We start from the raw sequence: 54,981 nt of genomic DNA, 5'->3' as shown, positions 1-54,981 counted from the left end.
CCCCGCCGCCAAGGGCAAGGGCGACCGCCGAGGCCTGATCTTCCCTGGCGAAAGCGAGGCCGACTACTGGGACTTCCTGCACTTCTCCCTGATCATCGGCGTGGCCAGTCAGACCGCCGACATCCAGATCAGCAGCCGAACCCTGCGCCGCATCGCCACCGTGCACAGCCTGATCGCCTTCGTCTTCAACACAGTGATCCTGGCCCTGGCGGTCAATATGGCGGTCAACCTGCTCTAGGCTTATGCGCGCTTCGCCTTGACTTGGCCGCTATTGAGGCCCATCTGCGCTGCACCGCACAATCGCGGTATCCGGTTTCCTGCAACGCGTGTGGGTCTTCCTCCCCGAAGACCTGATTGCAGACGCAGCCGGCCAGACCTCAGAGTCATTACGTCGTCCGGACACGCGGGGCGGCGCCCGATCCACCCCGACGGCTTCATTCCGAAGCTCTATCGGGACTGGCGGTGCGTCTTCCTTGTTGCGTGCGGTCAGAAGGCTTCGCCTTCTCGACCCGACGCTCGCGGGATGCGCGCCTCCGCAAGCGAAAGACGCTCCGTGAGCAACATCACTTTTGAATCCATGGGCCTGAACAAGGCCCTCCTCCAGGCCCTGGCCTCGACCGGCTACGAAAAGCCGACCCCGATCCAGGCCAAGGCCATCCCCGACGTCATGGCGGGCAAGGACCTGCTGGGCATCGCCCAGACCGGCACCGGCAAGACCGCGGCCTTCGCCCTGCCGATCCTGCATCGTCTGGCCGAGAACCGCGTCGCGCCCCAGCCGCGCACCACGCGCGCCCTGATCCTGTCGCCGACCCGCGAACTGGCCACCCAGATCGCCGACAGCTTCAAGCAGTACGGCGCCCACCTGGGCTTCCGCGTCGCCGTCATCTTCGGCGGCGTGAAGTACGGCCCGCAGGAACGCGCCCTGCAACAGGGCCTGGACGTCCTGGTCGCCGCCCCCGGTCGCCTGCTGGACCACCTGCAACAGAAGACCCTGGACCTGTCGTCGACGGAAATCTTCGTCCTCGACGAAGCCGACCAGATGCTGGACCTGGGCTTCATCAAGCCGATCCGCCAGATCGTCAGCCGCATCCCGGCCAAGCGTCAGAACCTCTTCTTCTCGGCCACCATGCCGTCGGAGATCGGCAAGCTGGCCGGCGAGCTGCTGAAGGACCCGGTCAAGGTCCAGGTCACGCCGCAGTCCACCACGGTCGAGCGCATCAAGCAGTCGGTCATCCACATCGAACAGGGCCGCAAGCGCGCCCTGCTGACCGAGCTGTTCAGCGACCCCGCCTATACGCGCTGCCTGGTCTTCACCAAGACCAAGCACGGCGCCGACAAGGTCGCGGCCTATCTGGAAGCCGGCGGCGTCGAAGCCGGCGCCATCCACGGCAACAAGAGCCAGCCGCAACGCGAACGCGCCCTGGAAGCCTTCAAGAACGGCAAGCTGCGCGTCCTGGTCGCCACCGACATCGCCGCCCGCGGCATCGACGTGGACAAGGTCACTCACGTGGTCAACTTCGAGCTGCCCTATGTGCCGGAAGCCTATGTCCACCGCATCGGCCGTACGGCCCGCGCGGGCAAGGACGGCACCGCCATCAGCTTCGTCGCCGGCGACGAGATGAAGCTGCTGAAGGACATCGAGAAGGTCACGCGCCAGAAGATCCCGGCCATCGACCGCCGCAACGACAAGGCCCTGGCCCAGTTGGACGCCTCGATCATGGCCGCCGGCGTCAAGCAGAAGGCCACCCTGCCCGAGCGTGAGGGTCGTGAAGGCCGGGGCGGTCGCGGCGGCGGCGAAGGCCGCGCCCGCAACCCGCGTCGCGACGGCGTCAAGCCGGAGGGCGGCGGTCAGCCGCACCGTCAGCGCAAGGGCGGCCGCGACCGCACCCATCACGCCGACCGTCCGGCCGCCGTCTATGATCCGATGGCGGCCGAGCGTCCCAAGTCGTCGCCGCGCGCCAACCCCTCGGCCGAGCCCAAGCCGGTCGGCGAAATGCAGCGCCGCCCGCGCAACCGCCGCCCGTCCAACGGCGGCAAGGGCTATGGCTCGCAAAACTGATGATCCGGGCTTCGGCCCCGATCTGACGGCAAAGAAAAACGGCGGCTCCCGCAAGGGAGCCGCCGTTTCCATGTCCGCCGCTTGCCTGGATCAGAAGGCCCAGCGCGCGCCCAGCGAGGCCACCAGAGCCGAGCCCTCAGCCGTGCCGCGCAGGTGCGAGGTCACAGCCGCCGGGGTGCCGGCGTAGAAGGTGCGGTCGTCGTAGATGTCCGAGTCGCTGAAGGCGATGTAGGTCAGACCGGCGTCGAAGGTCACGCCCTCGGTCACCTCGGTCGAGCCGCCGACCGAGAACAGCAGGCGATCGGCGTCCGGGATACGGGCCGTGCGCAGGCTGTCGCGGGTCGGGGTCGGGTCATAGCCGATGCCGGCGCGAAGCGTGGTCTTTTCACTGAGGGCGTAGTCCAGGCCGATCGCGCCCGTGGTCACGTCCTTGTAGTTCTGGTGGATCGAGTCGCCGCCGTTCGGATAGTCGACGTTGATGGCGTCGAACTCGGACCAGCCGATGCGGTTGACCTGGGCGTTCAGCGTCAGCTTGTCGTTGACGGCGTAGCGCACCGAGGCCGAGGCGAACCACGGGGTGTTGAAGCTGGCCACGCCGCCGGTCGAGACGCTGTTGGGCGCCAGGGGGCCGGTCAGGACGATGTTCACATCGCCGTCCAACTCATGCTCGATGGCCGAACGGTAGGACAGACCGAAGTCCCACGGGCCCTTGTGCACCTGGGCGCCGACGTTCCAGCCGAAGTCCCAGCCGTCGCCTTCCAGCGAGGACGAGCCGTCCGGCAGCAGGGGCGAGACCGACGGCATGGCCGAGGTCAGCTTGGCCTTGACGTACTGGGCGTTCAGGCCGGCGCCGACGTCCAGCCAGTCGTTGACCTGATAGGCCACGGTCAGGCTGGCGTCGCCCGAGCGCAGTTCCGAGGTCAGAGCGTCGTAGCGGGCGAAGGAGCCCTGCTCGTACTTGGTGGTGAAGTTGTAGGGAGCGGCTACCGAGACGCCGACGGCGAAGCGATCGCCAATCGGGGTGGCGAAGGCGAAGTTGGGGACCAGACCGCTTTCGATCGGGTCGACCTCGGTGTTGCGCGGGTCGCGCACCGGCACATTGGTTCCGCCCGGATAGGTGACGTAGGAGCCGTTGTTCTTCACTTCGGAGTCGATGCGGATGGCGTGCATGCCGAACGACAGCTCACGGCCGCTGCGGGCGATGGCGGCGGGGTTCCACCACATCGAGCCCGTGCCGCGGTCAGCAGCTTCGCCCGAGAAGGCGCGACCGGCGCCGCGCACCGATTGTTCCTGCAGGTAGAAGGAGCCGGCGAAGGCGGGAGCGGCCACGGAGGCCATGAGGATCGCGAGGCCGCTGATGCGGGCCATGTTCCTGGGGGTCATACTGTTTCACCTATATGGGACCGCCCGACCTTACTGATGGTCGGGTCGTTGTTCGGGGAGAGAGGCGACGCTAACAGCCACAGCGCCTGTGTCATGAAAGCGTTGCGCCTAAGGCCCCTGTCGGACCGCAAATCGGCCAAACCGTGGCGATGAAGTCGCACAATTTCACACCTTGGTGAGGTTACGTTACGGCAATATCAATGCCCATAGAACGTAGTTCTTGAGAAAGATCATGTTCCGCAAGGTCAACTTCGACCTCATCGCGACCACGAATCACCAGCTGGGTTCCGACCTCTCCGTCGTCGCCGAACCCGAAGGGATAGCTGCCGAACGACAGATCGCGACGGGCGTCGGCGGCCGCTCTCAGGACCTCGGCGATCGCCCCTTCGCCGACACCCATGACCTTGATCGTGCGGGCGTGAACCACCGCCCCCGTGCGCAGGCGCGGCGCCACGTCCTGCAGCATGGCCTCCATGATCTTGGGCACCCCGGCCATGACGAAGACATTGCCGATCTGGAACCCCGGCGCATCGGTCACCGGATTGGCGATCAGGCTGCCGCCTTCGGGGATGCGCGCCATGCGCCGCCGTGCGGCGTTGAACTCGCCCGGTCCGTAGCGTCGTTCCAAGATGGCGAGGGCGTCGGGATGCTCGACGACCGCCACGCCGAAGGCGGCCCCTACAGCATCAGCGGTGATGTCATCATGGGTCGGCCCGATGCCGCCGGTGGTGAAGACATAGTCATGAGCCCCGCGCAGGGCGTTCAGCCCCGTGACGATCTGATCCTGCCGGTCGCCGACCGTTCGCGCCTCCATCAGGTCGATCCCCAAGGCCGCCAGAAAACGGGCGATGGTGTTCAGGTTCACGTCCCGGGTCCGACCGGACAGGATTTCGTCGCCGATGATCAGGACGGCGGCGGTGGGGGCGGTTTGATCGGTCATGCCTTCCAGATAGGCGCCGCCTTCCGCCGCGTCATCGTCACCGCCTGACGGGGTTGAGCTTTTGTGCTAGGTTCGCCATCTGACCTCCAAGACACAGCCCAGCCGCTCCCCCCCTTTGTCGCGGCGCGCCCGAAAGCAGATCATGTACGAGACCCCCGACCTGGACACCGACGCCTTCGTCCGCAGCCACGAAATCCGCATCCACGACGCGGAGGCCTTCGAGGGCATGCGCAAGGCCGGCCGCCTGGTGGCCGAGGCGCTGGACATGATCGGCGAGCACGTGAAGCCCGGCGTGACCACCGGCGAACTGGACGATCTGGTGCGCGAATTCACCCTGGCGCGCGGCGGCGTTCCTGCCTGCCTCGGCTACAAGGGCTACACCAAGACGGTCTGCACCTCGATCAACCACGTCGTCTGCCACGGCATTCCCGGCGACAAGGTTCTGAAGGAAGGCGACATCGTCAACATCGACCATACCGTCATCGTCGACGGGTGGCATGGCGACTCCAGCCGCATGTATCCGGTCGGCGAGATCAACGCTCGCGCCAAGAAGCTGATCGACGTCACCTATGACTCGCTGGACCTGGGCCTGGCCCAGATCAAGCCGGGGAACACCTTCGGCGATATCGGCTTCGCCATCCAGAAATTCGTCGAGGCCCAGCGCATGAGCGTGGTGCGCGACTTCTGCGGTCACGGCATCGGCCGCGTCTTCCACGACAGCCCCAACGTCCTGCACTATGGCCGTCGCGGCGAGGGCGCCGTGCTGAAGCCGGGCATGTTCTTCACCGTCGAGCCGATGGTGAACCTGGGCAAGCCGGCGGTGAAGGTGCTGTCGGACGGCTGGACCGCCGTGACCCGCGACAAGTCCCTGTCGTCTCAGTGCGAACACACCATCGGCGTGACCGAAGACGGGCTGGAAATCTTCTCCGCCTCGCCGAAGGGCCTGTTCCGTCCGAAATTCTGAGCTAGTCTCCCCTTCGGGGGAGGCTGATGCTCGATCAACCGCCGGAAAAACCGAAGGCCAAGCCGCACCACGCCGGCCACCGCGAACGGCTGCGCGAACGTGCGCGCGGCGCCGGCATCCATCACCTGCCCGACTATGAGCTGCTGGAGCTGTTTCTGTTCCGCAGCCAGCCGCAGGGCGACGTCAAGCCGATCGCCAAGGCCCTGCTGACCCGCTTCGGCTCCCTGGCCGCCGTTCTGGCCGCCTCGGTCGAGGATCTGATGACGGTCCGGGCCGAGGACTCGCGCGGCCGCTCCAAGGGCGTCGGCGCCGAGACCGCCCTGGACCTGGCCGCCCTGCACGAGGTCTCGCGCCGGGTGGCCAAGGAAGAAGCCAACAAGCGCACCGTCATCTCGTCATGGACCGCCCTGCTGGCCTACGTCCGCCTGTCTTTGCAGCACGAGCCGCGCGAGCAGTTCCGCGTGCTCTACCTCGACAAGAAGAACCAGTTGATCCTCGACGAGATCCAGAACCGGGGCACAGTCGACCACGCCCCCGTCTACCCGCGCGAAGTGGTGCGCCGGGCGTTGGAGCTGTCGGCCAGCGCCATGATCATCGTCCACAACCACCCCTCGGGCGACCCGACTCCCAGTCGCGCCGACATCGACATGACCAAGCAGGTGATCGAGGCCGCGCGCTCGCTCAGCCTTCAGGTCCACGACCATCTCATCGTCGGCCGCGAAGGCGTGGCCAGCTTCAAGCAACTGGGTTTGATGTGACCATCCTCACCACCGACCGCCTGACCCTGACCCCCGTCGCCGTCAGCGACATGGACGACCTGATCGGCCTGTGGGCCGACGCCGACTTCACCCGCCACATCATGGGGCGCGGCCTGTCGGAAGAAGAGGTCTGGTTCCGGCTGCTGCGCGACCTCGGCCACTGGCAGGCCAAGAGCTATGGCAACTGGTCGATCCGCGAGACGAACACGGGTGCCTACGTCGGCAGCGTCGGGGTGCTGGACTATCGCCGCGAAATGACGCCGCCGTTCGACGCGCCGGAGCTGGGCTGGGGCGTCGCCCCCGCCTTCCAGGGCCAGGGCCTGGCGTTTGAGGCGCTGCAGGCCGCCCTGGCCTGGACCGACGCCTATCGGCTGGAGCCGCGCACCGTCTGCATGATCTCGCCCGACAACGCCCCGTCGGTGAAGCTGGCCGAGCGGGTCGGCTATCGCCCCTACGCCGAGGCGGACTACAAGGGGTCGAGCGTCACCCTGTTTGAACGCCCATGCACGGTTGCGGGCTGACAGGGCCGACGCCCCCCGGTAAGTTTACAGTTCAGACTGTCCGCCTGTTTCGAGAGTTCCCCATGCCCATGTCCGTCGATGTCCTGCGCGCCCACCTGGTCGAGGCCTTCCCCGATGCGGACATCGCCATCGAGGACCTGGCCGGCGACGGCGACCATTATCGCGCCAAGATCGTCTCGAGCGCCTTCAAGGGCCTGCCGCGCGTGCGTCAGCACCAGTTGGTCTATGGCGCGCTGAAGGGCCAGATGGGGGGGGAATTGCACGCCCTGGCCCTGGAGACCTCAGCTCCCGTCGAGGCGGGCTGAGCATGCGGTATCGCCCGTTCGGCGGCACCGGCGCGGCGGTCTCCAACCTGACGCTCAGCCTGGGAAGCGAAGCCCTCGGTCGCGGTCGCGCGGCCCTGAGCGAACTGATCTTCACCGCGCTGGAAGCCGGGGTGAACTCCTATCATCTCGAAAACGCCGACCCGGCGCTGGCCGAGATCGTCGGCGAGGCCCTGGGCCATGTCGAGCGCCGCCTGGTCTGCGTCGGCGTCACCCTGGGCGTCGGCGACGGCCGCAGGAAGGGATTCCGCGACTTCTCCGCCGAGGGCCTGACCGGATCAATCGACCGGGCCCTGCACGCCTCGGGCCTCGGCTGGTTCGATGTGGCCGTGCTGGATGAGCCCGCCGATGACGAGTTGCCTCAGGCCTCGCTGACCGCATTGAAGGCCCTGCGCAAGGCCGGCCATGTGAAGCTGCTGGGCGTGTCCGGCGACTCACCGGTCATGGACGTCTATGTCTCGACCGGCGCCTTCGACGTTCTCTACACGCCCTTCCACGTCAATGTGGAATGGCGCATCCGCTCACGGATGCGGGCCGCACGCGAACGCGACATGGCCATCTTCACCTACGACTACTACCCCGAAAGCCTGTCGACCGAGCGCAAGGCGGCGGGGGCCGGGACGCCAAGGAAGAAGGGCCTGTTCGGCTTCGGCGCCAAGCCCGTCGAGCAAGGCCTGGCCAATGCCGGCTCCTTCGCCTTCCTGCACCAGACGCCGAACTGGAACGCGGAATCCATCTGCCTGGCCTTCATCCTGACCGACCCGGCCATCGCCAGCGTTATGGTCGACGCCATCAACCCGGAGCGCATGGAGGCCCTGGCCCTCGTGCCGGAGCGCGACCTGCCGCCAGGGCTGTCGGCCCAGATCGAAATGGCTCGCGTGGGCTCTGCAGTCGCCTAGAAACTAGCCGCCCATGGCGGTGAACGGGCCGTTGAGGAAGCCCGGCTTGCGATAGGTCAGGCGTTGACCGTCCGCGCCCAGGACGCGCCCGCCGGCCGCTTCCAGAACCGCCTGCCCCGCCGCCGTGTCCCATTCGCTGGTCGGGCCGGTGCGCGGATAGGCGTCGAAGCGCCCTTCGGCGATCAGGCAGAATTTCAACGACGAGTCCGTGCCCTGCCATTGGGTGCAGCCGTGGCGCGCGGCCAGGCGCGTCGCCTCTTCATCGGTCATGCTGTGGCTCAGCAGGGCGACGCCCTCCGCCGGACGGTCCCGCACCTTGATCGGCCGCCAGGTCTCGCCGAAGACGCGGCGCACGGCGCCCTGGCCCGGAGCCCTCGAAGCCCAGGTCACGCTCGTCGCCGGGGCCGTCACCACGCCGGCGACAGGGGCGTCGCCGCGCATCAGGGCGATATTGACGGTGAAGCTTTCACGCCCCTGAACAAAGCCCTTGGTGCCGTCCAGCGGGTCGATCAGCCAGAACCATTCGCCGACCGAGGCGGGCACGCCGTCGGCGGCGGAGGCTTCTTCGGCCACGGCCTCGACCTCGGGCCAGTGCTCGGCCAACCGCTTCAGGATCAGGGCCTCAGCCGCACGGTCGGCCTCGGTCACCGGGCTGGCGTCGGACTTGGTCTCGACCGTTGTTCCGCTGCGCCAATAGGGCAGGATCAGGCGCGCCGCCTCTTCCGCGATGTCGGCGATGGTCTCGGCGAGGGCGCCGGAGGCGAGGTCGGTCTCAAGAGCGTGCGTCATGTCATCGCCTCGATAGCCCATGCGCGCGGTTTCAAGAACCGGCAAATCAGGTCAGCCTTGACCATTCCCGCCAGCAGACCGCCCGAACGATGACCTTCCCTGATCTTTCCACCGCCTCGCCCTCGATCGAGCTCGACGCCGCCGACCTGCCCATGGGCGGGGCCGAACTGGCTGCCTTCATCGCCGGCAAGTTGTGCCACGACTTCATCAGCCCGGCCGGCGCCATCATGTCGGGCCTGGACCTGTTGGAAGACCCCACCGCCCAGGACATGCGCGACGACGCCATGAACCTGATCCGCCAGAGCGCCCGCAAGATGGTGGCCCACGTCCACTTCGCCCGCGTCGCCTTCGGCGCCGCCACCACCAGCGAACAGTTCGTCTCGGCCGAGTTGCGCGGTCTGGTGGCCGGCCTGTCGGAAGGCGGCCGCGCAAGCCTGGACTGGCGCATTGCCGACGGCGAGACCTTCACCAAGGCCCAGTCACGCATCCTGATCAACCTGGCCTGGATGACCCTGGGCGCCCTGCCCACCGGCGGAATCGCAACCATCACCGCCCGGCGCGAGGACGACCGCCTGCTGCTGATCGGCTCGGCCGAGGGCAATCGCGCCCGGCTCAAGCCTGAAGCCCTGACCGGGCTCAAGGGCGAGCGTCTGACCGAAGGCCTGGCGGGCCAATGGATTCAACCCTACTGGCTGTGGCTGGCCGTGAATGAGAGCGGCGGACGCCTCGACGTCGCCAGCGAGGAAGGCCGCGTCGGCCTGATCGCCCGGACGCCGGCCTGAGCCGACTTCAGCGACCTCCAATCGTCCATTAACCCCCAGGAACGATCATGGCGCGACGCGCGCTTTCGTTTCGCGCTACGGGATGAAGCCCTTGGACCCCAAGACCTGCCTGATCGTTGACGACAGCCGGATCATCCGCAAGGTCGCGCGCCGTATCCTCGAGGACCTGGGCTTCGAGGTCGATGAAGCCGCCGACGGCGCCGAGGCCCTGACCTATTGCATGGGAGCCATGCCCCATGTGGTGCTGCTGGACTGGCAGATGCCGGTGATGGACGGCCTGTCCTTCCTGCGCCGCCTGCGCGACCTGCCCGGCGGCCGCGCGCCCAAGGTCCTATTCTGCACCATCGAGACCCGCGCGGAGCGGATTGCAGAAGCCCTGTCCGCAGGGGCCGACGATTATGTTATGAAGCCCTTTGACGGCGAGATCCTTCATTCCAAACTCGCCGAAGTGGGAGCTGTTCAGTCGCCGTCATGACGCCGGAGGATTTCGATCGTCTTCAGAGCCTGGTGGCGTCACGCGCCGGCTTTCGGCTGACTCGTGATCGGATGCATCTGGCCGAGCATCGGCTAGGGCCGGTGGCGCGCCGCGAAGGCTATCATAACGTCGAGGCCATGCTGGCGACCTTGTGGAGCCAGCCGGTCGCCTCGCTGGGCTGGGCGGTGATCGAGGCCCTGTTGAACGGCGAAACCTGGTTCCGCCGCGACCGCGCCGTTTTCGACGTCTTTTCGCGCGAACTGATGCCCGCCCTGACCGCCGCCCGCCCCGGCGGCAAGGTGCGGCTGTGGTCCGCCGGAGCCTCGACCGGACAAGAGGCCTACGCCCTGGCGATCGCCGCGCTGGAGAACAGCGCCGACGTCGAGATCGTGGCCACAGACCTGTCGCGTCAGGCGATCGAGAAGGGGGCGTCGGGCCTCTACACCTCCTTCGAGATCCAGCGCGGCCTGTCGGCCCGCACCATGCTGCGCTGGTTCGAACAGACCGACGACTGCTGGCGCGCCCGCCCTGAACTGCGCAGCACGGTGAAATTCGAGCGCGCCAACCTGCTGGATGAGCCGGCCGACGAGGGCCGGTTCGACGTCATCTTCTGCCGTCACGTGCTGGGCGATCTGGAGCCGGCCCGGCGCGCCCAGGTGCTGGACATGCTGGAGCGGCGGCTGGTCGATGACGGCTGCCTCTTCCTCGGCCTCGACGAACGGCCCGAGAGTGACAGCGTCGCCTTCCGCCCCGTCGCCGGTCGCAAGGGTCTCTATGTGAAGGCCCCCTCGGCCCTACGTCGCGCCGCCTAGACCGCCAGCAGCCCCTCGGCCGTCACGGCCTTGACCCGCAAGTCCGGCGCTTCGCTGAAGACCAGGTCCGTCGTCCCGAAATACTCGGCCTGGTTCATGGCGCACCAGTCGGTGGTGACCAGGCGCGCCGTCGCCTTGCCGTCCAGCCCGCCCGCCGATCCATAGAGGAAGTCGCCGCTGCGCTCGGCCAAGGGCATGGGCCGATCCTGGTTGGCCCGCGCCATGAAATCCGCCAGTCGTTCGGGCGTGACCTCCGCCGTCATAAGCTTGCCGTCGAACCGCACCACGGCGTCAAACGCGTAGCGCGTCACATCCCCCGCCGGCAGGCCGGTCCCCAGGGTGGTGTGACCGATGAAGCCGGCGTCCGCGCCAGTCGCCCTGGCCATGGCGGCGGCTGCCGCCCGGCCCGTCTCGCCCAGACTCAGGGCGCGCGGGCTCACACCCAGAACCGTCTTTTCCGCGTCCGTCAGGTGCGTCGCCAGGGTCATGGCGATCAGATCGGCGAGGCGCGGCGACGGCGCGGCGGTCAGGTCCACCGGGGTCGATTCCACGGCGATCCGCCCGTCCTCAAACAGGGTCGCCGTCGTATAGGCGTTGCTCCACGACCCGGTGTGGGCATAGGCGCTGCGCCCCTGTTGGTGCTGGAACAAAAGATGGTTGTGCCCGCCGATCATCAGGGCGCCGTCGGGCAGCAGGGGCAGGATGTCGCGATCCCCGGCCACCCCGGCATGGCTCATCACCAGCATCAGGTCGGCGCCGTCCAGCAGGCGGGCCAGATGGGTCTTTGCCCAATCGCCCGGCTCGGGGATCGACAGCCAGTCGCGACTGGCCTTGGGATAGGTGTTCAGCGCGTTCGTGCCCGCCCCGACGATGCGCAGCGACCGCCCGCCCCAGGGCAGGGTGACGACGGCGTCGGCATAGGATCGGCCATCGCGCGCATCGACGATATTGCTGACGACGACGATCCCCAGCGCCCGCATCCGCGCCACCACCTCATGCAGGTCCGGCGTCAGGTCGTTGTCGTGGTTGCCCAGATTGACCACCGTGGGCGCCAGCTTCGGCAGTTCGCCCAGGAAGGCCCAGTCGATTGCCCCGCCCGACCGCACCGAGATGACATTGCCGTGCTCGAAGATGTCGCCGTCGATGGCGATCAAGTGCGGAATGTCCGATCCGGCGATCTCGGCCTCCAGCGCGGCCAGAAGTTGGCCCGTCCGCTCATAGGCCGAATGCAGGTCCGACATGGCCAGAACCCGACCCAGAACACGCGCATCCGACACGCCGGTCAGGGCGCCCAGACCCGGCGCAGCGGCGGCCACCGCCATCAGCTGGAAGAAACGGCGGCGATGAAGGGGGGTGATCGTCATGGGGCGTCCCTGTCAGTCGCGCCTGGCGCATTCAGGGAAATTTCACCGAAAACAGGCGGCGCAGCCCCGCCGTTTCGCATGAGACATTGCGCCGCACAATAGCGCCGCCGCCGACGGCCGCTGCCGAACCGACGAGTTTTCCGCCACCGTGTCCGTGTCGTGAAAGCTTCATCGAAGCGGCCTTCTCGAGACTGGCAAAAGCGTCGCCGCAGACCTAGGCCCTCGGCCAGTTTCAACGAGGACCCTCCCCCCATGTCCCCTCGCTTCACCGCGCTCGTCGTCTCGGCCAGCAGCCTCGCCCTGCTCATCGCCGCCCCCGCCATGGCCCAAACCTCTGACGCCGCCGAGCAGGCCGTCAGCGTCGATGAAATCATCGTCACCGCCCAGCGCCGCAGCGAGAACATCCGCGACGTGCCCTTCGCCGTCACGGCGATGAACACCGAGACCCTGACCGCCATCTCGGCCGGCGGCGCCGACATCCTCAGCCTGTCGGGCCGCGTGCCCAGCCTGCAGGTCGAAAGCTCGAACGGCCGCTACGCCCCGCGCTTCTACATCCGCGGCCTCGGCAATGTGGACTTCGACTTCACCGCCTCGCAGCCGGTGTCGATGGTGATGGACGACCTGGTGCTGGAGAGCGTCTATCTGAAGGGCTTCCCCCTGTTCGACGTCAAGCAGCTGGAAGTGCTGCGTGGACCGCAAGGCACCCTGTTCGGCCGCAACACCCCGGCCGGCGTCATCAAGATCGACACGACCAAGCCCGGCGACGACTTCACCGGCTACGGCTCGCTGACCTATGGCAACTACGGCTCGACGCGCGCCGAAGCCGCCGTGACCCTCCCCGCCTCCGACACCCTGTCGGTCCGCGTGGCGGCTCTGTGGAACCACCGCGACGACTATATCAACAACGCCTATGACGCCCCCTTCGCCAAGAAGGACGGCAAGGACCTCGGCTCCTTCGACGACTTCGCCGGCCGCATCCACGTCGCCTGGACCCCGACCGACCGTCTGTCGACCCTGCTGACCCTGCAGGCCCGCGACTATGAGGGCACGGGCACGATGAACCGCGCCAATGTTCTGACCAAGGGCTCGAACAAGCTGAACGACAACTTCGACCGCGACACCGTCTATTACGACGGCGGCCGCAACAATTTCCAGAAACAGCAGACCACCTCGCAGTCGCTGCAGGTCGCCTATGACTTCGGTCCGGCGACCCTGACCGGCGTCGTCGGCTCCTTCCAGGGCTGGAGCCAGGGCGACGGCGACATCGACGGCGGCGTGGCCTCGGCCCCCGCAGGCTCGGGCTACAAGACCCCGTTCAACGTCGAGTCCGGCACCCTGTCCAGCGACCTGCTGCAGAACACCTATGAACTGCGCCTGGCCTCCAACGGCGAGGGGCGTCTGGGCTGGCAGGTCGGCGCCTTCTACTGGGATGAGCGCATCAACCTGGTGTCGGGCACCTTCAACGGCACGGGCGGCCTGATGCCGATCAAGGTCACCGACATCGTGCAGAAGTCGGACTCCTGGTCGATCTTCGGTCAGGCCAACTATCAGGTCACCGAGGCGCTGAAGCTGACCGGCGGCCTGCGCTACACCGACGACAGCCGCGACTATCACGGCCGCATCACGGTCGGCACGCCCGCCAACGCCAAAGGCCAGGTCTCGGTTGGCGACGAAAAGGTCAGCTGGGACGTCAGCGCGCTCTATGAGGTCAACGACAGCCTGAACCTGTTCGCCCGCGTGGCCAGCGGCTATCGCGGTCCGTCGATCCAGGGCCGTAACCTGCCGGTCCTGACCACGGCGGATTCTGAAACCGTCATGTCCTACGAGGCAGGCCTCAAGTCGCGTCTGTGGAACGGCCGCGCGCGCCTGAACGCCACCGCCTACCTCTATAACGTCGAGGACATGCAGTTCACCGCCATCGGCGGCATCGACAACTCCAACCGCCTGATCAACGCCGACAAGGGCCAAGGCTATGGCCTGGAAATCGACGGCGACGTCTATCTGGGCGCGGGCTTCACCCTGGCCGGCGGCCTGGCCTGGAACCACACCGAGATCAAGGACAAGGACCTGCTGGTCGCCATCTGCGGCAACCACCTGTGCACCATCACTGATCCGATCGTGAAGGTCGGCGCCACCGATCGCGCCGCCATCGACGGCAACCCCTTCCCCCAGGCGCCGGAGTATTCGGCCAACCTGACCCTGTCCTACGTCCGTCCCATCGGCGACGACCAGGAACTGTTCGCCTCGACCGACTGGGTGATGCAGAAGGACTTCAACCTCTTCCTGTATGAGGCGGTCGAGTTCCGTCAGGCTGCCAACTTCGAAGGCGGCCTGCGCGCAGGCTGGCGCGACCTGAACCAGGGTCTCGAGGCGGCCGTCTATGTCCGCAACATCACGGACGAGGCCAATGTCATCGGTGCCATCGACTTCAACAACCTGACGGCCTTCGTCAACGAGCCGCGCATGTACGGCGTGGAGCTGTCGAAGCGCTTCTAAGCCGATCCGGCGAAGGCGATCAGAGGGCGGCGGCGGGGAGACCTGTCGCCGCCCTCTTGCCATCCGGCGCGACCTTGGCCCTACTGCCTCCCGGATCGGGGAGGATCTTTCACATGCGGCTGGCCCTGCTGTTCGGATCGCTGACGCTCGCCTTCTTGCTGGCCGTCTGGACCACCCAGGCGCCTAGGCCCCGCCCCCTTGATGCGCCCGCCGCCGCCTTCTCGGCCACGCGGGCCATGACCGACATCGAACAAATCGCTCGCGCCCCGCACCCCGTCGGCTCGCGCGAGCACGCCCGCGTCCGCGCCTATCTGACCGCCCGAATGACCCAACTGGGCCTGTCGCCCCAGGAACAGACCGGGCCGCTGTCGCCCGGTTCGATCCAGCGCCTGAAAAAGGCCGGCGGCGATCCCGATGCGGCGGACAATCAGGCGATCAATCTGATCGGCGTCCTGCCCGGAAAAGACCGAAGCCAGCCCGCCGTCATGCTGATGGCCCACTATGACACCGTGGTCGGGTCGCCCGGCGCGGCCGACGATTCCACCGGCGTCGGCGCTGTGCTGGAGGCCGTGCGCGCCATCAAGGCCCGCGGCCCTATTGAGCGCGATCTGGTCGTCCTGCTGACCGACGCCGAGGAACTGAACCTGGACGGCGCCCGCATCTTCTTTGGCGGCCATCCGCTGCGCGACCGCATCGGTTCGGTGGTCAATCTGGAGGCGCGCGGCGGCGGCGGTCGCGCCGCCATGTTCGAGACCGGACGCGAGGCCGGCCCCACCGTCGACCTGTTCCGCCGCGCCGCCGCCCGCGCCGACGGCGGGACCACCGCCACCTCGCTCGCCGTCTTCATGTACGAGCAGATGCCCAACGGCACCGACTTCACCATCCCCAAGGATCGCGGGATCGGCGGGCTGAACTTCGCCTTCATCGGCCGCCCGGCCCAGTATCACTCCGCCGACGCCACCCCCGAGAACCTCGACCAGGGCGCCCTGCAGCATCTCGGTTCGCAGGCGCTGGAGGCCGCCGACGCCCTGGTCCGCGCCCCCGCCCTGCCCGCCAAGGGACCGAACACCGTCTATGCGGACGTCTTCGGTCGCCTGATGCTCAGCCATTCGGCGGTCATGGGATGGCTTCTGCTGGGCCTGACCGCCCTGTTCGGCGGTTTCGCCGCCTGGCGCGCCCGTCGTGCGGCCGGCCTGAACGCCGCACAGGTCGGACGCGGCCTGCTGGACGGTCTGTGGTTTCTCTCCGCAGGACTGGTGCTGGCCCAGGCGGTGCGCCTGCTGGCCGGACCGATGTCGAGCCGCGCCGCCTCGTCTGAGACCTACTACGTCCTTTTGCGCCGCCTGCCGTGGATGGAGGCGGGCGCCGTCCTGACCATTCTGGCCCTGACCCTGCTGTTCCTGACCGGCGCGCGCCGGTCGCGTCCGCGCGTGTTCGCCGGGGCGGGCGCCGTCCTGACCCTGCTGGTCCTGCTGATCGGCGGCTTCAGCCCGATCCTGCTCGGAGCGGGCGTCATCGCCGCCGGCCTGTCGCTCTGGCCGGTCAAGAAGCCGACCTCGACCTGGGGCGGCTGGCTGGGCCTGATCGCCCTCGTCTTCCTGCTGGGTTGCGTGGTTCAGGGCGCCGCACCCGAGGCCGCCCTGCTGTTCGTCTGGCCCGCCCTGCTGGCCGCCGCCGCCGCCGCCCTCGCCGCCCTGATCAGCCCCGGCCTGATCCGTCCGGCCAGTTTGATCCCGCCGGCCGTCGCGGGCCTGCTGGGCGGCGCCTGGCTGATGGGCATAGGCCACTTCGTCTTCCTCGGTGTCGGCATGGACCTGCCCGGCGCCCTGGCCCTGATCGGTCTGTTGGCCCTTCTGTTCCTGCGCCCGCTCAGCCCGCCCGTCGGCACGATCCGCCCGTTGCTGATCGGCGCCGCCGCCTGTCTGATCCTGGCTTGCGGCTTCAACCTCGCCGCCCGCCTTGCCGAGCCGACCCCCGCCGTGGCCGAGGCCCTACCTTGACCGCGCCCCGCTGGCGAAACCCCGTTCAAACGTCTATCGCAGCCTGATGTCCCACGATCCCGTCCTCGTCACCGGCTCGGCCGGCTTCATCGGCTTTCACACCGCCCGGCGGCTGCTGGCGCGCGGCGAGACGGTCATCGGCCTGGACAACCTCAACGCCTATTACGACCCGGCGCTGAAGCAGGCTCGTTTGGCCCTGCTACAGGAACATCCGAACTATCGCCATCACACGCTCGACCTGGCCGACCGCGAAGGCGTCGCCGCCCTGTTCACCGAGCACGCCCCGCGCCGCGTCGTCCACCTCGCCGCCCAGGCCGGGGTCCGCTACAGCCTGGAAGCGCCCGAGACCTATGTGGATTCCAACGTCGTCGGCTTCCTCAGCATTCTCGAGGGCTGCCGCGCGGTGAAGGCCGCCAACCTCGTCTTCGCCTCGACCAGCTCGGTCTTCGGCGCCAACGCCGCCCTGCCGTTCTCGGTGCGCGACCCGGCCGACCATCCGCTGACCGTCTATGCGGCGACCAAGCTGGCCAATGAGGCCATGGCCCATTCCTACGCCCACCTGTTCGGCTTCCCGGCCACGGGCCTGCGCTTCTTCACCGTCTATGGACCATGGGGCCGCCCGGACATGGCCCTGTTCAAATTCACCCGCGCCATCCTCAAGGACGAGCCCATCGACGTCTACGGCGAGGGCAAGATGAGCCGCGACTTCACCTATGTCGACGACATCGTCACCGGCGTGATCGCCGCGCTCGACCGCCCCGCCGCCATCGACCCGGCCTGGGACGCCAAGGCCCCCAACCCCGCCACCAGCGGTGTCGCCCCCTGGCGCATCCTCAACCTGGGCGCCGGTCGCCCCGTCGCCCTGATGCGCTACATCGAGGTTCTGGAGGAAAAACTGAACCGCAAGGCCAAGCTCAACCTCATGCCCATGCAGGACGGCGACGTGGCCAATACCGAGGCTGACGTCACCGACACCCTGGCCGCCCTCGACTACGCCCCCTCGACCCCTGTCGAAGACGGCGTCGGCCGTTTCGTCGACTGGTATTGCAACTTCTACCGCGAGAACTGAGCGCGCTCCGCGCGCTTGTGCTCACATCAGATTGTCTGGAAAGCCCTGGTGGAGCCGAGGGGAGTCGAACCCCTGACCTCGTCAAGCAGGATTATCGTTGCACGATATTAGATTTGTTCGCACTACGTTTCACGTAGTAATATAAATCAATAACTTAACTTTCCCCCGCTTGCACAGAGATGCATCGGGTTTGACGCACGCTGCTTATCAGGTGCTTATCGAGGCCGCATCCCTCATCCCGATAAGCATCTGATGGCCACGCTCAAACTCACCAAGACTTCCGTCGAAGCCGTCTCCCCCGGGGTCAAGGATATCTATTGCTGGGATGCCCAGCTCAGCCGCTTTGGCCTGCGCGTGACGCCTTCCGGTTCGCGGATTTATCTCATCCAGTACCGGTCTCGTGCAGTAGCTGGAGAGCCCCCGAAGACCCGGCGCATCACCATTGGTCATCACGGCAAGCCCTGGACGGTGGATCAGGCCCGGTCAGAGGCCAAGCGGCTTCTGGCCCAGGTTGACCTTGCGGGCGATCCCTTCGCCGCTCGGGAGGCTGACCGCTTCGCACGACGGGCGGCGATTGATGCAGCTGAGGTCGAAGCTCTTCGGCTGGCCGATCGGCAGCGGGATACCTTCAGGGCGGTGGCCGAGCGCTTCATCGATCTCCGCGCAAAGCGCAACCGCTCGTGGCAGGAGACAGAGCGCCTGCTCCGTCATGGGCCGGTCGCACAGTGGGGGGAACGGCATATCGGCGACATCCGCCGCGCCGACGTCGCCGACCTGATCGACAGCATCACCAAACGCTCGCCCGCCATCGCCCGCGCCACCTTCGCCGCCGTGCGCCCGCTGTTCTCCTGGTGCTTGGAACGTGACCTCATCACGACGTCACCCTGCGAGGGCCTCCGGGCGCCGCCACGCCCCAAGTCTCGAGAGCGCGTGCTGACGGATGAAGAGATCAAGCTGGCCTGGCAGGGAAGTGATCGCCTGAGCGGTCTGTTCGGCCCACTGGTGAAGCTGTTGATCCTGACCGGCCAGCGTCGCGCCGAGGTGGCGGGCATGACCTGGGCGGAACTGGATCTGGATGCCGGCATCTGGCGACTGCCGGGCGACCGCACCAAGAACGGTCGTGACCATGAAGTAGACCTCAGCGATCAGGCTCTGGCCGTGATCGCTGACATTCCGAAAACTGGCCCTCACCTCTTCCCTGCCCGAGGCGAAGGTGCAGCGCGAGGGTTCTCAGCGACCAAGCGTCAGCTGAACCGTCGTGTGCGGGAAGCGGGGGAAGCTGAACTGGACACCGGCGAGGAGGCCGAGGAACTACCCGATGCCTCGACGTGGCGATTGCACGATCTTCGGCGCACGGCCGCGACCGGCATGGCCGCCCTCGGCGTCGCGCCGCACGTTGTCGAACGGGTCCTCAACCACGTGTCCGGATCGCAAGGTGGCCTCGTCGGTGTCTATCAGCGTCACGAGTATCGCACGGAACGGAAGGCTGCCCTCGCCGCCTGGGGCTCGAAAGTAGAGGCCATCGTGTCGGGTCGCGAGGAGCCCAACAACGTCACCCCCTTGCCCGTCCGCCGCCTCTCATGATGCGTCCGTGCGTGTAGGTCTATTCAAATACGAGGGAACCATGGGAACCTGGGAACCATTAACACAAGTTATTGATATATAACGTTTTAAATGGTTCCCACACTTCCAACCTAGCCGGTTCCCACCGGGAAATGTGGGAACCGGCATATAGCGATGAAGGCCTTCTCGGCTTCCAGGGTGGGGTTATAGCCCAGCTCGACAGCTGTACGACGGCGCGCTTCTGCGAGCTGTAAACCTCCGTCGAAAGTCATGATCGCCACCCTCTCATGCCACAGGTAGACGGCCTCCAGATCCGCCCATGCGGGCGCTTCATCCGGCCCTACACGTGACGTTGCTGTGACCGCTGTTTCAGGTCGGTGCTCTCGCCAGAGCCGCGCCAGGAGCGGCTCAGGCGTGCTCGCCATGCAGATCGGCTTCCATGATGCTGGCGGCGATGCTGTAGAAGTTGCGCTTCCCGACACCCGGTATCGACACCTTGTTCGTCAGACGGCCCGACTCGCCGTTGCTGACGAGGAAACCTGCCTCCTTGATCGCCTTCAGCGCCGCCGAGGCGTCCATGCCCGCAAACAGATCGCCGCGCATGAACTCAGGATTGAAGTGGTAGACGAGGCCACGCCCCTCATGCGTCCCCTTGTAGCCCGCGACGTCCAACGATCGCGCCTCGCCCTCCCTGGGCTTGCCGTCGCGCTCGGCCGCTTCAATCGCATAGCTTTCGGCCTCGCCGACGTCGTCCTTCAACCAGCGGAACCGCGACCCTTCAAACCGCTCGATGAAGGCCCGCACCCGAAGCAGAGCCTCCCGATCTTCCCGGATCGAATCCCGGCCAAACGCCGCCGCCCAGCGACGGAACAGGATGGCTGCCCCTCGCATCGCCTCGCCTTGCCCCCAAGGCACGACGTCAAGCAACGCAGCCAGCTCGCCGGCAGCGGCCACCAGAGCGAACCTCTGCGCCCCTCGCCTTGCCTGCCCATGATCCCCCTCGACTAGGACGTCAGCGAGGAAGGCAGCCTGAAGCTCAGCTGCGGCGGCGCGCATTTCGGGCAGCCGCGAAATGTAGCGCTCGATGAATAGCGGCAGGGCATGGCCATAGTGCTTGCTGCTCGCGGCCTTGATAGCGTCCGAGAAGGCCGCCGGGGATTCAGCCCCATGGATGGTATGCCACGCGCCCATGGTTTTTCCGCCGGGCCCCGGGACCTCCATGTCGACGCCGATGTCGATCAACCGCAGCTCCTGACCGGCATAGGCCTTGTCCTTGCTGCGCGTCAGGCGGATCAGATCGGACAGCGACAGCTCGCCTGTCGACAGGATCATGACGCGCCACGACGGCCGCGACCTCAGCTCGGCATCGGCTCGCAATCGGCCCTTCGTCGCGCCGGTGGCGAGCGCATAGGCAGCCGCACCGGCTGCCTCCGGAGAGAGTGCACGAAGCTCGTCTAGCGCCAGCAAACCGTCATTGTGCGCCAACGCCACCGCTTCCAGGGCATTGTCCGTGTTCCGCCATGTCTGCAGGAAGCCGATCGGCCCGCCGCCGCCGCAGACGCTGCCGGCCGCCGTCAGTACAGTCGTCTTGGCAGTCGAGGACCCGCCCCTCAGGTGAAAGCCTCCACCCTCGGCGCCCAGATCGCGCATGAGAGGCCCGGCGAATGCAGCTGCCATGGCGAAGGCGCCAACCGCATTACCGGCCATAGGCGCCGCCACCAGCCGACGCCACTCGTCATAGCTGCCTGCCTCGGCATGATAGGTGCCGCCGGATCGCCCCCGAAAAATCACACTCTCTGTCGCGGCCGCTGCCCCGACCGACCGATGCGGCATGACGTAGACGCCGCTCTTCCAGCCCGCCGAAGAGACAAGCCGCGCCCGCTCTGAGGTCGCCATCATGCCAAGCAGAGCCTGCAGCCGCTCTCGCGCCGTGCGACCAGTCGCGATCGCCAGACCCGCGCCCATCAGCCGGCGCCGTACGTCAGTCGCATCGCCCGCCAGCTCAGCCCGCCCGATGATCTCGCGCTTGGCGCGACCGTCCATGTCGCGGAAGTCCAGGACCAACGACCAGTCGAGGCCGTCCTCATCTCGGGCCAGCGCCGCCAGTTGGAAAGGACCGCACAGCCATAGGGGCGGAGGCGGCGCATCACCGTCCTTGCCGCCGATCTCGGGAGCCCACCACCAGCCGCCGGAATCGCCACGAAAGCCTCTTGGCGCGACGGTCTCGCTCCGGCCGCCCCGCAAAGCCGCATCGATCGCCGCTTGAGCGACAGCCGGCGTGAGGCCAGAGGGCCATTCATCAGCAAGGTCCCAGCCCTTCGGCAGCCCTTCGGGCAGGCGAACCGTTGCCGCCCCTGCCCCGAGCTGCACCAGCATACGGCGCAGGCTCTCGCCCGCCTTTCGTCCCGGCTCGTCCGCGTCGGGCCAGATGGCGACCATGCGGCCCGCAAGCGGGGCCAAGTCGACCTTGCCCAAGGCGTTGCTGCCGCCGGGCCAGGTTATAGCTACGAGCTCCGGGAAACGCTTCTGCGCGGCATCGGCGGCTTTTTCCCCCTCGACGACCAGCACCGCCGCCTCTGGCCGCGCCGCCAGACGATCCAGCCCGTAAAGCGGCCGAGCATCCCCACCGGCCCCGAACCTCCACTTCAACCGACCATCTGGACCGCGCCAGAGGGTGACGGGTCGGATGTCCTTCCCCTCCGGCGTGTCGAACCTCAGCACGTGCCGAAGCACGCGTCCGTCCGCATCACGATAAGTCCAGCATGCGGAGGGTCTGCCAACACCTCGCCAGGCGTCCGGCAAGGCTGGCGCGCCGAGGGGCGCCGGCGCCACGAGCTCTCCCTTGTCAGAAGCCGCCGGCGCAGCGGTCGGCGCCTGGGCGGCTTCAGCTGCGACCCGGGCGAAGGCGTCATCTGCGCTCATGCCCAGAACTCGCGCGAACCCGGTTCGTCATGTGCGCCCAGTGGCGACTTCGGACAGCGAAAGCGAACACCTTCCCCCGCCGCGCCTTCGGCCTTGGCGATGACGTCCGCCTGCCCGAAAGCGCGGCCCAGAGCGAGACGCTCTTCGTCAGACAACTCTCCCTCGCCGCGCTCGAACAGCTCAACGGCTTCGTTCTCAAGCCCTGCACGTCGGGCGAGATCCTCCACGCTCCAGTCCAGAAGCCCGCGTCCTGCCCGACATTGCGCCGGCGAAAAGGTCTGTCTCGATTTCATGATGCTCATTCGAAAGGATGGACGCCAAGGCTCTCGGCCAGGCGGATGCAGGCGTCGCGCTGCGACGTCCGCGTGACGAAGGCCGCGAGACTCACCAGGTCGCCGCCGCGATCGCCGGATGAAAAATCGCCCCACTTCCCGGTGATCAGATTCACCTTGAAGCTCCCCAGGCGCTTGTCGGAGCGGTTGGGGTTGTGAGCCACCCATTCGCTAGCCTCGCGCCGACCGCTTGGAAGCAGCCCCCGCACGACGGCATCGATGTTGCGCAGGGCGGCGGCGTTCACCCGGCCGAAGTCGACCCGCCGGTTCGTGGCGCCCGTCATGTCGCCGGCCTCAACACGCAATAGGTGACCCAACGGTCGCCCTTGCGCGCCCGCACCAGCAGACGTTCGAACGGTCGGATCTCGACCGCTTGGGGCGGCCGCTTCCGCTTATGCAGAAACGCGCCGCCCCTCGCCCCCATCCGGATGACGCCTTGGCCTGGACCTTTGCTCTTCTCGTCGAAGACTGGCCGGCCGCCCGCGACAAAGGCCCAGAGCTCGAAGGTCACCCTGGACAGAACTTCGTGTTCAGTCAGCTGCGCCGACATCGCCACGCTCGGTGATCGGGTGGAGCGCCGACACGACTGAGGCCGGATCGATCGGCTCATATTCGATGTTCGGCTCTAGGGTCGCTTCAACCGTCAACGGCCCGAGGTCGATCGCGGCCAGGCGCCGCCCCTGGACCCAACGGAGCTGGCTCAGGACCTCGCGCTTCCGACAGCGCACCTTCACCACTTCCGACCTGTTGTTCAGGTTCCGCACGCTAGCGGCCCTTGGCCTCGAGCCGGTGTAGATCAGCCCGTCGAAGGGGCCGCGCGGCTCAATGCGATCCAGCTTGCTGTCCGGAACAATGTAGCCGGTCGCCTTGTAGACCCAACGATCCTCCTCGTCTTCGCTCAGGATATGGACGCCGCGAGGCCACTGATCGCGCACGCTCCCTTCCGGATCGCGCAGCCTTTCAGCTCCGAACGGCAGGTCGTCATTGGCCCGTTCCACCAGAGCAGCGGCTGACCTCATGACGTCCTGAAGGCGCGTCAGATCGTCTTTCAGCGGACCAAAACTGAGACGAAGATCGTCAGCCGCAGCCTCAGCAGCCGCCTTCGCCTCCTCGTAAATGCGCCAACGCCCAGCCTCAGCTTCGGCGCTCTGCGCTTCGGTGACAGCCGCCTCTGCTCGCGGAATGACCTGCTCGTCGAACGCAACCAGTCGCGCCTGCTGCATAGCCATGTTCGAGCTGGCGTCATTGAAAGCCTTGATGGCCTTGGCGTCGCCTGAAAAGGCCAGAGCCTCCGATGCATTCGCCACGGCGATCTCGGCCGCCCGAAGCTCGACTTCCGTCGCCGCTCTCCGCTCGCGAAGGCTCGCGAGGGCCGCCTTCCGCTCTACGACGATTTGCGGGTTGTCGATGGTCATGGCAGCTGCCTCATTCGGGCGATGGTTTCAGAAGTTGAAGAGCGGCGGCGCTGGTCGAGCCACGCATTCAGATCGCCGACCGCGTAGAACCGGCGGCCTCCGACGCTGACAAATGTCGGCCCCTCGCCGGTTATGCGGCTCTTATCGAGCCAGGACTTCGAGACGCCGAGGGCCTCAGCCGCGGCGGCGGTGTCCAGCAATCTGGGCACGTCGGACTTGGTCACGGATGTCTCCTGTGGTGGGTGGCGGTTGAGAAGCTGCGGTCAGAACCGGGCATGGATGCCCTTGGCGGACAGGGCCGCGATGGCGGCCGTCTTCTGGATTTCGGTGATGCCATCCGGCCAAACGAGTTTCGCCAGCACCACCTCGCAATCGCGCTCGAAGCTGACGGCAGCCTTGGCCTCCGTGTCAGTCTCAACATCATCGTAAAGGATGCCTGCGGCGGTCTGACTGCCGTCGGTCGCATCGGGATCGAGGGCCACATAGGCCTCCGATCCCGTGACCTTGCTGATCACCTGACCGGCCAGAAGGTTCTGGTTGGGGCCGACGACGATCCGTTGGCGAGAGCGATTGCCGTTCGCTTCGGAAAGGACGAAATGCCCTGCACCGGGCGTGAATTTGAGCATAGCCATGGAATTTTCTCCTGGTCGGCGCTGCGTCGGCAGCGCCTGAGATCGAAGGGTTTTACGAAGCCGCCGCCTTGGCTCGCTGGGCGCGCCGGGCGTAGATCGCTCGGGGATCCAGCGGGGCTTCAGACTCTTTCGCCTTCGGCGCGGTGGAGGCCTTCTTGTCTTCAGCCTTCGGCTTGTTGACGTTTCCCATCAGCGCGCCTCCAACTGGCCGGCGACTTGCGAGGTAGATGAACGCCGGCGGCTCGCCAGCCAGGCGGTCAGATCTTCCGGGTTGTACAAGCAGCGCGTGCCGATCTTGGTGAAAGCCGGCCCCCTGCCGGACAAACGGCTCTGCGCGAGCCAGGACTTGGACACGCCAAGCCGATCTGCTGCGGCCTCTACGTTCAGAAGTTTTGGAACTGGGGTGGTCATAGACATCTCCGGGTTCGCCGCTTGCTGCGGGCTTGCAGGGGCGTTGATGACCCAAAACCGCCTGTCCGGCGTCGGGCGACCTCAGCTTCCCCACGCACGCGAGACGCACGAATGATCAGGCGGCGGACAGCGCCCCCAGGTCTCGCAGCAACGAGGCGAGCTCTGAGGCGTCTTCATTCAGCGGCCCATGGGCATGGGCGACAAACAGCGCCTTCGTGCGCAGCCCCGCCCAGGTCGTCGCCGTAATGGCCTCGCTTCGCCGCCGCAGGGCGTCCAGCTCCAAACCCGGGGCCTCGATGTCAGCGTCGTCATCGTCCACGCCGTGCAGACCCTCGTATCGGCTCAGAAGATCGCCCCGCTGCGCCGGAGATGCGCTCGCCCAAGCGGGGTCCCTCTTGGCCGCATCATGAGCGGTGGCGATACGGAACTGCTGAACGTCGATCCGCGACGACAACTCTGCCAAGACCACCTCGAGCCGCTCACCAATGGCGACAAGTTCGGCGTCGCCGGCCGGCAGAGCCTTGGTCGCGCTCGGGGCCACCCCCAGACCCAACGCCACACCAGCGCCGAGCCCGACGCCGGCGATCAGGCTGCGACGGCTAGGTGCAGGGGGCGGCTTCATCAGATCACACCCGATCATCGGCCCGCCTCCGGTTCGGCCTGACGAACCCGGTTCGTCGCCTCTGTCCCGGACCTATCCGCAAGAATGTTGCGGGCTTCCCGCAAGATCATGGCGCGGGCGATCGCCGCTCGTCGCGCTTCGGCGTCGATCGGTTCGCGGATCTCGGCCCAGATCGGCAAGGCGGCGCCGACATCGCCATCAGGCGACATGGACAGCGCCAGGCTGAACCACACACCCCCGCCGACGATGGCGAGCCGTTCGATCCAAGCGTCAGGATCGAAGCCGACTGCAGGCAGGTTGCCGTCCTGGACATGGCCGGCGGGCTCGGCCTCGAAGGTATGAACGGCAGCGTCGAAGAAGTCGTGCAGCTCTGCCGGCAGATCGACTGGGCGCGGCTGTCGGTGATCGGGATCGATCACATAGGGGAAACGGGCGTCGAGCCCCGGCTGTGCGCAGGGCGTGCCTGTGCTATTGGCGTGTGAAGCCATGACCTGATCTCCAGAGGATCGGTTGCGGTTAGGGCTGAGCAAAGCGTTGGCGCGCTTGCTCAGCCCGACGTTTATGATATCAAGTCAACTATGGCGTCAAGACCTGATATCAAAAACCGAGGGGGCCGCCCGGCAACTGGCCAGGGGACACCTGTTCTTGTCCGCCTCCATCCTGATCAGCTCGCGAAACTTGACGCCTGGATCAAGACGAACGACGCCTCGCTCACGCGCCCTGCCGCCATTCGCGCTGTGCTGGAGAAATTGCTTTGAGCGCCTTCAACTGGGTCTGTCCCTCCTGCGATCGCCCCCAAACTGCTACCAGCAACAAGTACGCGACGATTCAGGAGCCGTTCTATCTTCAGGACCCCGGAAAAGACGGGGCACTTGGCATTCGAGCCACCGCCATAATCTGTGCCAATGACGAGTGTCAGAAGCCCCTAGTTCAGATTGGAGTGCTTCCCTACACAAGGGTGCAAGGCGCATACGCACCAAGCAAGGACAAAGGTCCGTTAGTGTGGCGCCGCTTGATTCCTGAGGGCAGTAGCAGGCCCATTCCCTCTTACGTCCCCAGCGCGATCAGGCAAGATTACGCTGAGGCTTGCTTAATCCGCGACCTCAGCCCCAAAGCCTCGGCCACGTTGGCGCGACGCTGCCTCCAAGGCATGATCCGGGACTTCGGCCAGGTGAAGCCGTCGACCCTCTTCAAAGAGATCGGCGCGCTGGAAAAGGCAGTTGAAGAAGGCAATGCGCCACGAGGCGTGTCCGTCGACAGCATCGAAGCGCTGACGGCTCTGCGGAAAGTGGGCAACATCGGCGCCCACATGGAAGCCGACGTCAACGTCATCGTCGATGTCGATCCCGAGGAAGCGCAGGTGCTGATTGAGCTGATCGAGTCGCTCATCGACGACTGGTACATTGAGCGACACAAGCGTCAGCAACGATTTTCTAAGGCGGTTGCGCTGGGTGCCTCAAAAACCGCAGCACTAGCAGATGCAAAGGCGGGTCAGGCTGCGCTTCCGGCGCCGGCGGGCGATGCCTGAAGACAGCACACCTCTTGATCCCGCACTGCTGAAAGTTATCCAGGCGCTCGCACGCGCCGAAGCTTTACGAGACTTTGAGACCGCTCAGCGGGATCATGAGCGCGAGGCCGCCCCGAAGCGGAACAAAACCACCTTCACAGCCGCTGAAATCCGTCGCGCCCTCTCGGCGGTCGAGGCCGCCGGCAAGACGGTCGGCGCCGTCGACTTCCCTCCCTCGGGCGGCTTTCGCCTCATCATCGGAGAGCCGCCACCGAGCCAGAAGCCGAATGATTGGGATGACGTCTTGCACGAGACGCCGGACCAGGCACTCGAGCGATGGAAACGGAACGAGGCAAAAAAGCAGAGAGCGCGTCCCGCGCAGATGCAGCCCTAGAGAGGGTCAGGGCGAGAACACAAGCCAGCCTTGCCAAGCGGCGCCGTTCGAAGTCTGCTGGGCCCGACAGATGCTGAATTGCGATGGAGCAAAGCCGAGCATCACGCCCAGCTTGTGAGGACTCCGCCAATGACCGCTTCATCCGATCACCAAGTGGCAGCCCGCCCGCCGCTGCCTACTCGGGACGGGCGCGAAATCGGATGGAGGGCAGCCAAAGCAACGCTCGGCTCCCTGCCCGGCGTCGGCGCGTTGGCGACCGAGGTGCTCGAGCTTCTGGTGTCGAACCCCGTAGAGGAACGACGCGCGGCATGGCTCAATCGCCTTGCTGCCGACCTGGACGAAGTCACACGACGGGTTGAGGGCGTATCTCCAGAAACGCTGGCGACCGACCCTCGCTTCGTCAGCCTCATGATCGAGGCGACCGCCCGGGCGGAAAAAACCCACCAGCAATCGAAGCTACACGCTCTTCGAAACGCAGTGCTCAACGCGGCCGCCGGCCTGTTCCTCGACGATGCGCTGACCGGGACCTTCCTGGGCTACATTGAACGCTTCTCGCCAACGCACCTGAGGGTTCTGGCGTTTCTCAATGATCCGACAGTAGACCCGGCCTACGTCCGCCAGGTCAGCAATACGGTGATGGGGTCAATTCACACTGGCTACGTCAGAGCCCACCCCGAAGTGGAAAAGCCGGAGGGCGTGTTCGAACGGATCGTGAAAGACCTCGGGCGCGAAGGCTTGATCCAGTCAGAGAGCCTGATGACCAGCATGAGCGGGTCGGGCCTTCAAGAGTCCCAGACCACTCCGATTGGACGCGCCTTCCTGCGCTTCATAGCCGAGCCCGACGCGGACCAAAGCCCCAATGACTGACCTCCATGACGCCGAAATCGAGAAGGTCTATCTGGCACAGGCGTGGGAAGGGGCCGTCGGCGCCGTCAAGGCCGCCATGGCGCTGAACGGCGGCGCGTCGGTCGCCATTCTGGCATTCATCGGCTCGCTGCTGCAGGAGAAGGCGCGATCCGTGAACGTCGAGCACATCACGTTGGTGATGATGATCTTCTGCGTCGGCCTGGTCGCGGCCGCACTCACCCAACTGGCCGCCTATTTCACCGTCTATTGCTACCACCAGACAATGGGCAGCCGCCGCCTGGAGCTCCCTGACGAAGATCGTTGGGCGCTGATCGGGACCGCCATCCATATCAGCGGAATTGTCCTCCTCGTCGCTTCATACGGATGCTTTGTCGGCGGTGCGATCACCTTCGCCAACTTCGCGCGGCTGACGCTGGGCCAGTGAAGGGGAAGACCATGATCATACTCCCAGACACCAACGCACTGCTGCATTTCAAGCGGCCCGATCAAGCCAACTGGAAAGCCATTGTCGGCACATCCGAAGTCGAAATCGTACTGACTGCTGTGCCTGTGCAAGAAATCGACAAGCATGCCCGCCAGCACGACGTTGCGCGAATTCGAGCCCGGGCCCGCGATCTCAAGGCGTGGATCAGGACACTGCTGACAGCCGAGGCCGGCCCCAGTATCGACGGCAGGGAGCCAACCGCCTTTCTTGTCGGCGGCCTGGACCCGCAAGTGCCGGACGACAGGCTGATCGCGATGGCCTTGATGCTGCAGTCCGAAGGGCATGAAGTCGCGATCTACACCGACGACACGCTCATTCACGCCAAATCACGAGGGCGGCCCATCCGGGTGATATTTCCACCGGAGGAAGATCGACTGAAAGAGGAGCCGGATCCTCTCGGCAAGGAGATCGAAAAGCTCCAGCGGGAACTGACCACCATCAAGGCCCGCGAACCCCGCCTCAAGCTCGGATGGGCGTCGGGCCCCAACCCCCTGATCATCTCCTTGCCTGAACCCGCCACCGTAGACGCGCGGGCTCCGACCGAAGAGCGCGAACGGCTGCAACCCCTTCCCGACCCCGGCCGCCCCCCTCCTCGGGATCCGAACTTCAAGGGGCGGTTCGACTTTGCTCAAATCCGGCAACTGTCAGCGCTCGGCCCCAGCCAGATTGAAGTGATCGGCTACAATCGCCAGCTGGAAAACTATCACCGGTCCTATGACCGGTACTTCAAGCTCCTCACTGAGTGGAACTTCACAGAAAGCAGGCTCGCCGAGCTAGTCTTTATCGCAAGGAACGATGGCTCCGCACCAGCCTCCTCTTTTCGAGCATACATCACCCTCCCCCCAGGGATGCAGGCCCTCAACGACGCCGACGATATTGGAGATCTACCGAAAGCGCCGTGCCCGCCGCGCGAGCCGCAAGCGTTCGGCCTCTCGAGCGGGGCCTATGGCGCCACGGCATCAGCTTTCCCATTGGCCTCTCTGATGGGGCCAGGAGGCATGGTGCGACCAGATGCCTTGGACGACTACCCCCACGTTGACGCGGCCGCGGGCATCATCGAGTTGCGCAGGCCGAAACTTCCTCAGCACAATCCATTCGTTTTCGAGCCCGCATACGTGCTCATCGATTCAAGTTTCGACGGCAAGGGCGGCGCTTTGGATGTTCGGCTGACTGCAGAGGAACTGGCCACCCCCCTGACATTCAAGCTTCCTTTCCGAGTGAACATCCAGCCGGAAAACTGAGGCCGGGACAGCTTGTCCAGCGCCTCGCCTTACCAATGGTCCTGAGCCCCACTCAGGTACCAAACGCCTCCGAATTGACCTCAGACCCGACGGATCTGGAAGCGGCTATCACCGCGCACACATTACGCACGCCTAGCGGCAAGGTAAGATATGGAATTATAACGACAATATAACCTCGGGCAGGGAACGCGCCTGGCGTGTTCCCTCGGCAAAACAAGACATTACCTCTTGAATACAAAGAGATAAGGGAACACCTGCCACGGGTTCCCTGCGCACATGAGATTGGGAAACGAACCGGTTCGTCCTGCTGTTCAGTAACCTCAGCATACGCCGGCCTGGTTGCCAGTGCCGCCGTCTCTAAACCGAACCGCCCCCGGAAAACGACAAACCCGGTTCGCCCCCTCAGCTTAACTGAACGCCGGTTCGTCAACTCGACACAAGCTCTACGGGCGTCTATCCCTTGGTCAAAGGGGGGCGACCATGATCAATGACAAAACGACAGACCCGAGCGGGCCGGATGCAGTGCAGCCGCAGCCTCGGCGCCTTCATTGGTTGGGAATTCTTGCCGCAGCCTTCGGCGCTGTATTGATCTACAATCTGATGGTCTGGATTCCCGCCGCTACAGCGCTGTCTCATGACGATCGCAACAAGGTTGCCAGCGTCCACGTGTACCGCTCTTGGCTGGTCCATCCCCGAAACATCACAGTTGACCTGATCGCCATCGACGGCGCCGCCACCATCGACCTGACCAGGGCGCTTTTTCAAACGGCCGAAGCGCTAAAGGATCGCAAGTTCGGCCAAGTCGTCCTCGCTCGCCAGGGCAAACCCGTCTTCATCATGGAAGGCCCCGCTTTCGTAGAACTGGGGCAGCAATACGCAGCGGGTCAGAACCCAGTCTATTTGATCCGCACTCTCCCCGAGCAACTCTATCGCCCGGACGGTTCGGCTGCTTTCGGCACATGGAGCGGCGGCTGGCTCGGGGTGCTGGGCAAGCAGATGGAAGACGTGAACATGTTCGGCGAAGCTTGGGCAAACGGCCAAACCGGCCTTCGTCATGAGGGCTATCGGTAGTGGGGTCGCAGTCGGTTCAAACAGCCCACCAAACTCTCGTTCAAGTGACGCCCGCTGCGGCAGAAAGCTCTGGATCAGGAAGCGAGGTTCTCGTCGCCGTTATCGGAGCTGTGGCATCCATCATGGCCGCGTTTGCTTGGCCAGCGGTCGTTTTGATACTGGCTATCATGTTTAAGTCAGCCCTATCCACGCTGATTGGGCGCATTAAGTCGATCAAACATGGCGACACAGAATTGGGTCTCGACAAAGAGTTCCAAGATCGTCTCGTTGAGGCGCCGGAGGTTCCGGAAAACGAGGAAAACCCAGCAGCTGAACAGGTGATGGAAAACACCCCTCGCGCGCCGATCGACGCCATCGTGACCGCTTGGGTTGAGGTAGAACGCGCCGTCGAACGAGCATTTAATCGGCTTTCCCGATCAGCGACATCAACAATACATAGGCCATATACGGTGACGCGAGCCCTTCGCATTTTAGCGAACGAAGAACTCATAGTTCACAGCACGCTCGCCCAAATTGATGAACTACGGCAGCTTAGAAATTTGGTTGTCCATCGACCTGAAGAATCCCTGTCGCCTGACTCCGTAGAACTTTATGTCGCCAATGCCGCGCAAGCCGTGCGGGAACTGGACCGAGCTGGCCGTAACGCAGCAGCGCCACCGAATTAGACACATGGTGACGTCCATTTCCGCTCCTAGTTATTCCTATGTGACCTACATCGACGAGGCTGGGGACCCTGGCCTCAAGCGTGTGAAGCCTCTGGACGTCCAAGGCTCCAGCGAATGGCTGATGGTCGCCGCCGTGGTAATCCGCGCGGAGCATGAAGCCGACGTCGGCGGCTGGATCTCCGATCTCACGGCCTCCCTCGGCAGCCATCAGATGCGGGATCTTCACTTCGCCAAACTCTCGCCCACGCGAAAGCTTGCGGTCTGCGCCCGCCTCGCCGAGCTTCCGGTCCGCTGTTTCGTCGTCTGCTCGAACAAGCAGAACATGCGCGGCCACCGCAACCTGCTCGCGGAGAAGATCCCAAGCGACAACTGGTTCTACTGCTGGATGACCCGCCTGCTCCTCGAGCGGGTCACTCACTTTGTCGAGCACCGTTCAAGAGCTGACCACAGCGAGACCCGGCTGACAAAGCTGATCTTCAGCGAGCGCGGCGGCCTGTCGTACAGCCAAATGAATGCCTATTTCGACTGGCTGCGCTTCAAGGGCGACAATCAGGTCCTGAAATGGGGCAACCTGTCGTACGACACCTTCCATCGCGAGCTGATGTTCATCCAGAACCACGCTGGCCACGCGGGACTGAAGATGCCCGATATCGTCGCGAGCGCCTTCTTCAAAGCGGCAGACCTCTACGACACTCGAGCCTGCGATCCCCGGTTTGCCACAGCGCTCGAAAGCCGCATGGCGCGATGGCCGGATCGTCAAGGCGGCCAAATCTCGGGCTATGGCGTGAAGCTCATGCCGAAGTGGGGAAATCTGAATGTCCAGGTCGAGCAGCTCGAGATCTTCAAGCACTACGGTTACCCGGCGCAATGGTGGAGCCGGCGTCTCTAGGCCCGTCTTCTCCGCCGCCTGAATAGCCCATCTCCTGACGGGCGAGCTGCACGGACGCCACGGAATGAACCCACAGCCCGAGCCTAGAGACCGATGGATTCTGAGCTTCGCTGCCGACCAAGTCAAACCAGAATTACGAACGATTCTAACGCTTTGGTTTGACTCGTCTTCTCGCCCTTCATGGGGAGACGATCACTCCTAGCACCCTCCGCCAATGGCCACGGACTAGGTCGCACCGCCACGTCACTCGGACTGACTAGATCCGAGAAGCGCTGGACCGGCGGCAGCCTGTTCAAAATGCCGAGCGAACAACCGCTCGATGCTCGCATCCGCGTTTCGCGCCGCCCGATCGCGGATGACCTTGCCGCGAAGCATGCGTGGAAGCCGGGCCTGCTTCACTAGGAAGAAGACGACGATCGTTTCGACATTGCCCCGCCTGGTCGCCGTGGCGCTCGCATATCGGAAGGTGCCTGCCTTGGTCCGGCTACGGCGTGCGTCCGTAACCAGCATGGATGCGCCATGAGGATTGTAGATGAAACGTAGCGGGCCGAAGCGCCTCTCGGCGATGCCTACCGAGGATTCTCGCTCCCTGACGCCGCGTCCGCCTTGGCGCCGCACACGCCCCCCAGGCCAAACGTCTGGGTTTGGGATCGTCAGCCAGTTGCCGTCTCGCGATCGAATGACCTCGCCTTGCTCAAACGCACGCTGGATGAGCGGAAAGGTAGAATAGACCTGTGCCGCCGGATTCATCCCTTCGTTGGGATAGCGCTTCACCCGCACCGTCTTCGCCAGTTTCTGGGCATTGCTTAGGCCTGACGCGAGTATGTCCTGACGCCACTTCGTCTGGGTTTCCTGTGCGTATTCAAAGATGGCCTTCTGCAGCGCCGATTGAACTCGCGAAAGACCCGCCTTCATTTCGGCGTCGAAGTTTCCTTGGAGGGCAGCTTGGAGCTGGACGCTTGTGGGATTGTGCATGCGGCATGCTTCCTGATTGGCGAGCGCGGCGCGACAGCCAGCCGCGTCGAAACAAGTCGCCAAAAAAGCACACGTGCGCCGCCATTAAGACGGGCAAGCTGAGGTTGCCCGAAACGCGCATTCGTGCGCGACTAGTCGTCTTCTAAAAGGGCTTCGACGGCGACCTTCAGATCCGCGTGAAGCTTAGAAGCCGCCGCCTTTCGACGCGTCTCTTTACGAATCTGAGCAATCTCCTTCGCCGTTTCACGAGGGCTATCCATCAACCGGATCCCGGCGAAAGTCGAAGCGTTCGCCGCTCTAGCCTGGTGCACTAGCCGCGCCAGATCAGCGGCCGATAGCCCGCCGTCGGGATCGATGCCGGCGATGAACTTAGCGCATGCAACCCGACGGCGCTGAGCCTCCCGAGAACGATCCGACAGCATCTGCGCCGCAGATGCTTCTTCCTTGCGCTCCTGAGCGATCGCGTCGCTTACGCGCACTCCTTCGAAGTAGGCGCCGTCATTCCAGGCAGTTCGGTAGATTTCAGTCGCCCACCAAGACAGATGCGCTGCAGCCTCGTCTGGTCGACCACGTCGGAACGCATCACCGATCCGCCCAACAGGTGAAACCTCTAACTCTGCGCTGCGATCAAATCGTGCAGACCTCTTAGAGCGTCTCATCACCTCCATTGCCCACGCAAGACGGCCACTATCCCCACCAGCTGCATCGGCGATCGCTTCAGGAAGATAGTCGAACCGAGTAGGGTCAGCGAATACGACCTTGCCCGCATACCGCTCTTCGACGGCACCCCGATCAATCGGCATTCCCGGGTCGGCGAAGATGAACCAGGCCCCAGCGCGCTGAACGAGAAAGTGCTGGCCGTAATGAGTGACGAACCCGGTTCGTGCGAGGATGCGCTCCGCTTCCTTGATCATCAGCGGCAGTTCGTCGGCCAGCCACGCCCGGTCGATGAACTCGTAAGCATCGACCAGCGCAGCCCCAGGTGCGTCCGAGTCAGGGACTTGAGATATCCGGATCCGAGGGTTGTATCCGCCTGCAGGTCTCAGAAACTCCCCAAGCCTCCCGGTTCGCCCTTGAGACCAGTTGATCGTGCGATCAGGAGGGGCTGGTGCAGACCCGCGCGGGACCTGGAACGCTTCCCAATCAACGTCCAGCCAAACCTCACCGAACCTCATCTGAGGAAAGTCAGCGTCAGCCTGAAGTTGCAGTGTCATGCCCCGAACATTTGCATGATTCACATCGGTTCGCATCGGGGTTTACACCGACACACCAAGTATATCTCACCGCCGGTGGGGTGGGGGAGCATCAATGCGCGCGGGATTTCCACCTTTGATCCTAGGGCACTGGCATACAGTTCCCATTAGTTCCCACCTGAAAGAGAGAGGTGGGAACTACTATCCCGCCCCATTCGCCCCTTGCTCGCTGATCGGTTCCCGTAGTTCCCGGGGTTCACACCATCCGTGCGGGTGCGTCCGCGATCCGTGCGCGCCAATCTTCAGAGGTGAGTGCACATAGGTTCAAGCCGTCGCATCCGTGCGGTCCGTGCGCGATCCGTGCCATGCAAATTTTAGGTCTTCGTCTCTGAACGTCTGGAGCTAGTTCCCCCGTATACGTGCAAGGGGAGGGGGAAGGACCCATGACCGTGCCAGGGCGCGAATTTATTACCCTCTGGCTTTACCCCCTCTCACGCGCGAGTGCGGCCCCTCGCCCCCAGCCGGCGACGGCTGCTTATCGGGCGCTTATCGAGATACACAAACCGCCCATCAGGACAGCCAGAAGCGCCTGAGATGAAGGGTGTTTTTCATTATAAATCAATGAGTTGATTAGCCGCCTGGTGGAGCCGAGGGGAGTCGAACCCCTGACCTCGTCATTGCGAACGACGCGCTCTACCAACTGAGCTACGGCCCCGACCGACAGGCAGGGGCGGAGATAAGCGGGGCGGCGGCGGGGTGTCAACGGGTCGCGGAGGAATCCTTGGCGTTCCTGAAAGGCCCCGCTAGAAACGGGTCTGCATTCAAGGGAACTTCGTTCATGGGCATCGGCGCCGGCGTCATCGGCTTTATCTTCTTCGTGCTGGGCGCGCTGCTGCAGTTGCTGCTGTTCGCCATTATCGCCAATGCGATCCTCAGCTGGCTGTTCGCCTTTGACGTGATCAACTACCGCAACCGTTTCGTGGCCCAGGTGGCCGAGTTCCTGGACCGGTTCACCAGCCCAATCCTGGCGCCGCTGCGCCGGCTCATCCCGCCGCTGGGCGGCATCGACCTGACGCCGATCGTGGCCCTGCTGATCATCCAGGGCGTGCAGGGCTATCTGCTGCCGCCGCTGCATGTGGCGGCGCTGGGCCTTGTCGGCGCCTATTGAGGCGAAACGTTGAGGCGAGGACACGGCGGTCAGGAATCTCAATCCGGCCGCATTCCGCCCCTTGCGCACGGCGGGCGGGCTCCTAAGGTGCCCGCGACGGGTCCCGACGGGACCGCAAAATGCGCGTATTTATGACCACGATCAGGACAGTCGCCATTATCGGCGCCGGGCAAATGGGTTCGGGCATCGCTCAGGCGGTGGCCTCCGGCGGCTATGAGGTGCGGCTCTACGACCTGTCGGCCGAGCGGATTCCGCTGGCCCTCGGCGAGATCGCGGCCAGCCTGGCGCGGCGCGCGGCGCGCGGCTTGACGACCCCGGCCGAGGCCGACGCGGCCCTGGCCCGCATCCGCCCCGTCGCCACCCTGGCCGAGGCGGCTCAGGCCGATCTGGTCATCGAGGCGGCGTCCGAAGACGAAGCCGTCAAGAAGGCGGTCTTTGTCGATCTTCTGCCTCACCTGGGTCCGGACACCCTGCTGGCCTCCAACACCTCGTCCATTTCGATCACCCGCCTGGCCTCGGTCGGCGACCGGCCGGATCGTTTCATCGGCCTGCACTTCATGAAGCCGGCGCCGACGATGAAGCTGGTCGAGATCGTGCGCGGCATCGCCACCTCGGCCGCCACCTATGAGGCCGCCGTCGCCTTCGCCGAGAGCCTGGGCAAGATCACCACCGAATCCGAAGACTTCCCCGCCTTCATCGTCAACCGCATCCTGGTGCCGATGATGAACGAGGCCATCTATGTCCTTTACGAGGGCGTGGGCGATGTCACCTCGATCGACAAGGCGCTGAAGCTGGGCGCCAACCACCCCATGGGCCCGCTGGAACTGGCCGACTTCATGGGTCTGGACGTCGTTCTGGCCATCATGAACGTCCTGTACGACGGCCTGGCCGACAGCAAATACCGCCCCTGCCCGCTGCTGGTGAAATATGTCGAGGCCGGCTGGCTGGGCAAGAAGAGCGGACGCGGCTTCTATGACTATTCCGGCGCCGTGCCGGTCCCGACCCGCTGATGTCGCGTCTCGACCGGATCGAGGACCTGCCGGGTCTGAAGCGGGTCGCGCCGCAGCGCTCGACCCAGAGGATCGTGCTGGCGGCTCTGGCCGCCGCCGCCTGGCCGCCGCTGATCGTCACTCTGATCGTCTGGCCGCCGGAAAACTGGGCCTCGGGCGTGGACACCGACTGGCGGCTGGTCCTGCTGGTGCTGGGCCTGATCGCCGCCCCGATCGGTCTGTGGCTGCTGCGTCAGACCCACGCCCGAGTTGGCCGTCCCTCGACGCGGTTGGGCGTGGTCTGCCGCTTCATGGTCTTCGGCGGGCTGCTGGCCGCCGCCGTCCAGACCCTGATCGCCGTGGTCATGTCGCTGTTGTCGGTGATCGCCTCTCAGAGTCTGGTTCAGGGCCTCGGCGCGCTGGAAACCACCCTGCTGATCTTCGGCGTCGCCGGCCTGCCGCTGGCGGTGCTGGTGGGCGTCAGCTACGCCCTGTGGGCGGGGCTGTGCGTGGCCTTCATCGCCTTTGCGCCCGCGCCGGTGGTCAAAAACCGCATGGGCCTGATGCAGAACGGCGCCGGCTGACATTACGCGGATTTAAGGTGTCCCCGCCGCCCCGAGCCCGCATGAGCATCCGGCTCACTTGGGGAGGGCCGACGCCATGACCGACCAGACGACGCTTCAGCCCGTGGGGTCGGGCGCCCGCATCCAGACGCTGGACGTGCTGCGCGGGGTCGCCGTCCTGGGCATTCTGGCGGTCAACGCCGCCGCCTTCGCCCTGCCCATCGACGCGGCCCTGGCGCCCGAGCAGTCGCCCTTCCCTCTGATCGGCGCCTCGGCCGTGGCCCACTGGACGACCGAGGTCTTCTTCCATCAGAAATTCGTCACCCTGTTTTCCATGCTGTTCGGCGCGTCGATCTTTCTGGTCGGCGGCGAGCGCGGAGACGCCGCACGCGGGCGGCTGCTGCGGCGACGCCTGTTCTGGCTGGCCCTGTTCGGCCTGATCCACGGCGCCGCCTTCTGGTATGGCGACATCCTGCTGCTCTACGCCTGGGCCGGGCTGTTCGTCATGTTGATGCGTTCCATGTCGGCCCGCTCGCTGATCCTGTTTGGCGCCGCTGCAACCCTGGCTCTGGCGACTCTGCAGGCCGCCACGATGTGGATGACGGTCAACGGCCCCGCCCTTCTGGTCGACGCCCTGAGCGACGAGTCCATGAGCCTGGCCGAGGACGCAGTCGCCGCCAGCATCGCCGCCTATCGCAGCGGCTGGCCCGCCGGACTGATCGAGAACCTCAAGGCCTGGGGCGTGCTGCAGAGCGCCAGCCTGTTCGGCTATGTCTTCGCCACTGTGCCGCTGATGATGCTGGGCCTGGGCCTGTTCAAGATCGGCTTCTTCCACGGCCGCCTGTCCACCCGCGTCTATCTGGTCCTGGTCGCTGTCGGCGGCGCGGTCCTGGCCCTGCTGGGCGTGCTGGAGTGGCGCGAGATCATGGCCGGACCGGGTGTTCAGGCCACGAATGGCTGGTCCGAGGTCGTCGCCTCCTATCCGATCTTCATCACCCTGGCCTACGCTAGCGGCCTGATCCTGCTGACCTCGCGCGGGGTCGGCTGGGTGCGCCGCCTCTTCGCGCCTGTCGGGCAGATGGCCTTCACCAACTACCTGACCCAGACCCTGATCATGACCAGCCTCTTCTACATGCCGTGGGGGCCGCGCCTGATGGGACAGGTCGACTATCCGGGCCAATGGGCCATCGTCGTCGCGGTCTGGGCCCTGCAACTGATCTGGTCGCCGCTGTGGTTGAGCCGCTTCCGCATGGGGCCGCTGGAGTGGCTGTGGCGGCGCCTCAGCTATGGCCACGCCCTGCCGCTTCGCCGTCAGGTCTGACCCTTACGCCGGGCGGCAAGTTGCAGCCGGTCCGCCGATGGCTTAATCGCGCGGCATGACCGACGAAGCCCCCATCCGCCCCGAAGCCCGCGCCCCCCGTGGGTTCGCCGACCGTCGCGGCCGCGACCTGACCGCCGAGCGCCGCATCGTCGCGCGCGTATCCGAAGTCTATGAGCGCTGGGGCTTTGAGCCGTTGGAGACGCCGGCGTTTGAATACGCCGACGCCCTGGGCAAGTTCCTGCCCGACGCCGACCGTCCGAACGAAGGCGTCTTCGCGATGCAGGATGACGCCGGATCGGACGAGCCGGGCGAGTGGATGGCCCTGCGTTATGACCACACCGCGCCCCTGGCCCGCTTCGCGGCGCAGAACTGGGAGACCCTGCCCAAGCCCTTCCGCCGCTACGCCTATGGCCCGGTCTGGCGCAATGAAAAGCCCGGCCCCGGCCGCTTCCGCGAGTTCTGGCAGTGCGACGCCGACACCGTCGGCTCGGACCGGCCCGAGGCCGACGCCGAGATCATCGCCATGGGCTGCGAAGGCCTGCGCGCCGCCGGGCTCGGCGACGGTCAGTCGGTGATCCGCGTCTCCAACCGCAAGCTGTTCGACGGCCTGTTCGACGCCGGCGGCGTGACCGATGCGGTGCAGCGTCTGACCGCGCTGCGCGCCGTCGACAAATATGATCGCCTGGGTCTGGAGGGCGTGCGCGCCCTGCTGGGCGAGGGCCGCCTGGACGAGTCCGGCGACTACACCAAGGGCGCTCGCCTGCCCGCCGCCGTCATCGGCGCGGTCGAGGCCTTCCTCGTCTCGGCCGAGACCCCGGGCCTCAGCCGCGCAGGCGTGCTGGACGCGGTGGCCAAGGCCGGCGCCTCGCTGGGCGCGGCGGGCGAGGCCGCCCTGGCTGAGCTGTCGGCCATCGACCGGGCCCTGACCGCCATGCGCGTCGGCGAGGCCGAGGTGAAGTTCGACCCCACCATCGTGCGCGGTCTGGAATATTACACCGGCGCCGTGTTCGAGGCCGAGTTGCTGCTGGACACCAAGGACGACAAGGGCCGGGCCGTGCGGTTCGGCTCCATCGGCGGCGGCGGCCGCTATGACGATCTGGTCGCCCGCTTCACCGGCCAGTCGGTGCCAGCCACCGGCTTCTCCTTCGGCGTCTCGCGTCTGGCCTCGGCCCTGCGCGCCGCCGGTCGCGGCGCCGACGACGCTGTGCGCGGCCCGGTCGTGGTCATCGTCTTCTCCGAGGACGACATGCAGCACTACCTCGACGCCGTGTCCGAACTGCGCGCCGCCGGGATCGCCGCCGAGCTCTATCTGGGCCGCGCCGGCATGAAGGCGCAGATGAAATACGCCGACCGTCGCGGCGCGCCCGCCGTGGTCATCCTCGGCGGCAACGAACTGGCCGCTGGCGAAGTCACCATCAAGGATCTGGACGCCGGACGCGCCCGCGCCGCCGCCATTACGGACAATGAGGCCTGGAAGGCCGAGCGTCCCGGTCAACAGAAGGTCGCGCGCAGCGAACTGGTCGCCACCGTTCGCGCCATTATCGAATAGGCTTCGATAAAATCCACGTCACAGACATGGGTTATCAACGTTTAGTCATAAATGGCTGCTTTTTGACGTTGGCATTGATTGACTTGGACCCGGCCTTCGCGTCATTTGGTCTCACTCAAGAGGCGCAGCGATCAAACGCAGCGACAACTTGAAGGCGTTTCGGGGAGGAAACGTCCGCTCCTTAGAGAGCGATAAAGCCCGCTGCGATGTATCCCCCGCAGCGGGCTTTTTCATGCCTGAAATCCAAGCGCCGCAACGCGAATCCGTCGATCGACGGGCAATTATCGAAACCTATTCGAGCGAGCTCAGCATCCAAGAAAAAGGGCCGGAGCGTCGCCGCCCCGGCCCTCTTCATTCATCAGACGCGGCGCTTACCAAATGCGGACGCGGTCTTGCGGCGCGAGGTAGTATTTGTCGCCCGGCTTGACGCCGAAGGCTTCGTACCAGGCGTCGATATTGCGCACCGGGCCGATCACGCGGAACTCAGCCGGGCTGTGCGGGTCGGTGGCGATCTGGTTCTTCAGCGCGTCCTCGCGGTACTTCGACTGCCAGACCTGAGCCCAACCGTAGAAGAAGCGCTGATCACCGGTCACGCCGTCGATCACCGGCGCGGGCTGGCCGTTCAGCGACAGGTGATAGGCCTCCAGACCGACCGCCGTGCCGGCGGCGTCGCCGATATTCTCGCCCATGGTCAGGCCGCCCTGGACATGGAAGCCCGGCAGCGGCTCGTAGGTGTCATACTGCGCGCCCAGGCGCGTGGTCAGGGCCTGGAAGTTGGCCTTGTCCTCGTCGGTCCACCAGTTGCGCAGCACGCCGTCGCCGTCGGACTTGGAGCCCTGATCGTCGAAGCCGTGGCCGATCTCGTGACCGATCACGCCGCCGATGCCGCCGTAGTTGACGGCCGGGTCCGCGTCCGGATCAAAGAAGGGCGGCTGCAGGATGGCGGCCGGGAAGACGATCTCGTTGTTGGCCGAGTTGTAGTAGGCGTTGACCGTCTGAGGCGTCATGCCCCACTCGGCCTTGTCGACCGGCTGGTTCAGACGGTTCAACTGGTAGTTCCACTGGAACTGGCCCAGACGCTGGGTATTGCCGAACAGGTCGTCCGCGCGGACTTCCAGGGCCGAATAGTCGCGCCACTTGTCAGGATAGCCGATCTTGACGGTGAATTTGCGCAGCTTCTCCTGGGCCGCCGCCTTGGTGTCCGTCCCCATCCAGGTCAGGTTGTCGATACGGTGCGACAGGGCGGTGCGCAGATTGGCGACCAGCTCTTCCATCTTGGCCTTGGATTCCGCCGGGAAGTATTCGGCGACATACAGGCGACCCGCCGCCTCACCCAGCGAACCTTCGGCAAAGCTGATGGCGCGTTTTTCGCGGCTGCGCTGTTCGGGCTGACCCGACAGGTCGCGCGAACGGAATTCCCACTGGGCGTCCGAGAAACGCTTCGACAGGGTCGGCGCCGCGTCGTCGGTCGTGTGGAAGGCCTGCCAGGCCTGCAGGGTGTCGATCGACGCCTCGGCGAAGATGGCGGCGATCTTGGGCATAGCCGTGTTCTGACGCACGATCAGGCGGTCGACCGAGCCCAGGCCGGCGGCGTTGAAATAGCCGCTCCAGTCAAAGCCCGGCGCTTCGGCGGCCAGGGTCTGGATCGTGTATTCGTTGTAGGTCTTGTCGCGGTTACGGTTCTCGATCGGGGTCCAGTGGGCCTCGGCGATCTTGGTTTCCAAAGCGACGATGGCGGCGGCGTGACCGGCCGGGTCAGCCCAGCCGATATTGGTCAGCATCCGCTCGATATAGGCCTGATACTTCTCCTTCTTGTCCGCAAAGCGGGCGTCCAGATAGTAGTCGCGGTTCGGCAGGCCGATGCCCGACTGGCCGGTCGTCACGGCGTAGCGGGTCGGCTGCTTCTGATCGATGGTGATGCCGGTGCCGAAGAAGGACGAACCGACGCGGCCTTGGGTCTGACCCATGTAGGCGGCGATCTTCTCGTGCGTGTCGGCGGCGCGGATAGCCGTCAGGAAGGGCTGCAGCGGCTGGGCGTCCAGGGCTTCAATGCGCGCCTCGTCGATGTAGGAGCGATAGGCGTCGGCGATCTTGGCCTCGTCCGAACCCGCCTTCAGGTCGGTGCGCGCGACCAGACCCTGGATCAGGGCCTTCATGCGGTTGTCCGACAGTTCACGCAGCAGCGGGAAGGAGCCGTAGGAGGTGCGGTCCGACGGGATCTGCAGCTTGTCGAAGGCCGTGCCGTTGGCGTAGCGGAAGAAGCTGTCGCCCGGCGAAACCGAGGTGTCGCGACCCGACAGGTCAAAGCCCCAGGTTCCGTACTTGGGCGCATCCGTGCCAACCCAACCGGCCGGCGCCGCGCCGCCTTCGGGGGCCGAGGCGCCGTGGAACAGTTCCACCACCGTGCAGCTCTCGTCCAGGCAGGCATGGTCGTGACCGTCCTGTGCAGCCGCCACGCCGGCCGGCAGAAGCAGGGCGCCGACAGCGGCCCCGATCAGCAGTTTCTTCATAAGCGTTTCCCTAGTTCACCCGTGCTCAGGTTCGGCGCGGACCCTAGTCCCGCCGAGAGCGCCGCCGCGTCTTAAAAAAAGTTCATGAAAGACGCGAGGGCTATCGCCAGATCGTGATCGCCTGCGTCACAGTGGCCGCCACGGAGGATTCATGGGCCAGGGACACGGCGGCGAGTATCGGGACCTGGTGGTCTTTCTGGCGGCGGCCGGGGTTGTCGTGCCCCTGTTCAACCGGCTCAAGATCAGTCCCGTTCTGGGCTTTCTGGCGGCTGGGGTCCTGCTGGGGCCCGACGGCCTGGGCCGGTTCGCCCAATCGACCGGCTGGCTCAGTTGGCTGACCATCGGCGACCAGGCCCAGATCCGCCAACTGTCCGAACTGGGCGTCGCCTTCCTGCTGTTCATGATCGGGCTGGAACTGTCGTGGGAACGGCTAAAGGCCATGCGGCGCCTCGTCTTCGGTCTGGGGATGCTGCAGGTCGCCGTCTGCGCGGTCGTCATCGCCGTCGCCTTCATGGCTTTGGGCCAGCCCTTGGCCGGCGCTGCGGTTCTGGGCATGGGCCTGGCCCTATCCTCGACCGCCGTGGTCATGCCGGTGCTCGCAGCCCAGGGACGGATCAACAGCGAGACCGGACGCGCCACCTTCGCCGTCCTGCTGGCTCAGGACCTGGCCGTCGCCCCCATACTGATCACCGTCACCGTCCTGGCGACCCTGGCCCAAAGCGGGCCCTCCGTCGATCCCGCCGAACTGGGGCGCGCCCTCTTCACCCTGGCCCCGGCGGCCGGCGGTCTTTTCCTGATGGTGCTGCTGGGACGCCTGGTCCTGCGCCCCATGTTCCGCTCGGTCGCGCGCGCGCAGCACCGGGGCGAAGGCCGCGAACTGTTCGTCGCCGCCTCGCTTCTGGTGGTCGTCGCCGCCGGCCTCACAGCCCAGGCCGTCGGCCTGTCGATGAGTCTGGGCGCCCTGGTGGCCGGGGTCCTGCTGGCCGAGACCGAGTTCCGCCGCGAGGTCGAGGTCGCGATTGACCCGTTCAAGGGCCTGCTGCTCGGCGTCTTCTTCATCGGCGTCGGCATCAGCCTGGATCTGGATGCGGTGGCGGCCGACCCGGCCACCGTCCTGGGTCTGGCGGGCGGCCTGATCCTGCTGAAGGCCCTGATCATCTTCCTTCTGGCCCGCGCCTGGGGGCTGGCGGCCCGCTCGGCCATCGAAACCGCGCTCATCCTTGGCCCGGCCGGCGAGTTCGCCTTCGTCATCCTGTCCACCGGATTGGTCGAGGGCCTGGCGACGCCCGAGCTGACCCACAAGGCCATGCTGGCCGCCACCCTCAGCATGTTCGCCGTTCCTCTGCTGGCCGTCCTGGCGCGCGTCGTGATGCAGCGGGCCGCCCCGGCCGCCGAGCCCGCGGCCGAAGGCCTGTCGCCCGACACCGCTGTCCTGGGACCCGACGGCGTTGTGCTGATCGTCGGTTTCGGGCGGGTGGGACGGCTGGTGGGCGAGCTTCTGGCCGAACACGGTCAACGCTTCATCGCCCTGGACGCCGACCCGGCCTCGGTCCGCGCCGGCCGCGCCGACGGCCATGAGGTCTATTACGGCGACGCCGCCCGACCTGACATGCTCAGCGCCTGCGGCCTGGCTTCGGCGCGCGCCCTGATCGTCACCATGGATAGTCCGGCCAAGGTCGATGAGGTGGTCAAGGCCGCGCGCGCCCTGCGCCCCGACCTGATCCTGATCGCCCGTGCTCGTGATGACCGCCACGCCGCCCGGCTTTACGCCCTGGGCGTGACCGACGCCGTGCCCGAAACCACCGAGGCCAGCCTGCAACTGGCCGAGAACACCCTGGTCGACCTCGGCGTGCCCATGGGGCTGGTGCTGGCCTCGATCCACGAACGACGAGACGGCTTCCGCAAGACCTTCCAGGCGGCCGCGCCGGATGGCCGCGGCGCCCGCCCGGCGCGCGCCTTCCGCACCGCCCGATCCGCCGCCTCACCGCAGACCACGGATACGCGATCTACGTAATAACCCTTATGTTTATTGACCTTAAGGTCAAGCTTGAGCAAGATTCACCATCAGGTCATGACCCATTTTGGTCATTGTTCGGTGATGAAAGTTCGACCTCCCCCCGCGGACGTCGGTTGTCGTCCGGTGCGAGTTTTATGCCGAGGCGGCGTGAAACTGGCCCGACCAGACCGTCGTTCTTCATGACCGGCAGGCGTTAAGCCCTTCCCGAGCCAGAGTATTTAACTGATGCGTGAGACCACCCTGTCCGCCCCCGAGGCCTCCGAAACCGAAGCCCCGGCCCGGATGAACCGCCGTCAGGCCGCCAAGATCCGCACCCGCCAGAAGGTGCTGGACGCCGCGCGCGCCCTGTTCGCCGAGCGCGGATACGACGCCGCCACCATCCGTGACATCGCCAAGGGCGCTGGAATGTCGACCGGCGCCGTCTTCGCCAACTTCCAGGACAAGGCCGAGCTGTTCGAGTGCGTCTTCGCCGAGGAAATGGCCGGCCTGCTGCAGGACATCCAGACCGCCGCCGGTCATGAAGGCCGCGTCGCCGCGCGTCTGGCCGAGGGCCTGACCGCCGGCTACCACCGCTCGCTGGAACACCTGCCGTTGATGCAGGCGATGATCGCCCGCTCGTGGTTCCAGCCCGAGGCCGCCGACGAGCGTTCGCGCACCTTCGTCAAGCCGATCATCGAAGCCATCATCGCCGTGCTGCAGGCCGGCATTCGTGACGGCGAACTGCGTCAGGATCTGGACCAACTGGTCCTGGGCCGGATGATCTGGGACACCTTCATCGCCAACTTCCGCTACGCCGCCTACGACAACTGGGGCATCGAGGAGTTGACGCCGCATATCCGCAAGCAACTGGACCTGATCCTGTCCAGCCAACTGGCTCGCCAGTAAGCACTGCCGCATTCTTGGAGGGCCGCGGTCGTCGGCCCTCCGGGACCTCCCGACCCTTTCTTTTGGGGCCGCGGTCAGAAGGCTCCGCCTTCTCGACCCGACGCGGCTTGGTGCTTCGCGCGCTCAAGCAGCGAGCCGCCGCGCGGCGAGCGATAGCGCCTACAGGTGGATGAGCTTTAGCTCTTCCACCGAAGCACCACCTCCTTGATGGGATTGAGGAAGGCGCGGCCTTCGGCGCGGCTCTTGATCCATTCACGCTTCAACTGCTGATACCACTTGGCCTGCTTATCGGCGTCGTCGATCCAGATCAGGGCCGGGTCGTATTTCAGCCCTTCGTTCTGCAGGTTCACCATCCCGCCGTCCTGCTTCAGGAAGGCGACCACGCCCATCCGCAGGAAGGGCTTGGCGACATTGAACACCCAGTGGTCGGACCAGAAGATCTGGGTGATGCGCGTCTTGGTCTCGGTCACCGGCGTCAGGCAGGTCAGGGCCAACACCTGCTTGGCGCCGACCTGGATATGCTCCCAGCGGTAGCCCGGCAGGCGGAAGGTGATCTCGGTCGCCGGGGCTCCGCCCAGGATCTTGTAAAGGCGGCTGTTCGACGACGGGGCGTGGCGCACCATGGCCCAGCCATAGTCGCGCGGCGCAAAGGTCTTGGCCTTCTCGTGCATCGAATGCTCGGACCGCCACCACCATTGCTGGTGCACGAAGGGGCCGTGCGCGGGGTCCATCAGACCGATGACGGCGTGGTCGATGTGGCTGTCGAAATCCATGGCCTCGACCAGCTTGGCCTCGCCCTCGGCGCCGGGGAAGAGCGGCGGTTCGTGGTCCGGCTCGGACGGGTTGCGCGCGTCCGCCGCCATCCAGACAAAGACCAGACCCTGGCTTTCGCGCACCGGATAGGATCGCACGCGGATGCGGTTCGCCTCGAAGGCCTGATCCTCGACCAGGGAGGGAATGGCGGCGCAGACGCCGTCGGGACGGAAGCGCCAGCCGTGATAGGGGCATTCGATCGTCTCGCCCTCGCCCGGCTTCTCGACCAGACGCCCAGCCGACAAAGGCGCGGCGCGGTGGGGGCAGATGTCGCGCATGGCATAGACCTCGCCCGCGCGCGTGCGACCGATCAGCACCGGCTCGTCCATCACCTCATAGCGCTTCAGGCTGGCGACCGGCACGTCGCGCGCCAGGGCCACGAAATACCAGGCGTCGCGCACGAAGCCCTTTCCAAAGGCGGTCGGCGGGGCCTTGGCTTCGGGAGCGGCGACATCAGCGGACTGGACGGGATCGGCGGCGACTGGCTTCATCCCGCCTCTCTACCAAGAGACGCTGCTCGTGTCGTCGGGGTCAACAATGACATTCAAAAAGAACTTTACGTTACAAAGCGAATCATCTAGTTCAACGATCACCACTTGGGGAGAGATGACATGAAACACCACACCGCCCTCGCCGTCGCCCTGCTGATGCTGACCGCCGCCCAGCCCGCCCTGGGCCAGGACGGCCACACCAACCACGCCGCCGATCACGGCCACGCCGCCTTCGCCTCCGACCGCATCCATGTGGCCGTCGAGGGCCAGGGCCCGGACGTCATCTTCATCCCCGGCCTTAGCTCCTCGCCCGCCGTCTGGCAGGGGACGGTCGATCACCTCAACGGCGCCTACCGCGTCCACCGCATCCATGTGCAGGGCTTCGCCGGCGCCCCCGCCGAGGGTAATGCGACCGGCCCGGTCGCCGCCCCCGTCGCCGAGGAAATCGCCCGCTACATCCGCGAACAGGGCCTGACTAAGCCCGCCGTCGTCGGCCATTCCATGGGCGGGACCATGGGCATGATGCTGGCCGCGCGTCATCCCGATCTGGTCGGCAAGCTGATGGTCGTGGACATGATCCCCTTCATGGGCGCCATGTTCGGCCCGCCCGGAACGACGGCGGAAAGCGTCGTCCCCGTCGCCGATCAGGTCTATGCCGCCCAATCCGCCAGCCCGCGCGATCAGTACCTGACCCAGGCCAAGGCCGCCGTCACCGGCATGATCAAGACCGAGGCCGCGCGCACCGGCCCCCTGGCCGACGTCGAGGCCAGCGACCAGCAGGTCTCGGCCTCCGCCTTCCGCGAACTGATCGTCACCGACCTGCGCCCCGAGCTGTCGAAAATCACCGCCCCGGTCGAGGTCCTCTATGTGAAGTTCAACGACCCGCGCATGACCGACGCCATCACCGACGCCATCTATCAGATGTCGTTCGCGGCCCTACCCGGCGCGAAGTTGAAGCGCATCGACGACAGCGCCCACTTCATCATGCTGGACCAGCCCCAGGCCTTCTACGGCGATCTGGACGCCTTCCTGGCCAAGTGACCCATCCGGCCGCGGATCGAATCATCGGCCTCTATCAGGACAAGGCCGCAGATTGGATTCGTGACCGGGGCGACGCGCTGCGCCGGAACGAGGGCGACTGGGACGAGGTCGCCTGGCTGGACCGTTTCACGGCCGGCTGGCCGCCGGGCGGCCGCGTGCTGGACGTGGGCAGCGGTTCGGGCTGGCCGATCGGGGCCGCCCTGTTGGCGCGCGGTTTCAAACTCATCGGCCTGGAGGCCTCGCCCAGCCTGATCGCCCATGCCCGCGAGTCCCTGCCCTCAGGCGACTGGCGGCTCGGCGACATGCGCAAGGACCTGCCGGACGGCGCCTTCCACGGCGTTCTGGCCTGGCACAGCCTGTTTCACCTGACGCCCGAGGCCCAGACCCTGGTCCTGCCTGCCTTGGCCGCCCGCGTGGCCGACGGCGGTCGCCTGATGTTCACCGCCGGCCCTGCCCATGGCGAAGCAATCGGCGAATGGCGCGGCGAACCCCTCTATCACGGCAGCCTGGACCCCGACGCCTATCGCGCCTTGCTGACAGAGGCCGAGCTGACGGTCGAAAACGACGGCGATCAGGGCGTCTGGCTGGCGCGACGCGCCATTCTTTCGGCGAAATAGACGCTCACGCTCATGTGAACTCAAGCGGGGCGTTTTCTGCAGCGACGTGACCGGCTAGGGTCGCGTCGCTGGCAAGAGGGACTTTCATGGCGCGTAGAGACGGCGGACCGGACCGCAATGAACAGGGCGGCGGCAAGAAGCCGCGTCGGTCCTTCCTCGGCAACCTGCTTTACTGGGGCGCGGTGCTGGCCGTCTGGGGCCTGATCTTCGCGGTCGTCTTCTTCGCTGTCTTCGCGCGCGACCTGCCCGACACCTCGACCCTCTATGACGTCGATCGCCAGCCCTCGATCACCTATCTGGACCGTTCCGGCGCCCTGATTGCAGTGCGCGGCACCCAGATGGCGCCTCCGGTCGATCTGGACGCCCTGCCCGACTATGTCCCGGCCGCCTTCATCGCCATCGAGGACCGGCGCTTCTATCACCACCCCGGTTTCGACCCCATCGGCATGAGCCGGGCCATGGCCCTGAACCTCAAGGCCGGGCGCGTGGTCCAGGGCGGCTCGACCATCACCCAGCAACTGGCCAAGAACCTGTTCCTGACGCCCGACCAGAACCTGAAGCGCAAGGTCCAGGAGCTGATGCTGGCCGTCTGGCTGGAGATGAAGTTCACCAAGAAAGAGATCCTCGCCCTCTATCTGAACCGCGTCTATTTCGGCGCCGGCGCCTATGGCATCGAGGCGGCCTCGCAGCGCTACTTCGACAAGAGCGCGGACAAGCTGACGGTCGGCGAATCCGCCCTGCTGGCCGGCCTGCTGAAGGCCCCCTCGCGCTATTCGCCCGTCTCCGAAAGCGAGCGCGCCGCCACTCGCGCCAATGTCGTCCTCAATGAAATGGTCGATGTCGGCGCCATTACCCCGGCCCAACGCGACGCCGCCGTGGCCCAGCCGGTTCGCGTCTCGCGCACCCTGGCCAGCCAGCACGCCCAGTATTTCATCGACTGGCTGGACAAGCAGATCCGCAGCCTGGTCGGCGAGCCGACCGAGGACATGGTGGTCGAGACCACCCTGGACCTGACGCTGCAGACCGACGCCGAGCGCGCCGTGCGCCGCATCCTGGACCGCGACAAGGGTCGGGGAGTCGAACAGGCGGCCCTGGTCGCCCTGGACGGCGAAGGCCGGGTCCGCGCCATGATCGGCGGCGGCTCCTACGCCGACAGCCAGTTCAACCGCGCCACGGACGCCCGCCGTCAGGCCGGCTCGGCGTGGAAGCCCTTCGTCTATCTGGCGGCGGTCGAGGCCGGCTACACCCCGACCACCCCAGTCGTGGATCAGCCCGTCACCATCGGCGGCTGGTCGCCGAAAAACTATTCCGGGCGCTTCTCCGGCCAGATGACATTGGCGCAAGCCGTGGCTCAATCGACCAATACAGTCGCCGCCTACGTCGCTGATCAGGTCGGTCGCGACAACGTGGCCCGCGCCGCGCGTCGCCTGGGCATCACCAGCGAGATCGGCCTGCAGCCGTCCATGGCCCTGGGCGCCGTCGAGGTCAGCCCCCTGGAGATGGCCCAGGCCTACGACGCCTTCGCCAACGGCGGCAAGAAGGTCGAAGCCTATGGCATCAGCCGCATCCGCACCCCCTCGGGACGCGTCATCTACAACCACGGCACGGGCGAAAACGGCCAGACCATCAACAACCCGTCGCTCTACTACATGAACCAGATGCTGCGCGGGGTGATCACCTCGGGCAGCGGCCGCTCGGCGGCCATCGGCGGACGCGACATCGCGGGCAAGACCGGCACCACCTCGGACTACAAGGACGCCTGGTTCGTCGGCTACACCGGCGGTTTCGTCGCCGCTGTCTGGGTGGGCAAGGACGACAACAAGGCCATGCGCGGCGTGACCGGCGGCTCGTCGCCGGCCGCCATCTGGCGCGGCTTCATGGAGGCCGCCCTGCCCAGGCTGGCGGTCCAGGCCATCCCCAACGGCCCGCCCCTGCCCGAGGGCTGGGTCGCGCCCGATCCGGTCGGCGACATGATGGGCCAGGTTCAGGACCCCTACGCCCAGCCTACGGAAGGCCTGCCCGGCCCGGCGGTCGTGGATGGCCAGCCCATCCCGACGCCCGCCCCCCTGCCCAACGATCAGCCGGTTATCCGCCCGACCTCGCCCCAGCCGGCTGCCAAGGAAGCCCCACGCGCCGAGAAGAAGGCCGACGCCGACTTCTTCTAAGGCGCCGCCTCAGCGCCCCACGGCGTGCAGGGCCGCGCCGTGGTCGCGCAGCCATTGACGGAAGGGGCGATGGTCGCCGACCAGCCTATGCACCACCGACCAATAGGCCGGACTATGGTTGGCGTGGACCAGGTGGGCGACCTCGTGCGCGGCCAGATAGTCGGCCACCTCTGAGGGGGCCATGATCACCCGCCACGAATAGCGGATCGAGCGGTTGTGCGGACTGCATGAGCCCCAGCGCGAGCGGGTGTCGACGATCGACACCTTGACCGGCTTTTGGCCCAAGGTCTTCAGATGGACCTCCGTGCGCTCGACCAGAAAGGCCCGCGCCGCCCGCTTGAACCAGTTCTCGACCCGACGCGAGTAGGCCTCGCCCTCGCCGCCCGAGCGGATCACGGGACCGTCCGACGTCTCGACCAGACGCGCCGCGCCCGCCCCGCCGACCGCCTCCAGCCGCACGCTCCGCCCCAGCCAGGATACGGTCGCGCCCGGCTCCAGCGGCGCGCCCGCGACCCGCGCCGCCAGTCGGTCGGCGATCCATTCGGACTTGGTGCGGGCGAAGGCCACGACCTCGGTCAGGCGACGCTCAGACGGGGCCACGGCCACGGCTTCGCCGGCGCGAGCATCGATGCGGATCGACAGCCTTCGTGCGCGCGGGTTCACCGACAGGCGAAGGGCGCCTCCGCCCTCAAGCGGCAGCCGCTGACCGTTCCGGTACTGCACTCAAGCTCTCGTTCTGGGCGATGAAGTCGCGCACCCGCGGATAGATTTCGTCACGGAAGCGGCGGCCGTTGAAAACGCCGTAATGGCCCACGCCCGGCTGGACATAGAGCAGGCGGCGGTCATCGGGAAGATTGGGCGTCAGGCCATGCGCGGCCTGGGTCTGACCCACACCGGAGATGTCGTCCTTCTCGCCCTCGACCGTGGCCAGGCCGATGTCGGTGATGGCCGACAGGTCCACCACCTTGCCTTGATGTTCCAGCAGGCCGCGCGCCAGCAGATGCTGCTGGAAGACAATGTCGATGGTCTGAAGATAGAATTCCTCGGTCAGGTCCAGCACCGACAGGTATTCGTCGTAGAACTGCTCGTGCTTCTCGACCCCGTCGCCGTCGCCATCGACCAGACTCTCGAAATAGCGGCGGTGGGCGTCGATGTGCTTGTCCTCGTTCATCGACATAAAGCTGTAAAGCTGGACGAAGCCCGGATAGACCCGCCGCCCGAACCCCGGATAGGGCCAAGGCACGGTGTGGATCATGTTCGACTTGAACCAGGTGAAGGGCTTTTCCTCGGCCAGCTGGTTGGTCACGGTCGGCGACAGGCGGGCGTCGATGGGCGAACCCATGAAGGTCATGGAAGCGGGCCGGTTCGGGTCGTTCTCGGCCGCCATCACGGCGCAGGCCGCCAGCACCGGCGGTCCCGGCTGACAGACGCCGACGACGTGGGCGCGCGGGCCGATGGCGGTCAGCATGGCCCGGACGTGATCGATGTAGTCGTTGAAGTCGAAGCGGCCTTCCAGCACCGGCACCTGGCGGGCGTTCTCCCAGTCGCTGACATAGACGTCGTGGTCCTGAAGGAAGCCCTCGACCGTGCCACGCAGCAGGGTGGCGTAGTGGCCCGACAGCGGCGCGACGATCAGGACCGCTGGGGCGTCTGACGGCTTGCCGGCCTTCTTCAGATCGCCCGCATCGCGCTTGAAGCGCACCAGCCGGCACCAGGGCGAAGACCAGACGACCTGTTCGGTCGTGCGGACGGCGTGACCGTCAATGTCGATCGCCTCTAGCCCCCAGCCGGGCTTGCCGTAGCGGCGCGTCAGGCTCTCGAACACCTCGGCCGAGGCATAGGCCGTGCGGCCGATGGCCGTGTCAGACGCCGGGTTGAAGGGCGACGTCCAGAACTGGCGGGCCATCTGGGCCCCGATCCGAAACGGCGTCGCCGAATGATAGGCGAGCTCGTGAAATGCGTAGAGCATGAAACCCCGACTGCGGCCCCCGCCGATGCGGCAGTGCAGCATATATTAGGTTTCAGCGCAAAACAGACCAAGGTCGCCCTGATCAGGGAAAGGTGATCAACCGCGCTCCATGGCGTTCTCGATCAGCTTGGCGGTCCGGTCCGGCCCCAGGTCATGGGCCACGGCGCTGCGGAACTGGCCGTCCGGCCCCATCAGATAGACGGTCAGGCTGTGGTTCATCGTATAGCCCTCGCCCTCACCGACCTTCTGGTAGAAGGCGCGGTATGCCTTCGCGACCTGGGCCGTCTGTTCCGGCGTGCCAGTCAGGCCGACGACGCCCGTGGGGAAGCCGTCCGACGACAGATAGTCCTTCAGCAGCTGGGGCGTATCGCGCTCGGGGTCGATGCTGATGAAGACGATCTGCAGGTCCTTGGCCTTGTCACCCATCCGCTCCTGCACGGCGTTGAGGACGCCCAGCGTCGTCGGGCAGTAGTCGGGGCAGTAGGTGAAGCCGAAGAAGACCAGGGTCCACTTGTCCTTCAGGATCGACTGATCGACGACCTGCCCGTCCTGATTGGTCAGGGTGAAGGGACCGCCGACGCTCGGCTGCCCCGTCCCGCTTTCAGCGACCTGGGCCGACTGCTCGCGCCCCTTGACCACGACCATGGTGATCAGGCCAAGCGCCAGGGCGATGACCGCACAGGCGGCGGCGAACAGAATGACGGGGCGACGCGGCATCGGCTTCTCCTGCGACGGCGAGGATGCAGCCGTCAGCTTGGCGGTCTATAGAAGAGGCGTGAGCAGCACAGAAGCCCCCTCCCTGTCGCAGGCCGTGAAGGTCGCGGGCCACCCCGGCGCCATGGAGGCCCTGCGCGAGCGGCCCCGGCGCGGGCGCGGCCTGTCGTTGCGCACCCTGATCGTGCTGCGCTGGCTGGCGGTCTTCGGCCAGACCTGCGCCATCCTGACCGCCTATTTCGCCCTGCATTTCCCGCTGCCCCTGTGGGAATGCCTGGCGACCATCGGCGCAGGCGTCGTCATGAACCTGGCCACCATGGCTCGCGCCCGCCGCATCGACGGCAGCCTGCCCAACGGCCCGCAGACGGCGGCCCAGTTGGGCTTCGACATCCTGCAGTTGGCTACCCTGCTGGCCCTGACCGGCGGACTGGACAATCCCTTCTGCCTGCTGCTGGTCGCGCCCGTGACCATCGCCGCGGCCTCCCTGCCCTCGCGTCAGGCCCTGGTGCTCGGGGTCATGGCCCTGATTGCGCTCGCCGTTCTCTTCTCCTGGTCCCTGCCCCTGCCCTGGCGCCTGCACGAGCACCTGGTCCTGCCGCCCCTCTATCGCTTCGGCATGGGCCTGGCCCTGGCCACCGGGGTCCTGTTCACCTCGGGCTATGCCTGGAAGGTGGCGGCCGACGCCGAGAAGCTGGAGCTGGCCCTGGCCACCACCCAGGACGTGCTGCAACGCGAACAGAGGCTGGCGGCGCTCGGCGGTCTGGCCGCCGCCGCCGCCCACGAACTGGGCACGCCCCTGGCCACCATCCAGGTCGTGGCCAAGGAACTTCTGCGCGCCTCGCCCCCCGACAGCCCGGTGGCCGAGGACGCCGCCCTGATGCTGCAGCAAGCCGAGCGCTGCCGCGACATCCTGAAACAGTTGTCGGCCCAGCCAGAGGAAGGCGACGCCCTCTACGCCGACGTCGACCTCAAGGCCCTGCTGGAGGAGGTGGTCGAGCCGCACCGGGGCTTTGATCTGGATTTCCAGACGGCGGTGAAGGCCCCGCCGGGCCAGCCCCTGCCCCGCGTCCACCGCCTGCCCGAGGTCATCCACGGCCTGTCGACCCTGGTCGAGAACGCCGCCGATTTCGCCCACAGTCGGGTGCGCGTCACCGCCATCGTCGACGCCGGCTGGATCGAGATCGACATCCTCGACGACGGCCCCGGCTTCGCCTCCGAAATCCTGCCGCGTCTGGGCGAGCCCTATGTCACCAGCCGCCCCCAGGCCAAGGCGCGCCGGGCGCTGGCGGCCCAGATCGCCGCCGCCGCCTCGCCCGGCGGATCGCGCGCCAAGGGCCGCAAGAGCCCGCCCC

At 66.1% G+C, this 54,981-nt stretch carries 55 protein-coding genes and 2 tRNA genes (1 of these 57 only partly in view); 33 read left to right on the top strand and 24 right to left on the bottom strand.

Going from position 1 to position 54,981, the window contains the following annotated elements; all coding sequences use genetic code 11:
- Both CQ039_RS13830 and CQ039_RS13825 read left to right on the top strand, forming a co-directional pair.
- A protein-coding gene (locus CQ039_RS13830; RefSeq protein WP_105564140.1) for a DUF1345 domain-containing protein crosses the window boundary here: on the top strand, window positions 1-238 show its end. Its footprint begins 413 nt before the window's first position; the window shows 238 of its 651 coding nt (coding positions 414-651); its start codon lies off the left edge, out of view; it ends in the stop codon at window positions 236-238.
- Between the two features lie 285 nt (window positions 239-523).
- A complete protein-coding gene (locus CQ039_RS13825) occupies window positions 524-2,059 on the top strand; it encodes a DEAD/DEAH box helicase (protein ID WP_233190281.1) in 1,536 nt (511 codons plus the stop codon).
- Between the two features lie 90 nt (window positions 2,060-2,149).
- Here CQ039_RS13825 and CQ039_RS13820 read toward each other — a convergent pair whose 3' ends face one another.
- Both CQ039_RS13820 and CQ039_RS13815 read right to left on the bottom strand, forming a co-directional pair.
- A complete protein-coding gene (locus CQ039_RS13820; RefSeq protein WP_105564142.1) occupies window positions 2,150-3,442 on the bottom strand; it encodes an OmpP1/FadL family transporter in 1,293 nt (430 codons plus the stop codon).
- A gap of 181 nt (window positions 3,443-3,623) precedes the next feature.
- Window positions 3,624-4,382 carry a molybdopterin-binding protein gene (locus CQ039_RS13815; protein WP_105564143.1) on the bottom strand — a complete coding sequence of 253 codons (759 nt, stop codon included), beginning with the start codon at window positions 4,380-4,382 and terminating at the stop codon, window positions 3,624-3,626.
- A 142-nt stretch (window positions 4,383-4,524) separates the two neighbouring features.
- Between CQ039_RS13815 and map the strand changes: the two genes are divergently transcribed.
- The 5 genes from map (at window position 4,525) to CQ039_RS13790 (ending at window position 7,847) form a co-directional block, all read left to right on the top strand.
- Entirely contained in the window at window positions 4,525-5,346 is an 822-nt protein-coding gene (gene map, locus CQ039_RS13810; RefSeq protein ID WP_105564144.1) for a type I methionyl aminopeptidase, read from the top strand.
- Window positions 5,347-5,372: 26 nt separating this feature from the next.
- A complete protein-coding gene (radC, locus tag CQ039_RS13805) occupies window positions 5,373-6,104 on the top strand; it encodes a DNA repair protein RadC (RefSeq protein WP_105564145.1) in 732 nt (243 codons plus the stop codon).
- On the top strand, window positions 6,101-6,625 hold the full coding sequence (locus tag CQ039_RS13800; RefSeq protein ID WP_105564146.1) for a GNAT family N-acetyltransferase: 525 nt from the start codon (window positions 6,101-6,103) through the stop codon (window positions 6,623-6,625). Before radC ends, CQ039_RS13800 begins: the two co-directional genes overlap by 4 nt.
- A 62-nt stretch (window positions 6,626-6,687) precedes the next feature.
- Complete coding sequence (locus CQ039_RS13795) at window positions 6,688-6,930, top strand: BolA/IbaG family iron-sulfur metabolism protein (RefSeq protein WP_105564147.1); 243 nt, start codon at window positions 6,688-6,690, stop codon at window positions 6,928-6,930.
- A gap of 2 nt (window positions 6,931-6,932) precedes the next feature.
- The gene (locus tag CQ039_RS13790; protein ID WP_105564148.1) at window positions 6,933-7,847 is read left to right on the top strand and encodes an aldo/keto reductase; all 915 of its coding nucleotides are present in this window, start codon (window positions 6,933-6,935) and stop codon (window positions 7,845-7,847) included.
- Window positions 7,848-7,850: 3 nt separating this feature from the next.
- On the opposite strand, the gene cysQ is transcribed toward CQ039_RS13790, so the two are convergent.
- Complete coding sequence (gene cysQ, locus CQ039_RS13785; protein WP_105564173.1) at window positions 7,851-8,636, bottom strand: 3'(2'),5'-bisphosphate nucleotidase CysQ; 786 nt, start codon at window positions 8,634-8,636, stop codon at window positions 7,851-7,853.
- Between the two features lie 89 nt (window positions 8,637-8,725).
- On the opposite strand from cysQ, the gene chpT reads away from it, so the two are divergent.
- The 3 genes from chpT to CQ039_RS13770 all read left to right on the top strand — a co-directional run bounded on the left by chpT (window position 8,726) and on the right by CQ039_RS13770 (window position 10,705).
- Window positions 8,726-9,418, top strand: a complete 693-nt coding sequence (gene chpT / locus CQ039_RS13780; RefSeq protein ID WP_105564149.1) for a histidine phosphotransferase ChpT — start codon at window positions 8,726-8,728, stop codon at window positions 9,416-9,418.
- An 82-nt stretch (window positions 9,419-9,500) separates the two neighbouring features.
- The gene (locus tag CQ039_RS13775; RefSeq protein WP_199183658.1) at window positions 9,501-9,893 is read left to right on the top strand and encodes a response regulator; all 393 of its coding nucleotides are present in this window, start codon (window positions 9,501-9,503) and stop codon (window positions 9,891-9,893) included.
- A complete protein-coding gene (locus CQ039_RS13770; RefSeq protein ID WP_105564151.1) occupies window positions 9,890-10,705 on the top strand; it encodes a protein-glutamate O-methyltransferase CheR in 816 nt (271 codons plus the stop codon). Before CQ039_RS13775 ends, CQ039_RS13770 begins: the two co-directional genes overlap by 4 nt.
- Here the strand turns inward: CQ039_RS13770 and CQ039_RS13765 are convergent.
- Window positions 10,702-12,069 (bottom strand): metallophosphoesterase, encoded by a 1,368-nt coding sequence (locus CQ039_RS13765; protein ID WP_105564152.1) that lies wholly within the window; start codon window positions 12,067-12,069, stop codon window positions 10,702-10,704. The genes CQ039_RS13770 and CQ039_RS13765 overlap by 4 nt on opposite strands.
- A 252-nt stretch (window positions 12,070-12,321) precedes the next feature.
- Here CQ039_RS13765 and CQ039_RS13760 point away from each other — a divergent pair, with 252 nt between their 5' ends.
- The 3 genes from CQ039_RS13760 to CQ039_RS13750 all read left to right on the top strand — a co-directional run bounded on the left by CQ039_RS13760 (window position 12,322) and on the right by CQ039_RS13750 (window position 17,634).
- Window positions 12,322-14,565 (top strand): TonB-dependent receptor, encoded by a 2,244-nt coding sequence (locus CQ039_RS13760; RefSeq protein WP_105564153.1) that lies wholly within the window; start codon window positions 12,322-12,324, stop codon window positions 14,563-14,565.
- Window positions 14,566-14,678: 113 nt separating this feature from the next.
- Window positions 14,679-16,565: a M28 family peptidase gene (locus tag CQ039_RS13755; RefSeq protein ID WP_105564154.1), complete on the top strand. Its 1,887-nt coding sequence runs from the start codon at window positions 14,679-14,681 to the stop codon at window positions 16,563-16,565.
- Window positions 16,566-16,611: 46 nt separating this feature from the next.
- Entirely contained in the window at window positions 16,612-17,634 is a 1,023-nt protein-coding gene (locus CQ039_RS13750; protein ID WP_105564155.1) for an NAD-dependent epimerase, read from the top strand.
- Window positions 17,635-17,680: 46 nt separating this feature from the next.
- On the opposite strand, the gene CQ039_RS16650 is transcribed toward CQ039_RS13750, so the two are convergent.
- A tRNA-OTHER gene (locus CQ039_RS16650) sits at window positions 17,681-17,798 on the bottom strand.
- 88 nt (window positions 17,799-17,886) lie between these two features.
- On the opposite strand from CQ039_RS16650, the gene CQ039_RS13745 reads away from it, so the two are divergent.
- Window positions 17,887-19,218 carry a site-specific integrase gene (locus CQ039_RS13745; protein ID WP_105564156.1) on the top strand — a complete coding sequence of 444 codons (1,332 nt, stop codon included), beginning with the start codon at window positions 17,887-17,889 and terminating at the stop codon, window positions 19,216-19,218.
- 387 nt (window positions 19,219-19,605) lie between these two features.
- Here CQ039_RS13745 and CQ039_RS13740 read toward each other — a convergent pair whose 3' ends face one another.
- From CQ039_RS13740 to CQ039_RS13695, 11 genes are all read right to left on the bottom strand, one after another.
- Window positions 19,606-21,765 (bottom strand): DUF927 domain-containing protein, encoded by a 2,160-nt coding sequence (locus CQ039_RS13740; protein WP_158256008.1) that lies wholly within the window; start codon window positions 21,763-21,765, stop codon window positions 19,606-19,608.
- A gap of 350 nt (window positions 21,766-22,115) precedes the next feature.
- The gene (locus tag CQ039_RS13735) at window positions 22,116-22,421 is read right to left on the bottom strand and encodes a transcriptional regulator (RefSeq protein WP_105564158.1); all 306 of its coding nucleotides are present in this window, start codon (window positions 22,419-22,421) and stop codon (window positions 22,116-22,118) included.
- Window positions 22,418-22,735, bottom strand: coding sequence for a hypothetical protein (locus CQ039_RS13730; RefSeq protein ID WP_105564159.1), 318 nt, complete (start codon window positions 22,733-22,735; stop codon window positions 22,418-22,420). The genes CQ039_RS13735 and CQ039_RS13730 overlap by 4 nt, the downstream gene beginning before the upstream one ends.
- Entirely contained in the window at window positions 22,732-23,001 is a 270-nt protein-coding gene (locus CQ039_RS13725) for a hypothetical protein (RefSeq protein ID WP_105564160.1), read from the bottom strand. The genes CQ039_RS13730 and CQ039_RS13725 overlap by 4 nt, the downstream gene beginning before the upstream one ends.
- Window positions 22,982-23,866 carry a hypothetical protein gene (locus CQ039_RS13720; protein WP_105564161.1) on the bottom strand — a complete coding sequence of 295 codons (885 nt, stop codon included), beginning with the start codon at window positions 23,864-23,866 and terminating at the stop codon, window positions 22,982-22,984. Before CQ039_RS13720 ends, CQ039_RS13725 begins: the two co-directional genes overlap by 20 nt.
- On the bottom strand, window positions 23,863-24,090 hold the full coding sequence (locus tag CQ039_RS13715) for an AlpA family transcriptional regulator (RefSeq protein ID WP_105564162.1): 228 nt from the start codon (window positions 24,088-24,090) through the stop codon (window positions 23,863-23,865). Before CQ039_RS13715 ends, CQ039_RS13720 begins: the two co-directional genes overlap by 4 nt.
- A gap of 39 nt (window positions 24,091-24,129) precedes the next feature.
- Window positions 24,130-24,498 carry a head decoration protein gene (locus tag CQ039_RS13710; RefSeq protein WP_105564163.1) on the bottom strand — a complete coding sequence of 123 codons (369 nt, stop codon included), beginning with the start codon at window positions 24,496-24,498 and terminating at the stop codon, window positions 24,130-24,132.
- 52 nt (window positions 24,499-24,550) lie between these two features.
- Window positions 24,551-24,688 (bottom strand): hypothetical protein, encoded by a 138-nt coding sequence (locus tag CQ039_RS16645; RefSeq protein WP_158256034.1) that lies wholly within the window; start codon window positions 24,686-24,688, stop codon window positions 24,551-24,553.
- Window positions 24,688-24,909 (bottom strand): AlpA family transcriptional regulator, encoded by a 222-nt coding sequence (locus CQ039_RS13705; protein ID WP_105564164.1) that lies wholly within the window; start codon window positions 24,907-24,909, stop codon window positions 24,688-24,690. The genes CQ039_RS16645 and CQ039_RS13705 overlap by 1 nt, the downstream gene beginning before the upstream one ends.
- 115 nt (window positions 24,910-25,024) lie before the next feature.
- Complete coding sequence (locus CQ039_RS13700; RefSeq protein ID WP_146112374.1) at window positions 25,025-25,531, bottom strand: hypothetical protein; 507 nt, start codon at window positions 25,529-25,531, stop codon at window positions 25,025-25,027.
- Window positions 25,532-25,545: 14 nt separating this feature from the next.
- Window positions 25,546-25,950, bottom strand: a complete 405-nt coding sequence (locus CQ039_RS13695; RefSeq protein ID WP_146113200.1) for a hypothetical protein — start codon at window positions 25,948-25,950, stop codon at window positions 25,546-25,548.
- A gap of 521 nt (window positions 25,951-26,471) precedes the next feature.
- Here CQ039_RS13695 and CQ039_RS13685 point away from each other — a divergent pair.
- From CQ039_RS13685 to CQ039_RS13655, 8 genes are all read left to right on the top strand, one after another.
- The gene (locus tag CQ039_RS13685) at window positions 26,472-27,059 is read left to right on the top strand and encodes a DUF4145 domain-containing protein (protein ID WP_369831561.1); all 588 of its coding nucleotides are present in this window, start codon (window positions 26,472-26,474) and stop codon (window positions 27,057-27,059) included.
- Window positions 27,052-27,432, top strand: coding sequence for a hypothetical protein (locus CQ039_RS13680; RefSeq protein WP_105564168.1), 381 nt, complete (start codon window positions 27,052-27,054; stop codon window positions 27,430-27,432). The genes CQ039_RS13685 and CQ039_RS13680 overlap by 8 nt, the downstream gene beginning before the upstream one ends.
- 129 nt (window positions 27,433-27,561) lie before the next feature.
- The gene (locus tag CQ039_RS13675; protein ID WP_105564169.1) at window positions 27,562-28,299 is read left to right on the top strand and encodes a hypothetical protein; all 738 of its coding nucleotides are present in this window, start codon (window positions 27,562-27,564) and stop codon (window positions 28,297-28,299) included.
- Complete coding sequence (locus CQ039_RS13670) at window positions 28,292-28,723, top strand: hypothetical protein (protein WP_105564170.1); 432 nt, start codon at window positions 28,292-28,294, stop codon at window positions 28,721-28,723. Before CQ039_RS13675 ends, CQ039_RS13670 begins: the two co-directional genes overlap by 8 nt.
- A gap of 11 nt (window positions 28,724-28,734) precedes the next feature.
- Window positions 28,735-30,024: a PIN domain-containing protein gene (locus tag CQ039_RS13665; protein WP_158256033.1), complete on the top strand. Its 1,290-nt coding sequence runs from the start codon at window positions 28,735-28,737 to the stop codon at window positions 30,022-30,024.
- 480 nt (window positions 30,025-30,504) lie between these two features.
- Window positions 30,505-31,095, top strand: coding sequence for a hypothetical protein (locus tag CQ039_RS13660; RefSeq protein WP_146112065.1), 591 nt, complete (start codon window positions 30,505-30,507; stop codon window positions 31,093-31,095).
- A 122-nt stretch (window positions 31,096-31,217) separates the two neighbouring features.
- Window positions 31,218-31,760 carry a hypothetical protein gene (locus tag CQ039_RS16565; protein WP_146112064.1) on the top strand — a complete coding sequence of 181 codons (543 nt, stop codon included), beginning with the start codon at window positions 31,218-31,220 and terminating at the stop codon, window positions 31,758-31,760.
- A 4-nt stretch (window positions 31,761-31,764) separates the two neighbouring features.
- Window positions 31,765-32,649 carry a DUF3800 domain-containing protein gene (locus CQ039_RS13655; RefSeq protein ID WP_105564827.1) on the top strand — a complete coding sequence of 295 codons (885 nt, stop codon included), beginning with the start codon at window positions 31,765-31,767 and terminating at the stop codon, window positions 32,647-32,649.
- A 243-nt stretch (window positions 32,650-32,892) separates the two neighbouring features.
- Here CQ039_RS13655 and CQ039_RS13650 read toward each other — a convergent pair whose 3' ends face one another.
- The 3 genes from CQ039_RS13650 to CQ039_RS13640 all read right to left on the bottom strand — a co-directional run bounded on the left by CQ039_RS13650 (window position 32,893) and on the right by CQ039_RS13640 (window position 35,532).
- The gene (locus CQ039_RS13650) at window positions 32,893-33,624 is read right to left on the bottom strand and encodes a DUF6441 family protein (protein WP_105564826.1); all 732 of its coding nucleotides are present in this window, start codon (window positions 33,622-33,624) and stop codon (window positions 32,893-32,895) included.
- Between the two features lie 131 nt (window positions 33,625-33,755).
- Window positions 33,756-34,838, bottom strand: a complete 1,083-nt coding sequence (locus CQ039_RS13645; protein ID WP_105564825.1) for a hypothetical protein — start codon at window positions 34,836-34,838, stop codon at window positions 33,756-33,758.
- Between the two features lie 618 nt (window positions 34,839-35,456).
- Window positions 35,457-35,532 (bottom strand) — tRNA-Ala (locus CQ039_RS13640).
- Window positions 35,533-35,655: 123 nt separating this feature from the next.
- On the opposite strand from CQ039_RS13640, the gene CQ039_RS13635 reads away from it, so the two are divergent.
- From CQ039_RS13635 to hisS, 5 genes are all read left to right on the top strand, one after another.
- Window positions 35,656-35,985, top strand: coding sequence for a YggT family protein (locus CQ039_RS13635; protein WP_105564824.1), 330 nt, complete (start codon window positions 35,656-35,658; stop codon window positions 35,983-35,985).
- Between the two features lie 131 nt (window positions 35,986-36,116).
- Window positions 36,117-36,995: a 3-hydroxybutyryl-CoA dehydrogenase gene (locus CQ039_RS13630; protein WP_105564823.1), complete on the top strand. Its 879-nt coding sequence runs from the start codon at window positions 36,117-36,119 to the stop codon at window positions 36,993-36,995.
- Window positions 36,995-37,558 (top strand): hypothetical protein, encoded by a 564-nt coding sequence (locus CQ039_RS13625; protein WP_105564822.1) that lies wholly within the window; start codon window positions 36,995-36,997, stop codon window positions 37,556-37,558. Before CQ039_RS13630 ends, CQ039_RS13625 begins: the two co-directional genes overlap by 1 nt.
- A gap of 76 nt (window positions 37,559-37,634) precedes the next feature.
- A complete protein-coding gene (locus CQ039_RS13620) occupies window positions 37,635-38,858 on the top strand; it encodes a DUF418 domain-containing protein (RefSeq protein WP_105564821.1) in 1,224 nt (407 codons plus the stop codon).
- Between the two features lie 55 nt (window positions 38,859-38,913).
- The gene (gene hisS, locus CQ039_RS13615; RefSeq protein ID WP_105564820.1) at window positions 38,914-40,407 is read left to right on the top strand and encodes a histidine--tRNA ligase; all 1,494 of its coding nucleotides are present in this window, start codon (window positions 38,914-38,916) and stop codon (window positions 40,405-40,407) included.
- A 371-nt stretch (window positions 40,408-40,778) separates the two neighbouring features.
- On the opposite strand, the gene CQ039_RS13610 is transcribed toward hisS, so the two are convergent.
- The gene (locus tag CQ039_RS13610) at window positions 40,779-42,917 is read right to left on the bottom strand and encodes a M13 family metallopeptidase (RefSeq protein ID WP_105564819.1); all 2,139 of its coding nucleotides are present in this window, start codon (window positions 42,915-42,917) and stop codon (window positions 40,779-40,781) included.
- 151 nt (window positions 42,918-43,068) lie between these two features.
- On the opposite strand from CQ039_RS13610, the gene CQ039_RS13605 reads away from it, so the two are divergent.
- Together CQ039_RS13605 and CQ039_RS13600 are read left to right on the top strand one after the other, a co-directional pair.
- Window positions 43,069-44,931 carry a cation:proton antiporter gene (locus tag CQ039_RS13605; RefSeq protein WP_105564818.1) on the top strand — a complete coding sequence of 621 codons (1,863 nt, stop codon included), beginning with the start codon at window positions 43,069-43,071 and terminating at the stop codon, window positions 44,929-44,931.
- A 228-nt stretch (window positions 44,932-45,159) separates the two neighbouring features.
- Window positions 45,160-45,819 (top strand): TetR/AcrR family transcriptional regulator, encoded by a 660-nt coding sequence (locus tag CQ039_RS13600; protein ID WP_105564817.1) that lies wholly within the window; start codon window positions 45,160-45,162, stop codon window positions 45,817-45,819.
- Between the two features lie 176 nt (window positions 45,820-45,995).
- On the opposite strand, the gene CQ039_RS13595 is transcribed toward CQ039_RS13600, so the two are convergent.
- Window positions 45,996-47,123: an aromatic ring-hydroxylating dioxygenase subunit alpha gene (locus CQ039_RS13595; protein ID WP_105564816.1), complete on the bottom strand. Its 1,128-nt coding sequence runs from the start codon at window positions 47,121-47,123 to the stop codon at window positions 45,996-45,998.
- Window positions 47,124-47,243: 120 nt separating this feature from the next.
- Between CQ039_RS13595 and CQ039_RS13590 the strand changes: the two genes are divergently transcribed.
- The 3 genes from CQ039_RS13590 to CQ039_RS13580 all read left to right on the top strand — a co-directional run bounded on the left by CQ039_RS13590 (window position 47,244) and on the right by CQ039_RS13580 (window position 50,946).
- Complete coding sequence (locus CQ039_RS13590) at window positions 47,244-48,164, top strand: alpha/beta fold hydrolase (protein WP_105564815.1); 921 nt, start codon at window positions 47,244-47,246, stop codon at window positions 48,162-48,164.
- Window positions 48,161-48,781, top strand: coding sequence for a class I SAM-dependent methyltransferase (locus CQ039_RS13585; protein WP_105564814.1), 621 nt, complete (start codon window positions 48,161-48,163; stop codon window positions 48,779-48,781). Before CQ039_RS13590 ends, CQ039_RS13585 begins: the two co-directional genes overlap by 4 nt.
- 86 nt (window positions 48,782-48,867) lie before the next feature.
- On the top strand, window positions 48,868-50,946 hold the full coding sequence (locus CQ039_RS13580) for a transglycosylase domain-containing protein (protein WP_105564813.1): 2,079 nt from the start codon (window positions 48,868-48,870) through the stop codon (window positions 50,944-50,946).
- A 9-nt stretch (window positions 50,947-50,955) separates the two neighbouring features.
- Here CQ039_RS13580 and CQ039_RS13575 read toward each other — a convergent pair whose 3' ends face one another.
- The 3 genes from CQ039_RS13575 to CQ039_RS13565 form a co-directional block, all read right to left on the bottom strand.
- A complete protein-coding gene (locus CQ039_RS13575) occupies window positions 50,956-51,669 on the bottom strand; it encodes a M48 family metallopeptidase (protein ID WP_105564812.1) in 714 nt (237 codons plus the stop codon).
- Complete coding sequence (locus CQ039_RS13570; protein ID WP_105564830.1) at window positions 51,635-52,915, bottom strand: polyhydroxyalkanoate depolymerase; 1,281 nt, start codon at window positions 52,913-52,915, stop codon at window positions 51,635-51,637. The genes CQ039_RS13575 and CQ039_RS13570 overlap by 35 nt, the downstream gene beginning before the upstream one ends.
- Window positions 52,916-53,011: 96 nt before the next feature.
- Window positions 53,012-53,632 (bottom strand): SCO family protein, encoded by a 621-nt coding sequence (locus CQ039_RS13565; RefSeq protein ID WP_105564811.1) that lies wholly within the window; start codon window positions 53,630-53,632, stop codon window positions 53,012-53,014.
- A 58-nt stretch (window positions 53,633-53,690) separates the two neighbouring features.
- Here CQ039_RS13565 and CQ039_RS13560 point away from each other — a divergent pair.
- On the top strand, window positions 53,691-54,981 hold a 1,291-nt coding region (locus CQ039_RS13560; protein WP_233194709.1), incomplete at its 3' end, for an ActS/PrrB/RegB family redox-sensitive histidine kinase.

The sequence above is a fragment of the Brevundimonas sp. MYb52 genome (assembly GCF_002979535.1).
Classification (GTDB): Bacteria; Pseudomonadota; Alphaproteobacteria; order Caulobacterales; family Caulobacteraceae; genus Brevundimonas.
The sequence above is the reverse complement of the archived record's forward strand: the minus strand, read 5'-3'. Positions and strand labels throughout refer to the sequence as shown.

Bases quoted from the DNA above. Each gene is read 5' to 3' on its own strand.
- CQ039_RS13825 (WP_233190281.1), top strand. From the start codon at position 524: ATGCGCGCCTCCGCAAGCGAAAGACGCTCCGTGAGCAACATCACTTTT.
- CQ039_RS13820 (WP_105564142.1), bottom strand. From the start codon at position 3,442: ATGACCCCCAGGAACATGGCCCGCATCAGCGGCCTCGCGATCCTCATG.
- CQ039_RS13815 (WP_105564143.1), bottom strand. From the start codon at position 4,382: ATGACCGATCAAACCGCCCCCACCGCCGCCGTCCTGATCATCGGCGAC.
- map (WP_105564144.1), top strand. From the start codon at position 4,525: ATGTACGAGACCCCCGACCTGGACACCGACGCCTTCGTCCGCAGCCAC.
- radC (WP_105564145.1), top strand. From the start codon at position 5,373: ATGCTCGATCAACCGCCGGAAAAACCGAAGGCCAAGCCGCACCACGCC.
- CQ039_RS13795 (WP_105564147.1), top strand. From the start codon at position 6,688: ATGCCCATGTCCGTCGATGTCCTGCGCGCCCACCTGGTCGAGGCCTTC.
- CQ039_RS13790 (WP_105564148.1), top strand. From the start codon at position 6,933: ATGCGGTATCGCCCGTTCGGCGGCACCGGCGCGGCGGTCTCCAACCTG.
- cysQ (WP_105564173.1), bottom strand. From the start codon at position 8,636: ATGACGCACGCTCTTGAGACCGACCTCGCCTCCGGCGCCCTCGCCGAG.
- chpT (WP_105564149.1), top strand. From the start codon at position 8,726: ATGACCTTCCCTGATCTTTCCACCGCCTCGCCCTCGATCGAGCTCGAC.
- CQ039_RS13775 (WP_199183658.1), top strand. From the start codon at position 9,501: ATGAAGCCCTTGGACCCCAAGACCTGCCTGATCGTTGACGACAGCCGG.
- CQ039_RS13770 (WP_105564151.1), top strand. From the start codon at position 9,890: ATGACGCCGGAGGATTTCGATCGTCTTCAGAGCCTGGTGGCGTCACGC.
- CQ039_RS13765 (WP_105564152.1), bottom strand. From the start codon at position 12,069: ATGACGATCACCCCCCTTCATCGCCGCCGTTTCTTCCAGCTGATGGCG.
- CQ039_RS13760 (WP_105564153.1), top strand. From the start codon at position 12,322: ATGTCCCCTCGCTTCACCGCGCTCGTCGTCTCGGCCAGCAGCCTCGCC.
- CQ039_RS13755 (WP_105564154.1), top strand. From the start codon at position 14,679: ATGCGGCTGGCCCTGCTGTTCGGATCGCTGACGCTCGCCTTCTTGCTG.
- CQ039_RS13750 (WP_105564155.1), top strand. From the start codon at position 16,612: ATGTCCCACGATCCCGTCCTCGTCACCGGCTCGGCCGGCTTCATCGGC.
- CQ039_RS13745 (WP_105564156.1), top strand. From the start codon at position 17,887: ATGGCCACGCTCAAACTCACCAAGACTTCCGTCGAAGCCGTCTCCCCC.
- CQ039_RS13735 (WP_105564158.1), bottom strand. From the start codon at position 22,421: ATGAGCATCATGAAATCGAGACAGACCTTTTCGCCGGCGCAATGTCGG.
- CQ039_RS13730 (WP_105564159.1), bottom strand. From the start codon at position 22,735: ATGACGGGCGCCACGAACCGGCGGGTCGACTTCGGCCGGGTGAACGCC.
- CQ039_RS13725 (WP_105564160.1), bottom strand. From the start codon at position 23,001: ATGTCGGCGCAGCTGACTGAACACGAAGTTCTGTCCAGGGTGACCTTC.
- CQ039_RS13720 (WP_105564161.1), bottom strand. From the start codon at position 23,866: ATGACCATCGACAACCCGCAAATCGTCGTAGAGCGGAAGGCGGCCCTC.
- CQ039_RS13710 (WP_105564163.1), bottom strand. From the start codon at position 24,498: ATGGCTATGCTCAAATTCACGCCCGGTGCAGGGCATTTCGTCCTTTCC.
- CQ039_RS16645 (WP_158256034.1), bottom strand. From the start codon at position 24,688: ATGGGAAACGTCAACAAGCCGAAGGCTGAAGACAAGAAGGCCTCCACC.
- CQ039_RS13705 (WP_105564164.1), bottom strand. From the start codon at position 24,909: ATGACCACCCCAGTTCCAAAACTTCTGAACGTAGAGGCCGCAGCAGAT.
- CQ039_RS13700 (WP_146112374.1), bottom strand. From the start codon at position 25,531: ATGAAGCCGCCCCCTGCACCTAGCCGTCGCAGCCTGATCGCCGGCGTC.
- CQ039_RS13680 (WP_105564168.1), top strand. From the start codon at position 27,052: ATGCCTGAAGACAGCACACCTCTTGATCCCGCACTGCTGAAAGTTATC.
- CQ039_RS13675 (WP_105564169.1), top strand. From the start codon at position 27,562: ATGACCGCTTCATCCGATCACCAAGTGGCAGCCCGCCCGCCGCTGCCT.
- CQ039_RS13670 (WP_105564170.1), top strand. From the start codon at position 28,292: ATGACTGACCTCCATGACGCCGAAATCGAGAAGGTCTATCTGGCACAG.
- CQ039_RS13665 (WP_158256033.1), top strand. From the start codon at position 28,735: ATGATCATACTCCCAGACACCAACGCACTGCTGCATTTCAAGCGGCCC.
- CQ039_RS13660 (WP_146112065.1), top strand. From the start codon at position 30,505: ATGATCAATGACAAAACGACAGACCCGAGCGGGCCGGATGCAGTGCAG.
- CQ039_RS16565 (WP_146112064.1), top strand. From the start codon at position 31,218: ATGGCCGCGTTTGCTTGGCCAGCGGTCGTTTTGATACTGGCTATCATG.
- CQ039_RS13655 (WP_105564827.1), top strand. From the start codon at position 31,765: ATGGTGACGTCCATTTCCGCTCCTAGTTATTCCTATGTGACCTACATC.
- CQ039_RS13650 (WP_105564826.1), bottom strand. From the start codon at position 33,624: ATGCACAATCCCACAAGCGTCCAGCTCCAAGCTGCCCTCCAAGGAAAC.
- CQ039_RS13645 (WP_105564825.1), bottom strand. From the start codon at position 34,838: ATGACACTGCAACTTCAGGCTGACGCTGACTTTCCTCAGATGAGGTTC.
- CQ039_RS13635 (WP_105564824.1), top strand. From the start codon at position 35,656: ATGGGCATCGGCGCCGGCGTCATCGGCTTTATCTTCTTCGTGCTGGGC.
- CQ039_RS13630 (WP_105564823.1), top strand. From the start codon at position 36,117: ATGACCACGATCAGGACAGTCGCCATTATCGGCGCCGGGCAAATGGGT.
- CQ039_RS13625 (WP_105564822.1), top strand. From the start codon at position 36,995: ATGTCGCGTCTCGACCGGATCGAGGACCTGCCGGGTCTGAAGCGGGTC.
- CQ039_RS13620 (WP_105564821.1), top strand. From the start codon at position 37,635: ATGACCGACCAGACGACGCTTCAGCCCGTGGGGTCGGGCGCCCGCATC.
- hisS (WP_105564820.1), top strand. From the start codon at position 38,914: ATGACCGACGAAGCCCCCATCCGCCCCGAAGCCCGCGCCCCCCGTGGG.
- CQ039_RS13610 (WP_105564819.1), bottom strand. From the start codon at position 42,917: ATGAAGAAACTGCTGATCGGGGCCGCTGTCGGCGCCCTGCTTCTGCCG.
- CQ039_RS13605 (WP_105564818.1), top strand. From the start codon at position 43,069: ATGGGCCAGGGACACGGCGGCGAGTATCGGGACCTGGTGGTCTTTCTG.
- CQ039_RS13600 (WP_105564817.1), top strand. From the start codon at position 45,160: ATGCGTGAGACCACCCTGTCCGCCCCCGAGGCCTCCGAAACCGAAGCC.
- CQ039_RS13595 (WP_105564816.1), bottom strand. From the start codon at position 47,123: ATGAAGCCAGTCGCCGCCGATCCCGTCCAGTCCGCTGATGTCGCCGCT.
- CQ039_RS13590 (WP_105564815.1), top strand. From the start codon at position 47,244: ATGAAACACCACACCGCCCTCGCCGTCGCCCTGCTGATGCTGACCGCC.
- CQ039_RS13580 (WP_105564813.1), top strand. From the start codon at position 48,868: ATGGCGCGTAGAGACGGCGGACCGGACCGCAATGAACAGGGCGGCGGC.
- CQ039_RS13570 (WP_105564830.1), bottom strand. From the start codon at position 52,915: ATGCTCTACGCATTTCACGAGCTCGCCTATCATTCGGCGACGCCGTTT.
- CQ039_RS13565 (WP_105564811.1), bottom strand. From the start codon at position 53,632: ATGCCGCGTCGCCCCGTCATTCTGTTCGCCGCCGCCTGTGCGGTCATC.